Source organism: Sphingopyxis sp. 22461 (genome assembly GCF_052044915.1).
In the GTDB taxonomy this organism is placed as follows: Bacteria; Pseudomonadota; Alphaproteobacteria; order Sphingomonadales; family Sphingomonadaceae; genus Sphingopyxis.
Genome location: NZ_JBQENY010000004.1, coordinates 317,501 through 374,879 on the forward strand (window position 1 = coordinate 317,501; position 57,379 = coordinate 374,879).

Below are 57,379 nucleotides of genomic sequence, written 5' to 3' on the forward strand. Positions count from 1 at the left end.
GATCGAAGACCCTTTTGAAAACGACCCGGATATGAACAATGACCGATAACGATAAGCCCGACTGCCCGCGCGACCCGATCCTGCGCGTCGTCCCCCGCCCCGCCGACATCAACGCCAACGGCCATATCTTCGGCGGCTGGGTATTGAGCCAGATGGACATCGCCGGCGGCATTGTCGCCGGACGCGAAGCGCAGGGCGCGGTCGCGACCGTCGCGATCGAGACGATGGAATTCATCGCGCCTATCCTGCTGCGCGACATCATCTCGGTCTATGCGCACCTCGAGCGGCGCGGCCGCACCTCGATGGGCATACGAATCGAAGTGATCGCGACGCGCGACGGCGGCCGGACCGAGGAGCGCGTGACCGAGGGGCTCTTCACCTTCGTCGCGCTCGACGAGAATCACCGGCCGCGGGCGCTGCCACCGGTCTGAACGGCGAATCAGTCGCCCTTCAACTTTTGCCGGAAAGTCTGAACGAGGCTGTCGTTCGCGGGGACGCGCACGCGCCAGACCCAGTTGCTTCCCCGCCGTTCCCACCCTTCGGGCGTCGGGTCGAGCGCGAAGGGGATCAGCATCTCGACCTCCGCATCGAAGGGCCGGGCGTTGGTTATCTTGACCTGCCAGAGCTTGTAATCCGGATCGGCGTCATTCTTCACAACGGTCAGATACTGCACCGCCGGACTTAGGCCGAGGTCATAATCGACGCGTTCGTCCTTTGCCTTGTCGCCGATCTTTGCCTCACCGACGAGCAGGCGTCGCCCGCCGATCGTCTCAAAAACCGTCACCGCACCGGCGGGCAGCGCGAGACCCAACCCGTCGGACTCGCGGTTCTGGACTCGCAATTGCATGGAGAGAGGCTGAAGCCGGTTCGCCATGAAATCATAAAGCGTCGCCGCATAAAGCTGCTCGACCGCAACCTTGTCCTTCGCGAGCAGTGCGACCTGCTTCTGCCCCTTTGCCGACACATCGACGCGAAAGGGGATGCGATAGAATTTGAGGTCGCCCAGATCCTCGGCCGGCGGCGGGGGTGGTGGAGGCGGCGCCGGGGCGGCCACCATCATCGGCGGTGGAGGCATCCCGCGCCGATCGCGGCGCTGCGCCGTCACGACCACCTCCGACGCCGCATCTTCATCATAGCTCTGCTCGAACTCGATAATCGGCGGCAGCTCCCACAAGGGATGCGTGCTCGTGATGTCCATCGGCCAGCATTTGAGCACCAGCGGTCCCGGGGTGCTGCGCGGCAGCGGCGGGCTGTACATCTTGTTGAGGCGGCCCGCGATCACGTTGAGCTGCGCGCCCGGAAAACTCGTCACCCCGCCGTTCGCGACGGTGATCCAGCCGGTCAGCCCCAGCGTCTTTCCGTCGGTGCCGCGATCGGCGACATAATTGGCGGCCCAGTCGAACCCTTCGGCGAGATAGAGGAGCTGCACCTTCACCGTCCGCGCCGCCTTGCTCTCGACGAGCACCGACAGCGTCGGCTTGGCCGAAAGATCCCTGGGCACGCGCGGATAGAGCATCCGTTCGGGAAGGCCCGAACAGGCGAGCGCCTCGACCCCGGCGGCCGTCTGGACGATCACCCCACCGTTCGGCCCCGACTGGATCACCGCGTCCTGTTCGACCACCTTTCCGGTGGCGAGGCTGGTGCGCCGCAAGGTGACGCTACGCTTGAGATAGGCATCGACGAGCCCCGCGGGCGACAGCAGCCGCGCATCGCGATTCTTTTCAACGACGCCATCGGGCAAGCCGCTGAGCACCGCGGTTTCGGGCAGCAACCCCTCGGCCACGCCTTCGAATCGCAGCACCGACATCCCTGCGGGCAGCGTGACGGTGCGCGTTTCGGTGATGAAGGCAAAGCCCTGCGGCCAGTTCGGGTCGATCGGCCCGCCGCCGCGCGACGGCGCGCGATAGACGGTGACCGCGGCATCGTCGATTTTGGTCGACACGGTGACCGGCGCCGAAGCCTGTGCAAACAGAGGCGCCGGCGCCAGCAGCGCCGCGACCCACGTCAACAGGGGCCAGGCCCGCATCGCGTGGATCTCAGTAACGCGAATCGAATGTGACGGTCAGGTCGACCTTGCCGTTCGCAGGCACGGGCACCTGCCATTCGACGCGGTCGGCCGAAATGCGCTCGCCCTTCAGGCTTTCGTCGCTGATGCGGACGTCGCCATAGAGCCCGTCCTGTGCAAGCAGCACCGTCACCGGCGAAGGCCGCGCGTTGCTGACGATGTACTTCATCTTGGTCACCCAGCGCGAATCGCCCTTGCGCGTGCGCGACACGACGGTGGGCTGGACCTTCACGTCGAAGGCATCGCCGGTGCGCAGCGACATGGCCGAGCCCATCGGGGTATGACCGATCTGGTTTTCGCCGATGAACTGCGGGTCGCCGCGCGCGTCGCGCATATAGACGCGAATCGTGCCCGCAGGCAGCTGGTCGCCGAGCCCGCCCTGCCGCGAGGTCGAGAAGCGCAGCACGCTCGCGGTGCTGACCGGCTCGTTGTTGCTGCCGAGCCAGCGATTGACATATTCATAGGTCGAGCGCGCGGGCGCGCCCTTCACGTCGAGGAAACTCACCTGCTTCTGCTGCGCGTTGGCGATCGTCGTCCGCTGCGCGAGCGGATAGAGATAATAGTCGCCGAGCCGTTCGCGGTCGTTCGATTCGGTCCCCGCCGAATCCATCGCGCCCGACATCTGACGGAAACCGCCACCGCCGCCCGGACTGCCCGCGACAAGCAAGGTGCGTGCATTGCTGAAGGTTGTGCCCGTGCTGTTGGTCAGCGTCACCCAGCCCTGAATATCCATCGCGCCCTTCGCGGCGTCGAACAGCGCGACATAGTCGGCGGTCCAGCCGAGATTCGGCGTGAGATAGGACAGCCGCGCCGGGACGGTACCCGCATTGGCGGCATCGACCGTCACCGACAGCGTCGGGCGCGCTCGCAAATTGGGCGGCAACCGGTCGAATACCGCACGCACCGGTAAGCCGTCGTCGCGCAGCACCTCGATCCGCTCGCCAATCTGGAGCACGATGCCGCCGTTCGCCGCGAGCACCTTTGCGCGCTCGGTACGCTCGACACCGGTCGCGGGGTTGGTGCGGACGAGCGTGATCGACTGGCCGACCGCCTTGTCCATCAACTTGTCGGGGGTGAGAAGGTCGAAATCGAAATTCTGTTCGACGATCCCGATGCCGGGACCCGACAGCGTCACCGTTTCGGGGCGGATGCGCGCCGACACGTCGGGGAATTCGATGCGGTTGCGCCCAGCGGTGACGCTGAGCTGGCGATCGTCCTGCACGAGCGACTGGCCATTATTATAGATGGTGACCGCGACATCGCCCTGCGCGTTGCCGGTCGCACCGTCCTGCGCAAAAACGGGGGTCGACGTCCCGCCGACGAGCAGCGGCAAACAGGCCAAGGCCAACACGCGCATAAAAAAACCTCCCCGCAGGATATCCCGCGGGGAGGCTATGTCATGCGAATCGGAAAAACCAGCGTGAAATCGCTGGCTTATTCGGCCGCTTCGACGTCGGTGTTGCGCGTCGCCAGCGTGCGGCGCGTCCGGCGCGGCTTGGCGGCGGGCGCTTCATCGGCGGCATCGCTTTCGGCGCTGCGTTCGGGACGGCCGATCGCGGGCGGCAGAACGGCGGTGTCGATTCCCGCATCGCCATTGTCGGCGCTGTCTTCCTGACGCGGGCGGCGGGCCGGGCGGCGCGCGGGACGCGGAGCGGGTTCCTGCTCGGCGGCTTCTTCGCGCACGGCGGGAGCTTCGCTGCGATCGTTGCGGTCGCCCTGCGCTTCGTCCTCGTCGCGGTTGCGGACGGGGCGGGCGCGGGCCGGCTGGCGGTTGCCGCGATTGTCATCGTCGCGGTTGCCGCGCGGTTCGCGATTGCCACGATTGTCGTCGTCACGGTCGCCGCGCGGTTCGCGGTTGCCGCGATTGTCGCGCTGGCCGCGGTCACCCCGATCATTGCGGTCGCCCCGATCGTTCCGCTCGCCGCGGTCGTCGCCATTGTCGCCGTCGTCGCGGCCGGTGTCGGCTTCGAAATCGCTGTCGGTATCGTCGTGGCCGTCGAAATCCTCGACGCCGCGAATCTCGCGGCTGCGGTCGTGGCTGCGTTCCTGTCCGTTCGCCGCGGCCTTTTCTTCCTGCCGGGCGCGGAAATCGCTCACGACGCGGAAATAATGGTCGGCGAACTGCAGATAATATTCGGTCTGGACCCGGTCGCCAGCAAGCTGCGCGTCGCGCGCGAGGTTGCGGTACTTCTCGATCATCTGGGCGCCGTTGCCGCGTGCGCGGCTGTCGATGCGGTTGGCCTGGTCGACACCGCCGCGCCCACCCGACTGCGGCCGATTATTGTTGTTGCTGTTGTTGTTACGGCCGCGACGGCGACCGTTCTGTCGGTTGTTCATGTTCAACTGAGACATCCTGTCGATAAGCTAATAAGCTACGCCAACCCCTTTTGGCCGACCGCGCCACCCGCGCGTCGTGCCCGCGCTCCTTGCGCGGTTCTTGCCCTTTACCGCTTGCACCGGACCCCACGGTCCCGCACCAGCATCGTAAGTGGGAAGCAGACCAGCCGGACCAGTATCGATGCTGTTCGCATCGCCAAAGGGACCCCGATCAGGTCTGTGAGCCCGCCCCTACCGCGCTTTTTAGCGGAAACCAAGCAAATTCTTGTAGGGTCGTCAGGCGCGGGTCAGCAAAAGCGCCCTGTCGCGGCCGCCGAGATCCTGTCTGCAGGCGACCTTGAATCCCGCGGTTTCGGCGAGCTCGCGAACCAAGATATGTTGCGTGTGCCCGATTTCAAGGGCCGCGAGGCCGCCGGGCGCCAAAAGGCGCGGTAAATCGGGAATGATCCGCCGATAGTCGTCGAGGCCGTCGGCGCCCGCGAAAAGCGCACCCGCGGGCTCGTGACCGGCGACGTCGGGCATCAAGGCTTCGGAATCGGCAATATAGGGCGGGTTGCAGAGGATCAGGTCGAACTGGCCGTCGAGTCCGAGCGCCCAGTCGCCGACACGAAACCGCACGCGCTCATCCATCTCGAGGTCAACCGCATTGTCCTCGGCGTAGGTAACGGCCTTCTCCGATTCATCGATTCCCAGACCGTGCGCCTCGGGCCATTGGGCCAGCGCGGCGAGGAGCAAAGTGCCGGGCCCGGTCCCCAGATCGAGTATGCGCTTCGGCCCTCCGGTCCCGAAATGATCGATTGCGGCTTCGATCAGTGTTTCGCTGTCGGGGCGTGGAATCAGCATGCCCGGACCGACTTGCAGCCGGATCGTCCAAAAATCGCGATAACCGACGATATAGGCGACCGGCTCGTGCATCAGGCGGCGGCCGACCAGCGTGGCAAATTCGGCCGGCACATCGAATCGCGAAGGATCGAGCAACACCGCCTGCCGCTCGACGCCCAGCGCATGCGCCATCAAGAGTTCGGCATCGAGGCGCGGGGTGTCGGACACCGGCGCCAGCCGTTGCGCCGCGTCGCGAAGAGTTTGATTCACATCGCCCACGCCTAATTCCGTTCGTGTCGAGCGAAGTCGAGACACCCATCGGCGTGGAGCAAGGTCGAGGGGCATCTCGACTTCGCTCGATGCGAACGGGTTTTTGACGTCTTAGTCACCCAATCCCGCCAGCCGCTGCGCCTGATCCTCGGCGATCAGCGCGTCGATCAGCTCGTCCATCGCGCCTTCGATGATTTCGGGCAGGCGGTGGAGCGTCAGGTTGATGCGGTGGTCGGTCACGCGCCCTTGCGGGAAATTATAGGTGCGGATGCGTTCGGAGCGGTCGCCCGACCCGACCATCGACTTGCGCGCCGACGCCTCGGCGCTGTGGATCTTCTCGCGCTCGAGGTCATAGAGCCGCGCGCGCAGCACCTGCATCGCCTTCGCACGGTTCTTGTGCTGGCTGCGCTGGTCCTGCTGGATCACGACAAGCCCCGACGGGATATGCGTGATGCGGATCGCCGAATCGGTCGTATTGACGTGCTGCCCGCCCGCGCCCGATGCACGATAGATATCGATCTTAAGGTCGCTGTCGTTGATCGCGACATCGACTTCCTCGGCCTCGGGCAGCACCGCGACCGTCGCGGCGCTGGTATGGATGCGCCCCTGGCTTTCGGTCGCGGGAACGCGCTGGACGCGGTGGACGCCGCTCTCGAACTTCAATTTGGCGAACACGCCCTGCCCCGTCACCGACGCGACGACTTCCTTGTACCCGCCCATTTCGGCTTCGTTCGCCGAAATGACTTCGACCTTCCAGCCCTGCCCGTCGGCATAGCGGCTGTACATGCGCAGCAGATCGCCCGCGAACAACGCCGCCTCGTCGCCGCCGGTCCCCGCGCGGATTTCGAGCATCGCCGCGCGCTCGTCGGCGACGTCCTTGGGGAGCAACCTGATCGCAAGATCATGCTCGGCAGCGGGCAAAGCTTCCTCGACCGCCGCAAGCTCCTCAGCCGCCATCGCCTTCATTTCGGGATCGGCGAGCATCTCGTTCAGCGAGACGATTTCGCCGCGCAGCCGCACAACCTCGCGCGCCGCGGTCGCGACGGGTTCGAGCTCGGCAAACTCCTTCGACGCCGCCACGAAATCGGCGGGCGCCATGTCCCCCGTCGCCATGCGCGCCTGCAGCGCGGCGTGACGCTCGATGATGGCGTCGATCTGTCTTTCGGAAACATTGGCCATCAGAGCGCGCGGACGACCGCCTCGGCTGCTTTCGCGCGGTCGCTATCGCCGCGGACGTTGATATGAAGCGCACCATCGCGCGTGCCGACCGAGATCAGGGCATGCGCCGGAATCTTCGCCGCCTTGTCGAACCGCTTGCGCGGCGAGCCGCTCGCGACGATTTCGGTCGCGAAGCCGCCGTTACGAAGCGCTGCGAGCGCTTTCATCGCGACCGCGAGTTGACCATCGTCCTCAACCGCAATCACCGCATCGAGCCGGTTGTCGATGACATCGTCGGCCAGCAGCATCGCCAGCCGCTCGATCCCGGCTGCCCAACCGACCGCCGGCGTCGGGGGGCCGCCGAGATTTTCGATCAACCCATCATAACGCCCGCCCCCGAGCACGGTGCCCTGCGCGCCCAGCCGATCGGTGACGAATTCGAACGCCGTATGGCGATAATAGTCGAGCCCGCGCACGAGCCGCGCGTTGCGTTCCCATGCCACCCCAGCGGCGTCGAGCCCCGCGGTAACGGCGCCGAAGAAGTCCTGCGCTTCGCTCGTCAGGTAGGCGTCGATGTCGGGCGCGCCGTCGGCGATCGGGCGGTCCTTCGGATCCTTGCTATCGAGGATGCGCAGCGGGTTCTTGTCGAGCCGCGCGAGGCTGTCTTCCGACAGCTCACCGCGATGCGCTTCGAAATGCTCGACGAGGGCAGCGCGCCACGCATCGCGGCTTTCCGCATCGCCCAACGTGTTGAGCGTCAGCGTCACGCCTTCGGATATGCCCAACTCCTTGAGCAGTTGATCGGCGAAAACGAGCAGCTCGGCATCGGCCAGCGGGCTGTCGCTGCCAAGCACTTCGGCATCGAGCTGATGAAACTGGCGATAACGCCCCTTTTGCGGGCGCTCGTAACGGAACAGCGGGCCGTGCGTTGCGACCTTCAGCGGCGCGAACTGCTGCCAGCCGTTGGTGACATAGGCGCGCGCGATCCCCGCTGTGAATTCGGGGCGCAAGGTGATCGATTCGCCGCCGCGGTCCTCGAACGAATACATTTCCTTCGACACGACGTCGGTGGTCTCGCCGAGCGAGCGCGCAAACACCGCGGTCGGCTCGATCACCGGCACTTCGACGCGCTTGTAACCATAGAGGCGGCGCACGCGTTCGAACGTCTCGACGACGTGCGCGAAACGGTCAGCGAAATCGCCGAGCATGTCCTGGGTGCCGCGCACAGCTTGCGGGGTCGGAATTTTCGCGCTTTTGTCCTTGCTCATGGCCGGCGCATCTAATGGTTTTTCGTCGAAAGGCAAAGTGCGCTCGCAGAGCCGCCGCTGGACCTCGCCCATGTTTCGCGGCAGAGGTGCTGCCCATGAAAAAAGCACTGTTCGTCGCAGCGGCGGCCATCGCCGCACCCATCGCCTTTTCGCCCGCCATCGCCCAGGACGGCAACAGCCGCCCGCAGCCGGTCGTCCAGCCGCTGACGATCCCGCTGCCCGCCGACAAGCCTTATCCCGGCCTAATGCAGCTCAAGGTCGACGCGACCGACTTTGCGCGCGGCATCTTCCATGTGCGACAGACGATCCCGGTCGCGAAGACGGGCAAACTCACCCTGCTCTATCCCGAATGGCTGCCCGGCAAGCACGCCCCGCGCGGCGCGATCGCCGAAATGGCGGGGTTCAAGGCCAGCGCGGGCGGCAAGCCGTTGGCCTGGACGCGCCAGCCGACCGACGTCTACGCCTTCGACATCGACGTGCCCGCGGGCACGAAGAGCATCGACGTCACCTTCGATTTCCTTTCGCCGGCGCGCACAAGCGAAGGCCGCGTCGTCGTGACCCCGGCGATGATGAACCTGCAATGGGAACAGGTCAGCCTCTATCCCGCGGGCTATTTCACCCGCGCGATCCCGGTGCAGCTCGAAGTCACGCTGCCCGATGGCTGGACCGGCGCGTCGGCGCTCGACGGGCTCAAGGTTTCGGGCAACCGCTACAGCTTCGCGCCGACCAATTACGAGGTGCTGATCGACAGCCCGATGTTCGCGGGGAAATTTTTCCGCAAATGGGACCTCGGCAACAAGGTGACGCTCAACGTCGTCGCCGACGAAGCCAAATATCTCGAAGCGAGCCCTGATCATATCGCGCGCCACGCCGCGCTCGTGTCCGAAGCCGTCGCGCTGTTCGGCGTCCGCCATTTCGACCGCTATGAATTCCTGCTCGCGCTCACCGAAGAACTCGGCGGCATCGGGCTCGAACATCATCGCAGCAGCGAGAACAGCCGCGCGACCGACTATTTCACCAAATGGAACGACAATGACAGCGAACGCGGGCTGCTGCCGCACGAGCTGACGCACAGCTGGAACGGCAAATACCGCCGCCCCGACAAGATGTGGACCCCCGATTATCGCACTCCAATGCAGGACAATCTGCTCTGGGTTTACGAAGGCCAGACGAGTTTCTGGGACCTTGTCCTCGCCGGTCGGTCGGGGATGCAGTCGAAGGAGATGGTCCTCGCCGAATGGGCGACCAACGCCGGTTATTACAGCGTCCAGCCGGGGCGCGAGTGGCGTTCGGTCGAGGATACGACGCTCGACCCGATCATCGCGGCGCGCAAGCCCAAGCCCTTCGCGAGCTGGTCGCGCAGCGAGGATTATTACAACGAAGGCTCGCTGATGTGGCTCGAGGCGGACATGCTGATCCGCCAAGCGACGAACAACGCGAAAAGCCTCGACGATTTCGCGCGCGCCTTTTTCGGCGGGCGCGAGGGCGATTTCGGGCAGGATACCTATGATTTCGACGATGTCGTCGCCGCACTGAACGCCGTCCATCCTTATGACTGGGCGCGCTTCCTGCGCGAACGCATGCAGGCGAGCGGGCAGCCCGCCCCCACCGGGGGGGTCGAGCGCGCGGGATACCGCCTCGTCTGGCGCGACGCGCCCAACGTCTATGACCGCGACCGCATGGCGCAGGCGAAGAACACCGACCTCACCCATTCGCTGGGGATGACGATCGACAAGGACGGCGTCGCGACCGGCATCCTGTGGGACGGCCCGGCGTTCAAAGCCGACATCGTGGGCGGCACGAAGATCGTCGCGGTCGACGGACTGAGCTACAGCCGCGAGCGGATCGAGGCCGCGATTCGCGCCGCGACCGACGCCAAGACCCCGGTGCGCCTGCTCGTCGAGCGCGGCGGGCGCTATCGCAATATCGAGATCGACTATCATGGCGGGCTGCGCTGGCCCCATCTCGAAAAAACCGCGGCTGGTCCCGACTGGTTCGACCGGCTGCTGGCGGCGAAGCGCCAACTCTAAAATCCTCCCTGCCGCGCAGCGGTGGGGAGGAGGACCATGCGCAGCATGGATGGAGGGGCCGCGACGTTGCGCCACGGCCCCTCCGTCAGCGCTTCGCGCTGCCACCTTCCCATGCCTGCGGCACAGGGAGGAACTTGCACCCTCCCCCCTCGACTTTTGGCTCTTTCCGGCGCTAAAGGCGCGCGCGATTCAAAAAAGCACAAAAGGATCTCCCATGCGCATCGACCTGATTCCCGCCGGCGACAGCCCGCCCGACAGCCTCAACGTCCTGATCGAAGTTCCGATCGGCGGCGAGCCGGTGAAATATGAATTCGACAAGGCGAGCGGCGCGCTGTTCGTCGACCGCTTCCTGCACACCCCGATGCGCTATCCCGCCAATTACGGCTTCGTCCCGCATACGCTGGGCGAGGACGGCGACCCGCTCGACGCCCTCGTCGTCGCGCGCTCGCCGATCGTCGCGGGCGCGGTGGTCAAGTGCCGCCCGATCGGCGTGCTGATGATGGAAGACGATGCCGGCGGCGACGAGAAACTGCTGTGCGTCCCGGTCAACAAGACCTTCCCCTATTATGCCGATGTCGCGAGCTACACCGACATGCCGCCGATCGTGCTGCAGCAGATCGAGCATTTCTTCACCCACTATAAAGATCTCGAACCCGGCAAATGGGCGAAGCTCAACGGCTGGGGCGATGAGAATGAGGCGAAGCGCATCATCGTCGAATGCATCGAGCGCGCGAAGAAGACCGGCTTCTAACTCTTGCTTGTGGGCGCCGGGCTATCATCCGGCGCCCCGATAATCCGCACATCCTGTCGCGGATAGGGAATGGCGATCCCGGCTTCCTTGAAGCGGTCCCATATGCCGAGGAACACCTCGCCCTGGATATTGCCGAGCCCCGCCTCCGGATCCGAAATCCAGTAGCGCAGCTCGTGCTCGACCGCGCGTTCCCCGAATGCCGTGATCCACACCGCCGGTTCGGGCTCGTTCAAGATGCGCGGATTCGCCGTCGCGGTTTCCATGATCAGCCGCTGCGCGAGCCGCAAATCGCAGCCGTAACCGACCGGAACACGCATCCGCACGCGCACCTCGGGGCTCGCATAGCTCCAGTTCTCGACCGCCTGCGTCATCAACAGTTCGTTCGGGATCAGATGCTTCTTGCCGTCGCGGGTGATGACGTTGACCGCGCGCACGCCGATCTTCGCAACGCGGCCGACATTTGGCACCCCACCGGGCAGCGCCGATCCGCCCATCGAGCTGCCGTCGCCGACGACGATGATGTCGCCCGGTTTGATCGACCGGTCCATCAGCAGGATGATCCCGGCGATCAGATTGCCGACGGTCTTTTGCAGCCCGAAACCGATCGCGAGGCCCGCCGCGCCCGAGAAGACCGCGAGCGCGGTGAGGTCGATGCCGAGCAGGTCGATGCCGAAGAGCAGCGCAAAGACGAACAGCGCGATCGCGATCAGCTTTTCGGCGAGCAGCCGCTGCGTCGCATCGATCTGGGTGTTGCGGCGGAGCAGCCATTTGATCGACCGCAGGATGATGCGGACCGCCAGATAAAGCAGCACCGCGACGACGATCGTCGAGAACAGCCCATAGAGCGACAGCCTGTACGAGCCGACATCGATGCCGATCGCCTTCAGCGCCTCGATCGTGCGGAGAAGTCCCCCGGATAGCCCGTCCATCGGCTTATCCCGCCATCGCGGCAAAGCCGCGTTCGAGGTCGGCGATCAGGTCGGCCGGATCCTCGAGCCCGATCGACAGGCGGACGAGCGGATCGGGATCGGTCCATATGGTCGCGGTGCGGATCGACGGCGGATCGCTCGGGACGACAAGGCTTTCATAGCCGCCCCAGCTGAAACCGATGCCGAAATGGGAAAGCGAATCGATGAAGCGCGTCCGCGCGGCTTCGTCGGCGCCCTTCAGCGTGAAGCCGAACAGCCCGCTCGTGCCGGCGAAATCGCGCGACCAGATCGCATGGCCGCGATCACCGGGCCGCGCGGGGTGCAGCACACGGCCGACCTCGCTCCGCGCCGCGAGCCAGTTCGCGACCGCCAGCCCGTTCGCGCCGTGGCGCTGCATCCGCACGTCGAGCGTGCGCAGCCCGCGCAGCATCAGCGCGCAATCGTCGGGCGAAACCGCCTGGCCAAGCTGGTACGCCGCGCTGCGCAGCTTCGGCCAGATCCCCCTGGCCGCAGTGAGAGAGCCCATCATCGCGTCGCTGTGCCCGCCGACATATTTGGTGAGGCTCATCATCGTAACATCGACGCCGTGCGCCAGCGCCGGGAACAGCAAGGGCGTCGCCCAGGTGTTGTCGAGCATCGTCAGCACGCCGCGCGCGCGCGCGACGCGGGTGATCGCGGGAATATCCTGCACCTCAAAGGTCAGGCTGCCCGGCGACTCGAGGAAGATCAGCTTCGTCTCAGGCCGAATCAGCTCGGCGATCCCCGCGCCGACGAGCGGGTCATAGTAGGTCGTCTCGATGCCGAGGCGCGCGAGCATGCCGTTGCAGAAGGCGCGTGTCGGTTCGTACGCGCTGTCGACCATCAGCAGGTGATCACCCGGCGACAGCAGCGCGAGCAGCCCCGCCGAATTGGCCGCAACCCCCGACGGATAGAGCAAGGTGCCCTCGGCCCCCGGCTCCATCTGCGTCAACGCATCGGCAAGCGCCCACACCGTCGGCGTCCCGCGCCGGCCGTAATAGAGCTTGTCGTGCGTCGCATGACCGCGCGCCTTCAGGTCGGCGATATTGTCGTAGAGGATCGTCGAGGCACGCCATACCGGCGGGTTGACGACGCCGCCGCCCAGCCGCGGGTCGCCGGTCCATTCGGGACGCCGTCCGCCCTGCACGAGTTTCGTCGCAGGGCGGAGGCTGTCATCGTCGCTGTTGCTCATCCCCGCCTTGTTAGCGGAGCACCGGTCAAAATCTACCCTTCGCCAAGAGGATATTCGGGCCGGATTTGGGTCAGGCGGCGCCGGTCGCCTTGGGTGTCGCGGGATCGGCGCCCCATTCGACCCAGCTGCCGTCATAGACCGCGACGTCATCCTTGCCGAGGAGGTGCGCGCCGAATGCGACGACGGTCGCGGTCATGCCGCTGCCGCAGGTGGTGATGAGCGGTTTGTCGAGATCGACCCCGGCGGCGTCGAACGCGGCCTTCAGATCGTCGCCGCGCTTCCATGTGCCGTCGGCGTTGAACAGCTGGCCGTGCGGCAGGCTGCGCGAGTTCGGGATATGGCCGGGAGCAAGACCCGGGCGCGGATCGCGTTCTTCGCCGGTGAAGCGCGCCGCCGGGCGCGCATCGACCACCTGTTCGGCGGCGCTGCCAACGTTTGCGAGCATCTGCTCCTTCGTGCGCACCGCCTTGGCATCGCGCCACACGGTGAAGTGACGATGCCGCAGCGTCTGCTTGCCCATTTCGAGCCCGCGGCCTTCGGCCTTCCACTTGGCGAGGCCGCCGTCGAGCAGCGCGACGTCATGCGCGCCGAACAGCTTCAACAGCCACCAGCCGCGCGCCGCGCTCTTCAGTGGGCTGTCGTCGTAAAGCACGATGCGGCTCCCATCGCCGAGGCCGAGCGACTGCATGCGGCTGGCGAATTTCTCGGCCTGCGGCGCCATATTGTCGATATCGCTCGACGGATCGGTCAGTTCGGCCAGGTCCATGAATACCGCGCCGGGGATGTGGCCCGCTTCATATTCGGCGCGCGCGTCGCGTCCCTCGTCGGCAAGGAATTTCGTCGCATCGACGACCCGCAGGTCCGATGCCCCCAGTTCGCGTTCCAGCCAGTCGGTTGAGACCAAGGCGTCCATGTCATGCTCCTGTTGCGACCGGTCGGGAACATGTTTGCCTGTCCCTCGCCCGGCCATCCTGCTGTGGCTCTGTTTTCCTGGGGACAACAAGCCTATGCCCCCACCCTCGCTTTTTCAAGCGCAGTCGATCCTGCCCCAGCCGATGCTGCACCGCAACAAAAAACCAGTGCCGTTTTGAGCCAAACTATTGAGCGCGCTTGACGGCGGTCGAACGCGCCGCGGGCCGATCGACCGTATAAGAAGCGCGGTCGAGCGGCAGCGGCGCGAGCTTTTCGCTCCCGCTCGCACCTTGCTCGCGGCCGAGCACAAAGCTGCCCGCATTCTGGCCGAAGGCGTCGCCCTCGCCGTCCCAATGATAGGTCACGTCGAACGCGATGACGGGGACGAGCATCGGCTTGCCGCCGATCATCAACGGCTCGATCGCGGCGCGTGGCAGCATCACCTCGGTCGACAATTCCTCGCCCGCGCCGGGCGCGAGCATCATATCGTCGCGCAGCACGCTGCCGCCCGCGCCGTCGAAGAAGCGCGCCAGCACCGGTTCGGTCATCGCCGATCCCTGGTTGAGCGCGATGCGGACCATCAGGCCGGTCGCCGCGGTCGGCCCCTGATTCATGAGGTGAAGTGCAAAGCCGACCGCCACGTGGTCGGCGGCGAAGCGGATGCTGCGGATGTCGAGCGCCATGCCGATGATCGCGCGCTTTTCGGCCGCCGGACGCGTGACAAGCGGCGAAGGCTGAGGCCGCTCGGGCGGCGCAAGCGGCGCGCGCGCAGGCTGGGGTGCGGCCGGGCGCGGCGCCACCGGCTGCGTTGGCTTCGGCGCGGCGGGCTTTGGCGAAGCCGGCGACGCGGCGCGCTGAACCGGCGGTTTCGTCGCCCGGCGCGGCGCCTCTGGCGATTCGTCGATGGCGGGACCGGCGGGCGCGGCGCGGCGGCGCCAGTACCAGAAACCGGCACCCACGGCCGCCAGCGCGGCAAGCACCCACGCCCAGATCGGCGTGCCCGACGGCGCGTCCGCGGGAGCCGCCGCGACCGGCGTTTCGTCGGCGGTAATGGGTGCGGCGTCGGCCGCCGTGGCAGCGGGCGGCGCGGCGGTCTCAAGCGGCGGCAATGCCGGATTGTCGGTCGCAGCGGGCGCCGCCGGGTTTGCGGTTTCCGGTGCGGCCGTACGCGGAGCCGCGACCGCGGGCGCGCCCCGCCGTGTCGGTGCCGGCGCGGGTGCCGGGGTGGCGGTCGCGGGCCGGGTCGGGGCTATGCGCGGCGGCGCCACCGGCTGCGGCGGCGTCGGCGCGGGGGTGGGCGTCGGCTGGCCGCGGCGCTCGCCCGGCGCCACCGGCGGCAAGCCATTGTCCGAGGGACCCTGCACACCCGGCGTACGGCCGTCATCGGCGGGCGGCGGCAGGCGGAAGTCGATCGGGCGGGACGAAGTTCCGGTGTCCTGCGCGCGCGCGGACATCGCCGCGCTCAGCATCGCCGCCACCAGCGCGAGCGTCGCCACCTGTCCTCGCCCGAAGTTACGCACCGTCATCTTGTCCGCGATCCCACACTACCCATATCTCGCACACGCCGCTGAATTGGCGCTGAACCCTGCCGCTTCCGTCCAACCAGATCGGTGACATCGGCGCCGCTGCGCACTAGAGCCTTTCCATGACCGATTCCAGCCCTACCCCGCTCGCGCCGAAACATCTCGGCCAGTCCAGCGAACTTCCTGCCTCGCCCGAGGCCGCGGTTCTCGACTATGTCCCCAATCCGCGCGCCGGCGAGCTCTATCTCGTCCGCTTCGCCGCACCCGAGTTCACCTCGCTCTGCCCGGTGACCGGCCAGCCCGATTTCGCGCACCTCGTGATCGATTATGCGCCCGGCGAAACGATCGTCGAATCGAAGAGCCTGAAGCTCTTCCTCGGCTCGTTCCGCAATCATGCCGGATTTCACGAGGATTGCACCGTCGGCATCGGCCGCCGCCTGTTCGACGAAATGCAGCCCCGCTGGCTGCGCATCGGCGGTTACTGGTATCCGCGCGGCGGCATTCCGATCGACGTCTTCTGGCAATCGAGCGCGCCGCCCGCCGACCTGTGGCTCCCCGATCAGGGCGTCGCGCCCTATCGCGGGCGCGGATGATAATTCATCTTTCCGTCACAAAATATTGACATTAGTGTCAGCGATATGACCACCGCTTCCCTTCCGCACGACCATGCGATCGCCGTTGGTGCCGACCAGATCGATTTCATGGGGCATGTTAACAACGCCCATTATCTGAGCTGGGTGCAGGAAGCGGTGCTGTCGCACTGGCGCCATATCGCGCCGCCCGACGCGGTCGCGGCGCATTTGTGGGTCGCGCTGAAGCACGAGATCACCTACCGCCGTCCGGCGTTCCTCGACGATCAGGTCATCGCGACCGTGATCCTCGAAAAGGTGCAGGGCGCGCGCGCCTTTTACGAAACGATCATCAAGCGCGGCGAGGATGTGCTGGCCGAGGTTAAATCCTCATGGTGCTGCATCGACGCCGAAACGCTGCGTCCCGCGCGGCTTGCGAGCGACGTCATCGCACGCTTTTTCCCGAGCGAGAAAGTCTAGGTTTCGGGCGTGAAAAAGCCCCCTCCTTGCGGGGAGAGGGCCATTTCCTGCCGCGAATTTACGGGCTTACCGGCTCGTCGTCATCGTTGCCATCGACCACCAGCCAGATACCACCGGCGATGATCGCAAGCCCGAGCACGATCGCAATCCAGCTCGCACCTTCGAGTTCGTTCTGACCCTCGGCAACGGACCCCGCACGGGCAGCGTCCAGCGCGGGCGCAGCCGACGCGGCCACCGGCGCAAGGACCATCGACGTCGCCGCGAACGAGATCGCGGCCTTCTTTAAGAGATTCATCGCAAACTCCTTTTTTTACCGGGCTGGAAACGCCGGCCGACGGGCAATGGTTCCACGGCGCCGCGTCAGATGGAGCTAGGCGGCCGCGAACCGGATCGGCAGACGCTTCAATCCGCCGACGAAAACCGATTCGACGCGCGCCGGCTCGCCCGCCAGTTCGAGGTTTTTCAGCCGCGGCAAAAGCTCTTCCATCAATATACGCATCTCCATGCGCGCGAGATGCTGGCCCAGGCAGACATGCGCGCCGAACCCAAAGGCGATCTGCTGGTTCTTCTCGCGGTCGGGATCGAAAGCGAAGGGGTCGCCGAACACCGTCTCGTCGCGGTTGCCCGAAACATAATTGAGCATCAGCCAGTCGCCCTCGCGAATCGTCTGCCCGCCGATCTCGACATCTTCCCTGGCGCTGCGCATGAAATGCTGGACCGGCGTGGTCCAGCGGATCGCTTCCTCGATCAGCCCCGCCTTGTCGCTGTCGGCGGCGCGGAAGCGTTCGAACAGCGCGGGGTTCTTCGCAAGTTCCATCATCGCGCCCGCGGTCGACGCGCTCGTCGTGTCGTGCCCCGCGGTCGCGACGATCATATAATAGCCCGACATTTCGCGGTCGGGGATCTGCTCGCCATTGATCGTCGCATTGGCGATCATCGTCGCGATATCCTCGCGCGGATTGGCGCGGCGCTCGGCGGTGAGCGCGCCGAAATAATTTTCGAAATCGGCGATGACGTAATTGAGCATCGCGATCGCCTGTTCGGCGCTGGTGATCGCTTCCCCGCTCCGATTGAGTTCGGGGTCGGTCGGGCCGAACAATTGCTGCGTCAGCATCAGCATGCGCGGCTCGTCCTCGCGCGGGACGCCCAAAATATCCATGATGACGCGCAGCGGATAATGCGCCGCGACATCGCGCGCGAAATCGCATTCTCCGCCCGCTTCAAGCATATGATCGACGGTTTCGCGCGCCAGTTGGCGGATGCGGTCTTCGACGATCTTCAAATTCTTGGGCATGAACCAGCTCTGCGTCAGCAGCCGGTATTTCATATGGTCGGGGGCATCCATCTGGACGAGCGAGCGAATCAGGTGCCCGTCATTGTTCGGGGTCGCCGCGCGCGCCAGCGCCTCGCCGTCGCGGTTGGTCAGCACCGTCGGGCGGATGCCGTTTGCGAAACGCTGCGGATCGCGACTGATCGCCATGATGTCGGCGTGGCGCGTCACCAGCCAGAAAGGGTCGTGATCGCGATTCTCGGCGACGCCGAGCGGCATGTTCGCGCGCGCCCAGGCGAGCTGCTCGTGCAGCGGATCCCAATGGCCATATGCGACGGGGTCGACGACGGCGGCGGCTACCTCTCCAGGCAATATAGGTTTTGTCATGCAACCAAAGCTGCCTGATCATGCGCCGTCTGTCGAGCCTCGACGACGGCCTGCCGAAAGGGGGCGTTGCGGGGGCTCGCGCATGCGCCTAGCCCCGACCGCAAATCATACCGGGGATCGCAACCATGAAACTCTCGAATCGCCATTTGCTTGTTGCCGCCGTCTCGTCGCTCAGCCTCGCCGCCTGCGCCGCGCAGCCGGGGGTCGAATCCCCTACGCCCGTCGCCGCGGCGCCCGCGCTCACCGGCGCCCCGCTCGATACCAGCGTGCCGAGCCAGCTGCCGCGGATCGCGCGGCCGGTGCATTACGACATCAGCGTCACGCCCGACGCCAAGGCGCTGCGCTTTACCGGCGACGCGGGCATCGACCTCGAGCTTTACGAACCCTCGGCGACGCTGACGCTGAACGCTCTCGACCTCAGCTTCGAGAGCGCGAGCCTGACCGGCGCCGACGGCAAGGCGATTCCGCTGACCGTCACGGTCGATGCTGCCGCGCAGACGGTAAATTTCAACGCCCCCGCAACGCTCGCGCGCGGCAAATACCGCCTGACCACCAGCTACACCGGGGTGATCAACACGCAGGCGAACGGACTTTTCGCGCTCGATTATCCCGACAAGGTTACCGGCAATGAGGTGCGCGGACTGTTCACCCAGTTCGAGGCGCCCGACGCGCGGCGCTTCGTCCCGAGCTTCGACGAGCCGAGCTACAAGGCGACCTTCACCCTCGCGGCGACCGTTCCCGCGGGCGATCTGGCGGTGAGCAACATGCCCGTGGCGAGCGAAACGCCGGTCGAGGGCGGCAAGAAGAAGGTCACCTTCCAGATCTCGCCCAAAATGTCGTCCTACCTCCTCTTCTTCGCGACCGGCCATTTCGAGCGGCTCGCGGCGAAAAGCGAGAGCGGCGCCGAGGTCGGCATCGTGTCGCCGAAGGGGTCAGGCGAGCAGGCGCGTTTCGCGCTCGACAGCCTCGGCCCGTTGCTCGGCTATTACAGCGACTATTTCGGCCAGCCCTATCCGCTGCCCAAGCTCGACAATGTCGCGGGGCCCGGCCAGTCGCAATTTTTCGGCGCGATGGAAAATTGGGGCGCGATCTTCACCTTCGAGCGCATCCTGCTCGACGATCCGAAGATCACCAGCGAAGCGACGCGCCAGCAGATCTACACGACGCAGGCGCACGAGGTCGCGCACCAGTGGTTCGGCGATCTCGTGACGATGGCGTGGTGGGACGACCTCTGGCTCAACGAAGGCTTCGCGAGCTGGATGGAAACCAAGGCGAGCGACCATTTCCATCCCGACTGGCAGCCTTTGCTGGACCGCGTCGACGGCCGCGAGCGTGCGATGGCGCTCGACGCCTTTGCGACGACGCACCCGATCGTCCAGACGATCCGCACCGTCGAGGACACCAACCAGGCGTTCGACGCGATCACGTACCAGAAAGGCGAGGCGGTGATCACGATGCTCGAGGCCTATGCCGGCGAGGATGTGTGGCGCGATGGGCTGCAGAGCTATATGGCAAAGCATAAATATGCGAACACGCGCACCGACGATCTGTGGAACGCGGTCGAGGCGGCGGGCGCGAAGGGGCTGACCGCGATCGCGCATGATTTCACCAGCCAGCCGGGCATCCCGCTGCTTCGCGTCGGCAGTGTGACCTGCGCGGGTGGCAGCACGACCGTCCAGCTGACGCAGAGCGAGTTTTCGCGCGATCGCAAGGACAGCATCACCGCCGAAGGCCGCCGCTGGCAGGTGCCCGTGCTCGCGCGCGCCGGAAATGGCGCGGTCGCGCGGCAGGTGGTCGCGGGCGGCACGGGCACGCTCACCCTGCCCGGCTGCGGCGCGGTGCTGCTCAATGCCGGCCAGGCGGGCTATTACCGCACCCTCTATTCGCCCGCGGCGCTGGCCGCGCTCCGCGGCGACTTCGCGAAGCTCGCTCCGATCGACCAGCTCGGGCTGCTCGGCGACAATTTCGCGCTCGCTTATGCGGGCTACCAGCCGATGGGCGCCGCGCTCGACCTGCTGACAGCAGTGCCGCACGATGCGAGCCAGAAGCTGCTCGGCGACGTCGCGGGGCGTTACGCGGCGCTATATGGCTATTTCGACGACCAGCCGGCGGTGCAGAAACAGATCGCGGCACGCGGCACTACGGCGCTCACGCCCGCGATGGGACGCCTCGGCTTCGACGCGCGTGTCGGCGAACCCGCGCTCGACAGCATCCTGCGCTCCGAACTGCTCGGCGCGCTCGGGACGTTGGGCGACGCCAAGGTGCTGGCAGAGGCCCGCCGCCGCTTCGCGCTGCTCGACAGCAATCCCTCGGCGCTCGACGGTCCGCTGAAATCGCGCTGGCTCGACATCGTCGCGGCGAACGCGAGCGAGGCCGAATGGACCAAGCTGCGCGCCATGGCGAAGGGGTCGAAATCGGCGGTCGAACGCAGCGCCTTCTATACGTTCTTGGGCAATACGAAGGACGAACCCCTTGCCAAGCGCGCCCTCGACCTCGCGCTCACCGACGAACCCGGCAAGACCGTCAGCGCCTCGATCATCGGCGCGGTCGCGAAAAATCACCCCGAACTGGCGGTCGATTTCGCGCAGGTAAACCAGGCCGCGGTCGACCGGCTGATCGACGCCTCGGCACGCGCGCGCTTCCTCGCGGGCCTCGCAGCCTCGTCGAACGATCCCGCGATGATCGCGAAGCTCGAGCGGATTGCGGCGCCGCTGCCCGCCGACGTGCGCAAGCCCTATGACAAGACGCTGGCGAGCCTGAAAGAGCGCAGCGTCAGCCGCCCGCGCATCAAGGGCGAAATCGCCGGCTGGCTGAAGGCGAGGTAAGAAAACAATCCATTTCGTCATTCCCGCGAAGGCGGGGATGACGCTTTGAACGAGCGCTTGAGCAAGCGGGATCCCCGCCTTCGCGGGGATGACGAAGGTGGATTATTACTCGGCCGGCTGCGGCGCCCCGACCGGCATCGCGCTTTCCCATTCGGCGCGCGCGCGGCGAATCATCGCCTTGAGCGCGTCGGCATGGCGCTGCCACGCGGTCGCCGTCTCGCTGCTCCATGCCCCGCCCGCCGCAGCGCCCAGTTCGGCGACCGTCATGTCGATGAAGGCGTCATATTCGGCGATCGGCAGCGGCCCATAGGCGCGGTGGGTGAAGACAAGCTCGGCGACGAGCGGCCACACCCAGCCTTCGCGCTTCGCCAGCCCGAACATCATCTGCAGCGTCTCGTCGGTCATCCGCCGCGACGAGGCGTCGACGACCATGAAGCTCGCACGCCGCTCGGGAAACGCAGCAAAGAAGCGGTCGAACAGGGCGTGGCGAATGTCGATGCCCGCGTCGGCGACGGCCGTCAGGCTCGCCTCCATCAGCGCGGCATCGGCTTCGTTCACTTGAACAGGCTGCCCAATATCCCGCGCATCAGCTGGCCGCCGAACTTGCCCGCAACCTGTCGCCCGAGGCTGGTCGCCGCCGAGCGTGCCGCCGACTGGACCATTTTTTCGGTCATCGACGGTTTCGCGGCTTCGCGCGCCGCGGCCTTTTCGAGCCGCAGCCGCTCGCGCTCCTCGGCCGCCTTGCGCTTCGCCTCTTCCTTCGCCGCGATCGCGGCCTGCTTGTCGGCCTCGACCTGTGCCTTGGCTTCGACGGCCGCCGCTTGCGCCTGCTCGGCCTTGACGGCGAGCAGTTCCTCGGCGCTCTCGCGATCGACGGCGGTGTCATATTTGCCCTCGACGGGCGAGATCGACTTGATGATCGCGCGCTCCTTGGCGTCGAGCGGACCCGCGCGCGAGCAGGGCGGCTTGATCAAAGTGCGTTCGACCGGCGACGGCGCGCCGTCGGCCATCAGCAGCGACACCAGCGCCTCGCCGACCTTGAGCTCGGTAATCTCGCGCGCGACATCGACCTTGGGGTTCGGGCGGAAGGTGTCGGCGGCGGCTTTCACGGCTTTCTGATCGCGCGGGGTGAAGGCGCGCAGCGCATGCTGGACACGGTTGCCGAGCTGGCCCGCGACTTCCTCGGGGACGTCGATCGGGTTCTGCGTGACGAAATAGACGCCGACGCCCTTCGAACGGATCAGGCGCACGACCTGCTCGATCTTTTCGGTCAGCGCGGGCGGCGCGTCGTCGAACAGCAGATGCGCCTCGTCGAAGAAGAAGACGAGCTTCGGCTTGTCGGGGTCGCCGACCTCGGGAAGCGTCTCGAACATCTCGCTGAGCATCCAGAGGAGGAAGGTCGCGTAAAGCTTCGGGCTCGCCATCAGCTTGTCGGCGGCGAGGATGTTCACATAGCCGCGGCCATTTTCGTCGGTGCGGATCATGTCCTGAATGTCGAGCGCGGGCTCGCCGAAGAAATTGGCGCCCCCCTGGCTTTCGAGCGTCAGCAATTGGCGCTGGATCGTGCCGACGGTCGCCTTCGACACATTGCCATATTTGGTCGTGAGCTCATCGGCGCTTTCGGCGCACCACGACAGCATCGCCTGCAGGTCGCCGAGGTCGAGCAGGAGCAGATTCTGTTCGTCGGCGACGCGGAACGCAATCGCGAGCACGCCCTCCTGCACCTCGTTGAGTCCCATCAGCCGCGCGAGCAGCAGCGGGCCCATTTCGGAAATCGTCGTGCGCACGGGGTGCCCCTGTTCGCCGAACAGGTCCCAGAAGATCACCGGATTGTCGCGATAGGCCCATGTCGCATCGCCGATCTCGGCGGCGCGCGCGGCGAAAATCTCGTGCGTCTTCGCGGTCGGGCTGCCCGCCATCGCCATGCCGGCAAGGTCGCCCTTCACATCGGCGACGAACACCGGAACGCCGACCGCCGAAAAGCCTTCGGCGAGCCCCTGCAAGGTCACCGTCTTGCCGGTGCCGGTCGCACCCGCGATCAACCCGTGACGGTTCGCACGTTTCAGCACCAGCGACTGGCGCGGGCCATCGGCTGCGCCGCCTCCGCCAAGGCCGATATAGATTTCGCTTGCCGTACTGCCGTCGCTCACCCGCTGTCCTCCACCTTGAAATGTTGCGTCGAGGTTAGAGCGGCGGGTGAGTGCAGGCAATCGGCAAACCAGCGTGGCCGCCGAAACCAGCACACGGCCAAAAACCGCCGAACTTTACACTGAATTCGCGTTTCGCGGCGGCACGGGGGAACCCCGCCGCTGGCGCTAAAGCCACAAAAGCCCCGCACGCGCGAAGCGAAAATGGGGCTTTTGTGGCTTTAACGGATCGCGCCGGCGGTCGGCCCATCGCACCACGGGCAAGAACAGCAATGGTTTCGGGTCGGGCCATCCGACAGCATAGATCATGGCGGGATATTTTAGGAAAGGCGCTTTAGAGACCGATGAGTTTAGGTTTGATCCGTTCGATCTTAAATCATCACGCTTTAGCGCCCGCCGGCCGGAGGGATTCGACCGGCTGCCCCATATCCCGATGCCGCCAAGCACGCTATCTCTTGCAGATGAGCGCTGCGGAGGCCGAGATAATTTCCATCCTGCGCGCCGACCGGCGGCGCTGGCATCTGCTCGCGACGGTTGCGGCGCTCGATCTGCCCGACTGCTGGATCGGGGCGGGTTTTATCCGAAACGCGGTTTGGGATCATCTGCACCAATATCCGCCATCGCCGCCCAATGGCGATATCGACGTGATCTGGTACGATCCCGATCGAACCGACCCGGCACTCGATCGGCACCACGAGGATCGGCTGGCGGCAATCGAGCCATCGGCCCTCTGGTCGGTCAAGAATCAGGCACGGATGCACATCCGTAACGGCGATCCGCCTTATGCTTCCGCCATCGATGCAATGCGCCATTGGCCCGAGACAGCGACCGCCGTTGCGGCCCGACATCATGGTGCCGGCCTCTGCGAAGTCGCAGCTCCCCTGGGCACCGACGATCTTTTCGGCCTGATCTTGCGTCCCGCGGCAAATTTCGTCGACCTGAAGCGCGACGTTTTCGACGAGCGCTTGAGATCAAAAAAGTGGCCGGAGCACTGGCCATTGTTGCGGGAGGCGTAGGGCGGCGCGGGACCGAATGCCGTCTCCCCAATCATCGTCACCCCGGATTTGATCCGGGGTTCCCGCTTGCAGTCGATGCCGAAAAAAGCGGGATCCCGGATCAAGTCCGCGATGACGAAAGTGGGGAACATGAACGCCCGCTCCCCACCCCCAAAGCCGAGATCGACCCCGACCCATTCACCCCATGATGAAGGCGTTGAGCTTGTTGCCGTCGGGGTCACGGAAATAGCCGGCGTAAAACCCCTCGCCGCGCGGTCCCGGCGGACCTTCGCATGTGCCACCATGCGCGAGCGCGATTTCGTGGAGGCGGTGGACCTGTTCCTTGTCCTTCGCCTGCAGCGCGACCATCACGCCGTTGCCCACCGTCGCGACATTGCCGTCGAAGGGCCGCGTCAGCCCGATGCCCGCGCCGCCGCCCGGCTTTCCCCACGCGATGAAGCCGTCGAACTCCATCATGCGCGGCGTGTCGAGTTCGGCGGCAATCGCGTCATAGAAGACCGCCGCCTTTGCCAGATCCTTCGTTCCCAGCGTCACATAGCCAATCATCATCTTTCTCCCGACTCGTTCTTATGAGAACATAATATGAACAAGAGGCGCGGCGCGCAAACAAAAAGGGCGCCGGACCCGAAGGTGCGGCGCCCCGTTTGATGGACCGGAAGCCGAAGCCTATTTCACGCGAATCGCGATAAAGGCCGACGGCTGGCCGCGGCGCTGGATTTCGAGCAGCACCGCATCGCGGCCCGCCTTCTTCGCGTCGGCGATGGTCTTGGCGAGCGCCTCGCTCGTCGTGACCGGGGTGCGGTTCGCGCTGAGGATCACGTCGCCGCGGCGCAGGCCCTTGCGGCCGGCGTCGCTGCTCGCCGACGCGGCGCCGATCACCAGACCCTTGGTTCCGGCGTCGACACCCACCGCGCGCGCGATATCGGGGGTCACCACCTGCACCGACAGGCCAAGCTCGTCCTGGATCGCCTTGTCGGCCGCGCCGGTCGGATCCTCGGGTTCAGCCTGCTCGGCCTCGGGGTCGAAATTGGCGCCCGCCAGCTCTTCCTCGGGCGGACGCGTGCCGACGAGGACATTGAGCGTCATCGCCTTGCCGTCGCGGATGATCTCGAGCGGGATGCGCGTGCCCGGCTTGGTGTTCGAGACGATGTACGACAAAGTCTGCTGCGGCGTGACGTCCTTGCCATTGACCTTGGTCACGACGTCGCCGCGCTTCAGCCCGGCCTTTTCGCCCGCCTGTGCCGGTTCGACGCGCTGGATGAACTCGCCGCGGTCCTTGGGCAGGCCGAGCGCCGCCGCGAGATCCTCGTCGACCGGAGCGATGCCGATGCCGAGATAGCCGCGCTGGACCTTTTCGCCGGCGCGCAGCGCGTTGATCACCGGGATCGCCGCATCGGCGGGGATCGCGAAATTGACGCCGATGTTCGCGCCGACGGGCGAGATCAGCATATTGTTGATGCCGACGACATTGCCCTGCAGGTCGAACAGCGGGCCGCCCGAGTTGCCGCGATTGATCGCGGTATCGGTCTGGATATAGCGGTCATAGGCGCCGCCCTGCCCGATGTTGCGCTGAACCGCCGAGATGATGCCCGCGGTCACCGTCGAGCCGAGGCCGAGCGGATTGCCGATCGCGACGACCCAGTCGCCGACGCGCGCGGTGCCGCCGTCGGCGAATTTCACGAAGGGCAGGCCGGTCGCGTCGATCTTGAGCAGCGCGAGGTCGGACGCGACGTCGCGGCCGACGATCGTCGCCTTATATTCCTTTTGGTTGGTCAGCGTCACCGTCACCTGGTTCACCGCCTCGCCGCGCGGACCGCCCGAGATGACGTGATTGTTGGTGACGATATAGCCGTCGGCCGAAATCAGGAAGCCCGAGCCGCCGCCCTGCTGTTCCTGCGTGATCGGCTCGCGCGTCCCGGCAAAGGGGTTGAGCCGGACGCCGAGCGTGACTTCCTGCTTGGTCGAGATGTTGACCACCGCGGGCTGCAGCTGTTCGACCAGGTCGGCGAAGCTTTCGGGCGCACCCGAACGCGGAACGACCTTGGCGATTTCGCTCTTCTCATTCTGCGCGACCTGCGCGCCGACGGGGGACTGGGTGACCAGCGCCAGCGCGGTGCCACCCGCCAGCAAGGCCGAAGTGATGCCATAAACATAACGCACGATCGAAATTCCTTTTCGTTCTCGAAAAACTCATCTGCCCCGGCCGCGGCTATCTGCGGCGAATTGGCTGAACGGTGATTGAACATGAACGAGCGCTGCAAGTTCCATTCAGCCGGCAGCCGCCCTCATCAACCGCCGCTGAACCGCTTCAGATATTCATTGTCGGGCGACATGATGATCGACGTCCCGCCCGTGTTGTTTTCACCCAGGAAGGTCTGCCGATAGCTCTGCATCGCGCGGTAGAAATCGTAAAACTCCGGGTCCTTGCCAAAGCTGGCGGCGTAGATACGCGCCGCTTCGCCATCGGCGCTGCCGCGGATGATCTGCGCTTCCTTCTGCCCTTCGGCGCGGATCGAGATCGCTTCCTGCTGGCGCGCAGTGCGCATGCGGTTGTACGCCGCCTCGAGCGTCGCGCCTTCGGGAAGGTCGGCGCGCTTGATCCGAACGTCGATGATCTCGGCGCCATATTTGTTCGCCTCGCGGTTCAACGCGACCTGGATATTGTCCATCACCGCACCGCGTTCGGGCGACAGCAAGGTCGCGAAGGTGCGCTTGCCCAGCTCGTTGCGCAGCGACGAGCCGAGGATCGTCGCAAGCTGCGCCTGCAATTTATCCTCGGTGCGGATCGCGGTGTACATACGCACCGGATTGGTGATGCGGAAGCGCGCGAAGGCGTCGACCTGCAGCCGCTGCTGATCGGTCGAGAGCACCTGCTGGCGCTCCATGTTCACGCCGAGGATGCGCTTGTCGATATATTGGATGCCGTCGGTGAAGGGCACGCGCAGGACGAGGCCGGCGCCGGACTTGCCGAAATCCTCGCCTTCCTTGTAGCGGTTCACCGTCCGCTCGATCTCGCCGAAGCGCAGGATCAGTGCCTGCTTGTCCTCGGGCACGATCGCCAGCGATTGCGACAGGATGACGAGTATGATGACCACGCCAAAGAGCAGCCGCATCGGGTTCTGGAAGAACGAACCGAACATCATTCGCCTCCCTTCGTGGTGGCTTCAGGCGCCTTGATCCGCTTCTGCACTTCGTTGAGCGGCAGATAGGGGGTCACCCCGCGTGCTTCGACAATCGTCTTGTCGACGTTCGACAACACATTCTCCATCGTTTCATAATAAAGGCGCTTGCGCGTCACTTCGGGTGCCAGCTCATATTGCGCGTAGATCTGGTCGAATGCCGACGTGTCGCCGCGGGCGCGTTCGAGCACCTGCTGCTGATAGGCGCGCGCGAGGTTGATCGCCGATTCGCGTTCCTGCCGCGCCGCGGTGACTTCCTTGAACGCCTCGTCGACCTGGCTCGGCGGGTCGACCTGGCGGATCGCGATGCCCTGAATCATAACGCCGGCGCGATACTGGTTGAGCAATTCCTGCATGCGCTGCTGGACCTGCGCCTCGATCTCGACGCGGCCGGGGCCGATCGCCTGGACGAGGTCGAAGTTCGCGACCGTCGCGCGCATCGCGCTTTCGGCGACTTCGCGGATCGTGCCTTCGGGATCGGCGAGCTGGAAGAAGAACAGCTCGGGATCGCGCACCGACCAGCGGACCTCATAAGCGAGGTCGACGATGCTCTGGTCGCGCGTCAGCACGAAATTCTCGTCGGTCGCGTTCGGCGAGCCGACCGCCATCGTGCGGATCGCGCGGACGTCCTCGAGCCGGATGCGCTCGATCGGCGCCGGCCAGGTCAGTTTCACGCCGGGGCCGACGGTGCGCGAATAGCTGCCGAGACGCGTGACCACGCCTTCCTTTTCGGGCGGTACGATGTGGAAGGAGGAGAAAAGCACCCACGCGGCGACGAGCGCGAGCACCACCCATTTCCAGAGCTTCGCCGAATCGCCGAAATTGAACGGGCTGCCGCCGCCCGAGCCGCCCCCGCCGAAACCGCCGCGTCCCTTGCGCAGCAATTCGTCGAGCGCCGAGGGGCCGCGCGGCTTTTGCGCGCGCCGCTGGTCGGCCGGATCGGGCGTGACCCACGGGTTGCGCGGGCCGGGCTTTTTGCCGTCGCCCTTCCCGTCATCGTCCCCCTTGCCGGGACCGCTGCCCCAGGGGCTGTTGGCCATCTGGCTGATCTGATGGAAAAATTGCCGCAATCCTCTCGGGCTGCGGCGTCCCATGCTGCCGTCAATCTTGTCGTTCATAAGGCTTTTATAGGGGCGGCGGGCGCGATTAACAGGGGGTGCGCACGAAAATGGCTGGCAAACGCACCAATCATGCCTATCTGCCGCGGACATGACCGAACAAAGCGCCGATATCGCCCGCCTGACCGCCGCTGCCGCCGACCTCAGTGGAGGACGGTCGTCAGGCCTGCGAATGCTCGACGATTCGGGATTGCTCGCGGTGGTGCTCGATGTGTCGGGGCTTGCCGTCGAAGAGCGCCAGCCGCTCGAGGACAAGCTCCGCGCCGGCCTGCTCGCCGATGCGGGCGTGCGCGAGGTCCGCATCGCGATGACCGCCGAAAAGAAAGCGATGACGATCATCGCGGTCGGCAGCGGCAAGGGCGGGGTCGGCAAATCGACGCTCGCCGCGAACCTCGCGGTCGCGCTGCGCCGCCTCGGCGTGAAGGTCGGGCTGGTCGACGCCGACATCTACGGGCCTTCGCAACCCCGATTGATGGACAGCGAGGGCGTGAAGCCCGAAGCGCGCGGATCGAAGCTGGCCCCCGTCCCCAACGCCTATGGCGTGCCGATGCTCTCGACCGGCCAGATCGCCGCGCCCGGACAGGCGATCGCGTGGCGCGGCCCGATGGCGGGCAAGGCGCTCGAACAGCTCGTCGACGCAAGCTGGGGCGACATCGACACGCTCGTCGTCGACCTGCCGCCGGGCACCGGCGACGTCCAGCTGACGATGATCCAGCGCCACAAGCCCGCGGGCGCGGTGATCATATCGACCCCGCAGGACCTTGCGCTGATGGACGCGACGCGCGCGGTCAGCCTGTTCGAACAGGCCGACGTGCCGATCATCGGGCTTGTCGAGAATATGGCGGGCTATGCCTGCCCGCATTGCGGCGAGGTCAGCGACCCGTTCGGGTGCGGCGGCGCCGAAGCGGCGGCAAAGACGATGGGCCTCGACTTCCTCGGGCGCGTGCCGCTGTCGATGGGCATCCGCCTTGCGAGCGATGGCGGCGTGCCGCCCGCGGCGGGAACCGATCCCGCGGGCGAGCCATTCCATGCGATAGCGGCGAAGGTTGCCGACTGGCTGAACACACGAAAGGGGCGATGATGGCGATCAACGACGAAGGCGAAATCCGCGAACTGCTCGGACAAAAGCGCCGCATCGCCGTCGTTGGCGCGTCGCCGAACCCGGCACGCCCGTCGAACGGCGTCCTCGCCTTCCTCGTGGGCCAAGGGCATGACGTGATCGCGGTGAACCCCGGCCACGCCGGCAAGACAATCCACGGTGCGCCCGTCGTCGCGACGCTCGCCGACGTCGAACCGCCCGCCGAGCTCGTCGACATTTTCCGCAACAGCGCCGACGCCGGCACCGCGGTCGACGAGGCGATCGTCCATGGCGCGAAGGCGGTGTGGATGCAGATCGGAGTCATCGACGAAGCCGCGGCGAAACGCGCCGAGGCGGCGGGACTGACCGTCGTCATGGATCGCTGCCCCAAGGTCGAGGTCCCGCGACTCGGCCTGCTGAAGTGAAGGCCGCGCTTTCGCTGCTCACCGCGGCCATGCTCGCGGGATGCGCCACGACGTCCGTCGCCAACAGCCCGCAGGATGCGTTTTTCGAGGCGCTTTCGGCGCGCTGCGGCCAAGCCTACGCCGGCAAGCTCGCAAGCGATCAGGAGGCCGACGCCGAGATGCGCGGCAAGGCGATGGTGATGCACGTCCGCCATTGCACACCCGACCGGATCGAAATTCCTTTCCACATCGATGGGCTGGCCGAAGACGGCGGCTGGGATCGCTCGCGGACATGGATCATCACCCGGACGCCCGCCGGCCTCCGCCTCAAGCACGACCATCGCCACGCCGACGGCAAGCCCGACGCCGTCACCCTCTATGGCGGCGACACCGCCGATGCCGGGACGGCAACGCGCCAGACCTTCCCCGTCGACGCCGAATCGATCGCGATGTTCACCGCAACCGGCCGCAGCGTTTCGAATAGCAACATCTGGTCGGTCGAAACGACGGACGCGGGCTTCACCTACGGCCTCGACCGGCAGGGACGGCATTTCCGCGTCGCGTTCGATTATGCGAAACCGGTGACGCCGCCGCCCGCGCCCTGGGGTTGGTAAGGAACCGATTCCCCCGTCATGCGCTAGGTCGCATCGAACGGGAGAAAATATATGCGCACCCAGACCCTTATGCTGATTCCGCTGCTCGCGCTCGGCGCGTGCAGCGAAAAGGCGCCCGACCCGCGCGGCGTCGGGCATGACGAAACGCTGCTCTCGGTCTCCGCGACCGGCCGATCCGAAACGCGGCCCGACGAGGCGCGCTTCACCGCGGGCGTGAGCACGATCGCGGCGTCGGCCGAGGCCGCCACGCAGCGCAACAATGAAACGATGACCAAGGTGACCGAGGCGCTCAAAGCCTTTGGCGTCGCGGGCAAGGATCTCCAGACACGCCAGCTGACCGTGAACCGGATCGACTGGGGCGCCAACAAGGGCAAGTATGAAGCCGTCAATCAGGTCGAGGTGCGGATGCGCGCGGTCGACAAGGCGGGCGAAGCCGTCGCCGCGACGACAGAGGCGGGTGCCAATGTCCTGTCGGGGCCGACGCTGCGCGTCTCCGATCAGGAAGCCGCGACCAAATCGGCCTACGCCGCCGCCTATCGCGCCGCGCGCGCTCGCGCCGACGCTTATGCGGGCGCCGCGGGGCTCAAGATCGACCGGGTGCTGACGATCCGCGATGGCGGCGACAGCGCGCCACCGATGCCTTATGCCGGCGGCGTCGCTTATGAGGCCGCTGCTCAATCGGCCAACGCCGCCCCGCCGTTCAATCCGGGGGTCAGCGAATCGCAGGTTTCGGTGCGCGTCGACTTCGCTTTGTCGGAGAAATAGAGCGCAACGCTGGCGGCCGCGCGAAAGGCCGATTTTCTTTGCGCCGATTCGCACCCCTGACTATCAGCAGCGAGCATGGCCGGCATTCGCGACATCGTGGGGAAAGATAAATCGCGCCTGCCGCACGTCAGCCGCCGTTCGCTGCTGGTCGGCGCGACCGCGGCGGGCGGGCTGGCGATCGCGTGGAGCCTGTGGCCGCGCGATTATCAGCCGAACCTCACCGCCGCCCCCGACGAACATATCTTCAACGCCTTCCTCAAGATCGGCGACGACGGCCACATCAGCGCGATCGTCCCGCAATGCGAGATGGGGCAGGGCGTCACCACCTTGCTGCCGCAGATCATGGCCGACGAACTCGGCGCCGACTGGCGGACGATCGCGGTCGAGAGCGCGCCGATCAACCCGCTCTACACCAACACGCTGCTGATCGACGAGGATAGCGCGGTCTTCACCCCGCGCGCCGGTGTTCCCGATTTCGTGTCCGATGTGCGCAGCTGGGCGCGCCGCGAATGGGCGGTGCGCCACGCGGTGATGCTCACCGCGAACAGCTCGTCGGTGCGCATGTTCGAAGCACCGTGCCGCGCCGCGGCGGCGCAGACGCGCGCGCTGCTGATGATGGCGGCGGCCAATCGCTGGGACGCCGACTGGGAAGAATGCGACACGCAGGACGGCTTCGTCACCCATGGCAAGAAAAGGCTGCGCTTTGGCGATGTCGCGGCGGCCGCGGCGCTGCTCGAACCGCCCGCCGAGCCCGTCTATCGTGCCAGCAGTTCGGACCCGCTTTACGGCAAGGAGCTGACGCGGCTCGATCTGCCCGCCAAGATCGACGGCTCGGCCAATTATGCCGGCGACATCCGCCTGCCCGACATGGTGTTCGCGGCGATCCGCCAGGGCCCGCTCGGCGCGACGCGGCTGAAAAGCATCGACCGCAAGAAAGGGCTCGGCTCGCCCGGCCTGCTGCATGTCGTCACGCATGAGCGCTGGGTCGCGGCGGTCGCGCGCAACTGGTGGGCCGCGAACCGCGCGCTCGACCGCTTCGCGCCCGTCTTCGAAACCGAAGGCACCCCGATTTCGACCGACCGGATCGACACGGCGCTGAAATCGGCGCTGAAGGACGAGGGCTATCGCATCGCCAGCGAAGGCGACGTCGCCGAGGCGATGGAAGGACGGCAGAAAATCGCCGCCGAATATGCCGTCGCGCCCGCGCTCCACGCCGCCATCGAAACGCGCACCGCGACCGCCGCGCCCGACGGCGACGGCCTGCGCGTCTGGGTCGCGACGCAGGCGCCCGCGCAATGCCGCGATGCGGTGGCGCGCGCGACGGGGCTGGCGCCCGCCAATGTCACGCTGTTCCCGATGATGGCGGGCGGATCGTTCGACGCCTGCCTCGACCACAATGTCGCGGTGCAGGCGGCGATCATCGCGCTGCAGGTAAAACGCCCCGTCCAGCTCGCCTGGTCGCGCGCCGAAGAGATTATGCGCCTGCCGCCGCGCGCGCCCGCGCGCGCCAAGCTGACCGCCACGCTCAACGCCGCGGGCGGGATCGACGCACTCGTCACGCGCATCGCCGTCCCCTCGACCAACCATGAATTTCGCGACCGGCTGTTCGATAACACGCCGGCGGACGTCGCGCAGCGCGCGGCGGCGGGCAGCGCCGATGCCGCCGCGGTCGAGGGCGCGGCGAGCAGCTATGCGATCCCGCACTTCGCGGTCGACCATTGCCCCGCCGACATCGGCCTGCCGACGGGACGCTGGCGCGGCAACGCCGACAGCTACACCGCGTTTTTTACCGAATGTTTTATCGACGAAATGGCGGCGCGCGCCGGAACCGACGCGCTGTCCTATCGCATGGCGATGCTCGGCAATGCGCCGCTGCTCGCGCGCTGCCTGCTCACCGCGACCAGCCTCGGCGGCTGGGAGGGCGGATTGTCGGGGACCGCGCAGGGACTCGCGTGCCATGCAATGCGCGGCAGCCATATCGCGCTGATGGCGACCGCGCGGCCAAGCGAGCGCGGGCTGCAGGTCGAGCAATTGGTCGCGGTGGTCGACGCCGGGCGCCTTGTGAACCCGACGATCGCGCGGCAACAGATCGAGGGCGGGCTGATCTTCGGCCTCGCCGCCGCCGTGGGCGCAACGACCGACTATGAAGGCGGCCTCGCGACCGCGCGCAAGCTCGGCCAGCTCGGCCTGCCCGACCTGTCGCAAACGCCGCAGATATTGGTCGAATTCGTCGAGAGCGACCGCGAACCCGGCGGGCTCGGCGAAATCGGCGTTCCCGTCGTCGCCCCTGCCATCGCCAACGCGATGTTTGCCGCCACCGGCCGCCGCATCCGCCGCCTGCCCCTTTCGGCGCACCCGCTGTGAGCGCGCCGCCGCAAATCGGCGTGCTGCTGGTCAACCTCGGCACCCCCGATGCCCCCGACGCGCGCTCGGTACGGCGTTATCTTGCCGAATTCCTGTCCGACCGCCGCGTCGTCGAAATCCCGCAAATCCTGTGGCAGCCGATCCTGCGCGGGATCATCCTGACCACCCGCCCGAAGAAATCGGCGCATGCCTACGCGCAAGTGTGGACCGACGAAGGCTCGCCGCTCGCCGCGATCACGCGCCGTCAGGCCGAAGCGTTGCAGGCGGCGTTCGGAGAAACGGTGCGGGTCGCTTATGCGATGCGCTATGGCGAACCGGCGATCGGCGCGGCAATCGATGCGCTGAAGGCGGCGGGATGCGACCGCATCCTCATCGCGCCGCTCTATCCGCAATATTGCGCCGCGACGACCGCGACCGTCGTCGATGCGGCGGGCCAGCATCTGCAATCGCTGCGCTGGCAGCCGACGCTGCGTTTCCTGCCGCCCTATCATGGCGATGCCGCTTATCTCGGCGCGTTGAAAGCGTCTGTGGAGGAGGGACTGGCCGCGCTCGACTTCACCCCCGACGTCCTGCTGGCAAGCTTCCACGGCATGCCCGAGCGCACGCGGACGCTCGGCGATCCCTATCACGACCAGTGCCAGGCGACCGCGCGCCGGCTTTCGGACGCGCTCGGCAGGCCGGTCGAGGTCAGTTTCCAGTCGCGCTTCGGGCGCGCCAAATGGCTCGAACCCGCGACCGACACGCGCCTCGAACAACTCGGCCGCGACGGCCGCAGCGTCGCGATCTTCGCGCCGGGCTTTGCCGCCGATTGCCTCGAAACGCTCGAGGAACTGGCAATCCGCGGCAAACACCAATTCGAAGACGCCGGCGGCAGGGATTTCGCCTATCTCCCATGCCTCAACGCCGATGCCCCAGGGATCGCGATGCTCGAGAGCCTGGTCCGCCGCGAACTCGCGGGCTGGCTCTGATCGCGGCCGCTTACCAACTGTTTAGGTCCATGCGCTAAATTGATCCGACACGGTGCGGAAAGCTTCTTGAACCGCGCCATTTTGGAGATTCGCGATGAACGAGGTCGAATCGGCGGTGCTGATGCTCGCCGGAGTGACGCTGGCCCTATTGGCGATCGTCTTCGCCATCTGGTGGTCGCGGCGACCGCGCACCGCACCCGCCGCGCCGCGAGTTCCGCGCGAGCCCCGTGAAATCCGCCTGCCCAAACTCTCGCGCAAAACCGCACCCGAATATGAGGAGGTCGAAATCTCTCCCTCACGGCTCGCGCGGATCAGCCGCAAGGCGCCGCTCGAAATACCGGCCGAGGCCGAATATGAAATCTCGCCCGAGCCCGTCGCCGTTGCCGAGCCCGACGAGGTTGCCCTCGAACCGGTGATTTCCGGGGTCGAGGACGAAGCGCACCGGATCGAGAAGGCCGATATCGAAGAGGTCACGCTTCGCCTGATTCCCCAGATTCCGCCGCGCGACGCCATATCGACGAACAGCTGGCTCGGTGGCCGCCCGCACCTCCCCGCGGGCATGGAATGGCCAAGGATCGACGATCAGCCAGCGGATTTTCTGGCGCAGATCAGCTGCGCCGACCTGCCGCAAGACCTGTGGGGCGGGCTGGGGCCGCGCGACGGCGCGCTCGCCTTCTTCATTCACCGCCGCAAACATGCGCTGCGCATCCTTCACCTGCGCGATACCGGCATGCCCGTTGCACCGCCCTTCACGCTCAACGATCCCGAGGGATGGTTCGGCCCGAACGGCGGCCTCGCTTCGGGCGATCTCGCCTCCTTTGCCGTGCGCGCCTTTCCCGAATGGCCCGTCGACCTGGTCGCCGTCCGCGCGGGCGATGCCGATCCGCGCAGCGAGGGCGATCCGGATGAGCCCGGTGCCGCGCTCCACGATCGCGGCTACGACATCGCCGACCCCGCCTTCCATCCCTTCGACTGGGGCAGCATGACCGCGATGGTCGCGCTGCTCGAACAGCGGCTCGACCGGCTGATGACCGAAGCGCCTCCCGAGGCCGACACCGACAATCCCGGCGAAATGGAACAATGCGCCGCGCTCAACCGCGAAGCGCGCGCGCGCGCCGAAGAGATTATCGCGATCGTCCGCGACGGCGCCGGGCGCGCCGATTTCTCGGCCGGCGACGCAACCGCGGTGATGGCGGGGCTGCACGCGATCCGCTGGGTCAAGGTGATCCGCTCGGCCGCCCCCGAAACGGGCGCCGAACAGGTCGAGACAATTACCCTGCCGCTGACGACGCACCGCGCCGATGCGAATCTGTGGGTTCACGACTATCAGACGATCCTGTTCGATCGCGCGAAACATGCCTGGTGCGCCAATCCCGACAATCTGTCGGCGCCGGCGCGCGCGCTTTTCGAGCCCTGGTGGCGCACCCTGGCCGAGCGCGAGATGGCGGCGATGGGGCATGAGCCCTTTCGCCACGTCCCCGATTATGACGAGGAACGCGACGCGGTTTTGCTCGAATTGCCGACCAGCGGATTGATGAGCCGCATCTTTGGCGACCGCGACAATCTGGTGGTGACGATCGACAAGGCCAACCTTGCGATCGGCGATTTTTCGAAACTGCGTGTACAAGTGAGCAGCTAACCGCCTCTATCCCTTGAATAGCTTTGCGATTGACGTTCCGGTAAACTTGCGGCGGCCGCTTGCGCCGCCTAGTCATGATCCATAACTCTGTGGGAGAGAAGGATTTATGGCACGCATCGCAATCGTTACCGGTGGCAGCCGCGGCATTGGGGAAGCGATTTCCCTGAAACTCAAGGAACAGGGCGTCACCGTCGTCGCCAACTATGGCGGCAATGACGAAAAGGCGCGCGAGTTCACCGACCGCACCGGCATCGCGGCGATCAAATGGGACGTCGGCGACCATCAGGCATGCCTCGACAGCTGCGCGCGCATCGCCGAGGAATTCGGCCCCATCGATATCGTCGTCAACAACGCCGGCATCACGCGCGACGGCACGCTCGCGCGCATGAGCTATGACGACTGGGACGACGTGATGCGCGTCAACCTCGGCGGCTGCTTCAACATGGCGAAGGCGACCTTTGGCGGCATGGTCGAGCGCGGCTGGGGCCGCATCGTCAACATCGGGTCGATCAACGGCCAGGCTGGGCAATATGGCCAGGTCAATTACGCCGCCGCGAAATCGGGCATCCACGGCTTTACCAAGGCGCTGGCGCAGGAAGGCGCCAAAAAGGGCGTGACGGTGAACGCGATCGCGCCGGGCTATATCGACACCGACATGGTCGCCGCGGTCCCGCCGCAGGTGCTGGAAAAGATCGTCGCGAAGATCCCCGTCGGGCGTTTGGGTCAGGCCGACGAGATCGCGCGCGGCGTCGCGTTCCTGTGCAGCGAGGATGCGGGGTTCGTGACCGGATCGACGATGTCGATCAATGGCGGGCAGCATATGTACTGACGGGCCGAGGGCGCCAGCAATGTCGTTCGCGCCAGCGAACGGCGAGCTGGAAACCGGTGGCGAAGCCACGGCCCGGCACGGCCAGCGGGGCGGCGATCCGGAAAGATCGCCGAACCCGTCTGACGACAGGCGGCGGCTTTGCCGTCGCCCACCAAGCCGCCCGCATTCCCCCTACTCGATCGTACACCCCACCACGCGCCACGCGCCGCCCTCGCGAACCAGCGACAGCGTTTCGATCGCCCCCGCCTTGTTCGCATAGCTCGTCCGGAACTTGACGAGCTGATAGCCATAGGGCGGCGCGGGCACAAATTCCTCGCCGATCAGTTCGCGCGAGACGACCGCGCCGAGCGGCGTGCGCACCGTCTCCGACACTTGGGCCCACCGCTCGCTGGTGTTGAGCGATTTGAACGCCTGCCCCGTCGCATTCCAGCTGCCGTTCCAGTCGCTTTTGTCGGTGAGGGCAAGCCACTGCCGCGCAGCCTGCACCGCGGCGGTTTCGGCGGCGGGCGCGGCGGAAGCAGGCTTCGGCGCAGCAGACGGCGCGGCGGTCCCCGACAGGGACGCGAGAGCATAGAGAGCAAGGCTGACAGACATGATGATACCTCCGGCTATCCAGCCGAAGCGGCGCGACATGCGCCGCGTCCCGGCCGGTGCCCGAAGCCCTTCCATGTCGGTGGCGGCGGCCGCATCCCCCAAAACCCTGTCCGCCAGAAATTGGGGGTCCTGCCGTTCGATCTCGCGCAGCTGCCGCGCCGCCTCGCGGCTGCTCGACGCCGACATCTTGCGCCGCGCATCGCGCAGCCGTTCGTTGATCGTGTGGACCGACAGCCCCAGGTGCCGCGCCATCGATTTCGCGTCATGGCCATCGACGAGCAGGCGCAACGTCTCTTTTTCTTTTTCGGTGAGCGCCTGAAGTCCTGTCATAAGCCTGTCTGCATTCGCGCCGGATCGGCTAGCCGGTTTACAGAGCGCCGAAATGCCCTGCCACCCCAAATAAATCGTACCCCGATTTTGGACGGCGCGGCCGTGGCCTTGCTGTCGCGAATCAAGCCGCTAAACCCGGCGCATGACCGACGCCTCACTCGCCGCCGCCCGGCACGACCTCGCGCGCGCTTATGCCGGCGGCGCCCCCGGCGTCCTCGTCTCGGGCCTCGTCTGGCTGATCGCCGGAACGATATGGCAGCTTCACGGCACCACGGCCGCCTTCGCGGCGCTCTTTTTCGGCGGCATGACGATCCATCCGCTCGGTGTCCTCATCGAACGCGCTGCATTCAAGGCACCCAAGGCCACCATCGGCAAGCCGCTCGAAACGCTCGCGATCGAGGCGACGATCCCGCTCTTCGTAGGCGTGCTGATCGCATGGGTGCTACTCGTCCGCGCGCCCGACCTCGCGATCCCGACCTTCGCCGCGATCGTCGGCGCACGCTATTTCCTCTTCCGGACGATGTATGGTGACATCGCCTATTGGGCGCTCGGCGGCGCGATCCTGCTCGTCGCCGCGCTCGCGCTGTTCGGCATCGGGCTTCCGCTCAACCTCGGCTTCCTTGTCGGCATCATCGAACTGATCGCCGCCGCGTGCATCCTGCAGCGCTGGCGCGCGCGGCGTTGAGCGCGCCCTTGCATCCCCCGGTCAAACGCTCGGTGACGATCGCGGGTCACCCGACCTCGATCAGCCTCGAGCCGATGTTCTGGGACGCGCTCGAAGCCGAAGCCGCTCGGCAGGCTTTACCCGTCAACGCGCTCGTCGCGCGCATCGATGTCGAGCGGATGGAAGCGGACAACCCGCCTAACCTGACGTCAGCGATCCGGCAGTGGCTTTGGCGGAGCGTGGCACATAAGTGAGGGTTGCTTGAAATGATCAAGAGAGAAGACGACGGGTCGTATACCGCCACGCATATCACGGGCCCAACCCATAACTTGCTTCGCTTGCGCTTGTGTGTCGAACCGCGCGACATATTTACGGTGCGAGTTTTACCGCCCGTTGGCGAGTATCGACATCACGATGGGTTGACGGCGGACGATGTAATCCCGTCGATTCGAAGCGGTGTGGCGCGTGCTAACGCAGAGCAAGGAACGAATTTTTCAGTCGAGCACGCCGAGATCATCGAAGACGATAGCCGCTACCCGGCAGCTTATGAAATTCTAGCTATAAAAATCATCCGTGCCGCCGCCGAAGCACCCCACTGAACTGGGGAACGCAGCTATCCCTCTAAGAGCGACTTCGCCACCGCCAGCCCGAACGCGACGCCCTTATCGGGTGCATGATGCAGGAAGAGCGAGGGCTCGATCAGTTCGAGTTCCATGATGTGGAGCTTGCCCGCGGCATCGCTGACCATATCGACACGCGCGTAGACCGGCGGCGCCGGTGCCGCCGCCAACGCCTGCGCCGCAAGCGCCTGCGCGGCGTCGCTCGCCTCGCACGCCGTCTCGCGCCCGCCAAACTGCTCCTGCACGCGAAAGTCGCCCGACGCCGGACGTTTGACGATCGCGTGGCTGAACTTGCCCGCGAAGAAGAAGAGCGAATATTCGCCCTCGGTCAAGATGCCGGGCATCAGCGGCTGGACCAGCCGCCGGGCGCCCAGGGCGTCGGCCGGAATCGGCGTGCCCGGCGCGATACGATGCGTGCCGTCGGCGCCGCCCGAGATCGCGGGCTTGATCACGACCTCGTCGGTCGCGAGCTCGGTCATCGCTTCGGTCAGGCTCGCGTCGTCGAGTGCCGCGACCTCGACCGTCGGCACAACCGCGACACCCTTTGCGCCGAGTTCGCCGAGATAGGCTTTGTCGCTGTTCCAGCGCAGCACCGCCACCGGGTTGACCACCGGCAGGCGCGCTTCCTCCAGCCGGTCGAGCAGTGCATACCAGCCCGCAACGTCGCGCTGATAGCCCCAGGCGAAGAGGGGCAGGACCAGATCATAGCCCGCAAGATCGCCCGGATCGGTCCACACCCGCTGCTCGACGATCAGCCCGGCCGCAGTCAGCGCCGCCGCCTTGCGGGCAAAGGCGGGCTGCCACTTCTCGTAATAGTCGGGCGCCGGGACGAGGATCGCGACGCGGGGCTGGAACGGCATTACCGCCCCAGCAATCCGCGTGCCTGCCCCGCGATGTGCGACAGCATCGCGCCGTTCGGGTTCGGGATCATCCGCGCGCGGTCGACCGTTGCACGGAACTGCTCGACGCGCGGCGCATGATCGGCAAGCCATTTGGTCACCGCCGCATCGAGATCGCCCTTCGGCAAGCCCGCGAGGAAGGTCAGCCGCATCTGCTGGAAATCGCGCGCGAGGCTGTTGACGAGCAGGCGTTCCCACGGATCGGCGGGGCTCATATGCGCCGCCAGCGTCTGCGCCCAATCGAGACCCAATGCTTCGCCCAGATGGGTGAAAGCGCTGGTCACCGCGACCTCGTCGTCGCCGCGCCGTTCGGCAAGATCGACGATGCCGATCGCGCCGTCGGTCTTGAACAGCCGCACGACCGAGGCGGTCAGCGCCTCGGGCGCACCCGCGTCGAGCAATTGCTGCGTCAACATGTCCCACTGGTGCTTGACCGACGGGCTGAGCAGGGTGTCGACGCTCGCATTGAGGCGATCGACACCGGGTTCGAGCCGCGCGACGACCGGGCCCGGCTGTGACAATGTCTGCGTCACGCGCAAGAGGTCGGCCATTTGCGATGTCATCGCCGACGACGCCTGGCTGAAGAGCGACAGGCGGATACTCTCGTCGATCTTTGCCGCGTCGAGCGCGTTCCAGATCGCGGGCATGTCGAGCAACCGTTCGACTGCGACAAACGCCGCGGCGATGTCGCCAAGCGCGCAGCCTTCCTCTTCGACCAGTTCGAACGGATGCACGATGCCCATGCGGTTGATGATGCGGTTCGCGATCTTCGTCGCGATGATTTCGCGGCGCAGCTGGTGATCGGCGATCGCCTGCGCAAAGTCGCGCTGCATCTCATCGGGGAAAGCCGCGGCAAGGTCGCTTCCCAGCGCCGGGTCGTTCGGCAGGTCGCTATGCTCGATCGCATCCTGCAGCGCGAGCTTCGCGGTCGACAGCAGCACCGCGAGTTCGGGGCGCGTCAATCCGCGCCCTTCGGCGGCGCGGCGGAGCAGCTCGTCGTTCGCGGCGAGCCCTTCGACCTTGCGGTCGAGCCGCCCCGATGCCTCGAACGTTTCCATGATCCGGACGAGCGACGGCACGGCCGCCGATCCGCCCTTTTCGGCGATCGACAGCGCGAGCGCCTGCAGCCGGTTATCCTCGAGCACCAGTTCCGAGACATTGTCGGTCATGCGCACGAGCAGCGCGTCGCGGTCGTCCTGCGACAGGCGGCCCTCGGCCATCTCGCGGTTCAGGGCGATCTTGATATTGACCTCATTATCCGAGCAGTCGACGCCGGCACTATTGTCGATGAAGTCGGTGTTGATCCGCCCGCCCTTTGCCGAGAAGGCGATGCGCGCCGCCTGCGTCGTGCCGAGGTTCGCGCCCTCGCCGACCGCCTTCACGCGCAGATCCTCGGCATCGACGCGCAGCGCGTCGTTCGCGGGATCGCCGACCTCGGCATTATTCTGGCTCGCGGCCTTCACATAGGTGCCGATGCCGCCGAACCACAGCAGGTCGACCGGCGCCTTGAGGATCGCCGAAATGAGCGACACCGGGTCGATTTCGGAGACCGACAGGCCGAGCAGCGCCTGCACTTCAGGGGTCAGCGTTATGCTCTTCTGGCTGCGCGGGAAGATGCCGCCGCCCTTCGAGATCAGCTTGGCGTTATAATCGGCCCAGGATGAGCGCGGCAGGTTGAACATCCGCTCGCGTTCCTTCCAGCTCTTCGCCGGATCGGGATTGGGGTCGAGGAAGATGTGGCGATGGTCGAAGGCGGCGGTCAGCTGGATCGCCTTCGACAGCAGCATGCCGTTGCCGAACACGTCGCCCGACATGTCGCCGCAGCCGGCGACGCGGATCGTCTCGGTCTGCACATCGACGCCCATTTCGGCGAAGTGGCGCCGGACCGACAGCCACGCGCCCTTGGCGGTGATGCCCATCGCCTTATGGTCATAACCCTTCGACCCGCCGCTCGCGAACGCGTCGCCGAGCCAGAAGTCGCGCTCCATCGCGAGCCCATTGGCGACATCGGAGAAGGTCGCGGTGCCCTTGTCGGCGGCGACGACGAAATAAGGATCGTCGCCGTCGTGGATCACGACGCCCTTCGGATGCACGACCTTGCCCGCGACCAGATTGTCGGTGATCGACAGCAAGGACCGGATGAAGATGCGATAGCATTCGGTGCCCTCGGCAAACCAGGCATCGCGGTCGAGCGACACGTCGGGCAGCGCCTTGGGATAGAAGCCGCCCTTCGCGCCGGTCGGCACGATCACGGCATTCTTGACGCGCTGTGCTTTCATCAGCCCGAGGATTTCGGTGCGGAAGTCGTCGCGGCGGTCGGACCAGCGGAGCCCGCCACGCGCGACCGGGCCGGCGCGCAGGTGAATGCCCTCGACGCGCGGCGAATAGACCCACACTTCGCGCCACGGCAGCGGCTTGGGCAGGCCGGGAACCTGCGCGCTGTCGATCTTGAACGCCAGCGCTTCTTCGGCGGCGGGCGCAAAGGCGTTGGTGCGCAGCGTTGCGCTGATCACCGCGTGGAACAGGCGGAGGATGCGATCCTCGTCGATCGACTTGATGTCGGCAAAGCCCGCCATGATGTCGGCTTCGAGTGCCTCGGCGCGCTTCGCATCGCGCGCCTTCGGATCGTGGAGCGCCGCGAAACGCTCGATCAGCGCGGCGGTCAGCGCGGGCGCATGGCGCAGCGCGCTGACGACCGTGTCCATGCCGTAAGCCGAGCCGCCCTGACGCAGATAGCGGAACCAGGCGCGCAGCCAGACGATCGCGCGCGGGTCGGTCTGGTTGGTGAGCACGAGTTCGTTGAACGCGTCATTCTCGGCGCGCCCGTCGAGCACCGCCGCGATCGCGCCCTCGAGCACTTCGGCATAAGGAAGCAGCGCGAGCTCGTCGACGTTGGCGGGCAGCCGCAAGGTGAAATCGTGGATCACGATCGCCTGTTCGTCGTCGCCCTCGGCGCCGGGGGCGCGGCTGTTCAGCGCGGTCGGGATTTCCTCGAGCACCTCGAAGCCGAAATGTTCAAGCGCGGGGACGACCGCGGACAGCGCGAGCGGGCCGGCCGCGCTATAGACTTTGAGCCGCAGCCGGTCGTCGCCGTCGAGGCTCTTGCGCGCAAGGCGGACGCTGCGCGGGTTGGCGGCGTCGAGATCGCGCAGGCGCAGGATGTCGCGTGCCGCTTCCTCGGGATTATAGAGGTTGCGGTAATTGGGCGGGAAGGTCGGCGCGAAACGCGCCGCAAGCGCTGCCGCGCGGCCCGGTTCGCCGCGCTTCGCCAGCGCCGCCTCAACCTCGGGCTGCCAGCCGCGCACCATCTGTTCGAGCTGCGCGTTGAGCGCCTCGGTATCGGGAACAACGCCGCCGCTGCGCAGGTCGAGCGTGTAGCGCAGCAGCGCCGCGCCGCCGTCTTCGAGCACCATCGTCCAGCCGATGACACCGGCTTTCGCTTCGCGCACCAGCAGCGATTCGACCGCGAGGCGGCGGCCGGTCGACACTTCGTCGCGCGGCAACCAGACAAAGGCGAACAGGTGGCGGCCGAGCGCGCTCTGCACCGTCACCACCTTCGGCCGCGGCCGGTCGGTGATCGACATCGAGGTCAGCACCAGCTCTTCGAGCGAGGCGGCGTCGAACGCGATCAGCAGGTCGTGCGGCAGCGCGGTCAGCGCATGCGCGAGCGCCTTGCCCGCGTGGCCCGTGGGGTCGAAGCCGAACTTCGCCATCAGTGCTTCGAGCTGCGCGCGCAGCATTGGCACCTTCGCGGGCGGCGCCGACAGCGCTTGGCTCGTCCACAGGCCGGCATGGATCGACAGCCGCTCGACCTTCTTGCCCTTCACTTCGGGCACGATCACGAGGTCGAGCAGCACGCGGCGGTGCACCGCCGACAAGCGGTTCGACTTGATCAGCAGCGGCGCGTGGCCGCCCTTGTCGAACCACGCGAAGGCGGCTTCGAGTGCAGCCGGTGAAAGCAGCTGGCTTTCGCTGCTCTCGCTGATCCCCAGCGAATCCTGAACCTTGCCATCGCGCGTCCGCCACTCATGGCCAAGCTGGGTCATCGAGCCGCCCTCGAACCAGCGCAGCAGTTCGGCGGCTTCGCCCTCGACGCGCATCGCGGCGTCGGCGAGCATCGCGGCGCGCATCGCGCGCCAGTCGCGTACCGCGGCGCGGACGTCGCGCAGCGCGGCTTCGAGCCCGTCGAGCAGGCGCCGGCGCGCGCGCGCGTCGCCGCGCTCAAGCTCGATATAGATGACCGACTCGCGTGTTCCGCCCTCGCCCGCTTCCTGCAGATGCCCCTTGGCATCGCGCTTCACCGCGACGACGGGGTGAAGGATGCGGTGGACCGCCAGCCCCTGCGCGGCGACCGCCTGCGAGGTCGAATCGACGAGGAAGGGCATATCGTCGTTGATGATCACGAGCCGCATCCGGCGGTCGGTGCCGTCGGCAGCGATCGGTTCGAGGAGCAGCGACGGGGTCGCTTCGGCGCGATCGAGCGCAGCGCGCGCGGCGAACTGGCTCGCGTCGGCGAGCGCCGCCTTGTCCATATCGTCGCCCTCGCCCGGCAGCGCGCTGCCACGCAGCGCCGCCAGATAGGCGGCGGCGATTTTCGAAGGAATTTTGGCGGTGGTGGTGGTGTCCGTTTCCGGCGTGTCGGACAAATTCTGAGACATAAAGTGCAGCATCCCGAACCAAAGAGGGGGACCCAGCCGACGATCGGCGGGGGCCCGTTCGCTGCCGCCCCCTATGCGCCTCAGCGGCGCGCGGCTCAAGACCTCGTTCGCGCGCCCGCGTAAAATAATTTCAATTTTCGGATTTTCTGTTGCGTGAACGCTCTCAGCCGTTCTGCGTGATCGGAACCGCCTTCTTCGCCAGCTTCGCCACCAGCGCCGGATCGTCGGCCGCCTTGGCGACGATGCCGATGTGCCCGCCCGGCATCGCGCGCGCGATCAGCACGACGAATTCGGCGCCGCCGGCGTCATGCTCAAGGATAAGCGCCGGATGCGCGCGGCGCAATGCGTCGAGCGTCTCGTCGGGACGTTCGGCGGCGTCGGCCGGCTTGCGGCGCGCGCGCGCGTCCTTGACCAGCCCCTTGAGCCCGCCCGGATAGCGGTCGAGATAGGCGCTGAGTTCGCCGCGCCCCACGCCTTCGTCCTTGGCATGGCCGAGCACGCAGGCATATTCGGCAAGCCGCGTCTTGTCATAGGTCGCGCCGAAAACCAGCTTCACGACCGGGGTCATCGGTGCGCGCTCCTGCATCGCCAGCCCGGCGTCGTCGAGCAGCGCGGCAAAGGCGTCGGGCTGCTCCTCGGCGGCGAGCGCGAAATCCCACGCCTTGCCGACCGCCTGATAGAGCGCACCGCGACTCCGGCTGTCGGCGGCGATCGCGCGTTCGGCGGTTTCGCGTGCGAGCGCGAGCCAGTCGGCGAGTTCGGCATCCTGCCCCGGATCGACCGGCACCTCGTCCCCGTCGCCTTCGTCCGCCTCGACCTCGGCATCCAGCAAGAGCTCTTCATCCTTGCCCAGCGCGGCGAAACCGGGGGCCGCATCGACCGCGACATCGTCGTCGAGATGCTGCGAGTCGGGACCATCGGCCCACACGGGCACCGGCGCGGTCAGCGGCGCGGCGCTGCGCAGCGCCTGTTCGACCGACAGCTGCAGTTCCTCGGCCTGGTCGGCGGCGACCGCCTCTTTCCAGTTGATCACACCCATGATGAAATCGATCGTGTCGTCGTCGGACGAAAAGGGCAGCAAGATGCCGCGGTACATGATCGTCGTGCCGCGATCGTTGACGAACTCGGCCTCGAAGCCGATCGGCGCACGGTTGGCGATGATCTGGAGATAATGGTCGGTGAGGCGCGACAGCAGGGATCGGCCGGGAATCTGGCTGATATAATGGACGTCCTCGTCGATCTGCGATTCTTCGCGCAGCGTGTCGCCGAGGAAGGCGAGCCCGGGGTTTTCGACCCCGGCGGTGAAGTCGAGCAATACCGAGTGCGAGCCGAAATCGGCGCCGTCGAGGTCGAGGTCCTCGACCGACGGATAAGCGCGGTCGGCGAGCAGCGAGGCCCAGTAATTATAGGCCCGAACCTGCATCCGCCGTTCGTCGACGCCGACGGACGCGGGCGCGTCGATCGCTCCATCCTCCTGGTCGTGGCTGCCCGAAAGCAGTCCGCGCATGCTGTCCATCATTTGTCCCCAGTCGCAAACATCGGTAAATCTTATGCACCGGGACTGGTAAAAGCGGCGTAAACGATGGCGGGGGCGATCCGCGCTTTGCGCCGCCGCGCTTCGCGGCGCGATTGTATGGCAAAAAGAGCGGCCAAATGCCTCTTTGCCAGAAATCGCTCCATTATGCATGGATCATATTTAGATAATCACCATGCCATAAATCCGGAAAATCCATATAAACCTTCTATGTCATATGGTTACACTTCTCCTTCACTTGCCCAAATCTCCGCACCATATGCTTTTTGCATGGCATATATGATGCTTTCTGTTGGAGTCGGACATGACGAGCGGTGATATGGGCAACGAAAAGCTGCGCTGGATTCTCTGGTCGGGCTGGCACGGCAAATGCCCCGAGTGCGGCAAGGGACAGATGTTCCGCTCGTGGCTGAAGCTTGCCGACCGCTGCGGGAATTGCGGGCTCGATTTCAGCTTTGCCGCGCCCGACGACGGCCCCGCCTTTTTTTCGCAGTGCATCGTGGCGTTCCCGCTGACCTTCGTGATCGTGTGGCTGCAGATCGCCTACAGCCCACCGCTGTGGGTCCATCTGGTCTTTTCGATCCCGATCATGGTCATCGGGTGCGTGCTGCCGCTGCGCCCGATCAAGGGCTGGCTGGTCGCCTCGCAATATGTGAACAAGGCGCAGGAATCGGGGACCGAGCATCTGTGGGCGAAGCTGAATGCGCGCGAAAAACATGAAGCGGACGAACGGCGTGGCGGGTGACGCATGGCTCCCCGACATCGCGAACGCGGCAGGGCCCAAATATAAGGCGGTGACCGCCGCGATATCGGCAGCGGTCGCGCGCGGCGAGCTGCGCCACGGCGATCGCCTGCCGCCGCAGCGCGACCTCGCGGTAAAACTCGGCATCGACCTCACGACGGTGACCAAAGCCTATGACCTGGCGCGCCAGCGCGGCCTGATCGTCGCGCGCGGCCGCGCGGGCAGCTTTATCAGCGAGGATGTGCGGACCGGCGAGGTGGCGACGGCCGCGCAGAGCGACATCGCGATGAACAGCCCGCCGATCCCGATCGAAAGCCGCCTGACCGATGCGATGGCATCGGCGCTCGGCACGCTGGGGCGTGCCGGCGGTCTCGCGCGGCTGCATTATCAGCGGCCGGGCGGCGCCGCGGCGGACCGCGAAAGCGGCGCCGAACTGCTCGCCCGCACCGGCCTGTCGTCTTCGGTCGAGCAGATCATCGTCACCGCCGGCGGGCAAAATGGGCTGCACGCCATTGCGTCGGCGATCCTCAAGCGCGGCGACCGCGTCGCGTGCGGGCGCTTCGTCTATCCCGGTTTCGCTGCAATCGCGCGGCGCATCGAGGTCACCCTCGTCCCGCTCGCCGCAATGACCGCCGAAGCGTTGGAGGCGGCGCATGCTGCGGCGCCGCTGCGCGCACTCTACGTCGTGCCGACCAACGACAATCCGACCACCGCGACGATCGAGATCGGGGAACGGCGGGCCATCGCCGCGTGGGCTGAGGAAACGGGCGTCCAGATTATCGAGGACGATGCCTATGGCCTGCTCCCCGACGCGCCGATCCCCGCGATCGCGAGCTTCGCGCCGCGGGTCGGCTGGTATGTCACGAGCATGGCGAAAATCGTCTCGCCCGCACTGCGCGTCGGCTTTGTCCGCGCGCCGGGGGTGGCCGAGGCCATGCAAATCGCGGCGTGCCAGCATGAAAGCGCGGTGATGGCGCCGCCGCTCAACGTCGCGATGGTATCGCTATGGCTGGCCGACGGAACGCTCGACGCGTTGATCGACGCGGTGCGCAAGGAGGCGAGTTGGCGGCAGCGGCTGGCGCACAGCGTGCTGGGTGACGGACGCCATGCCGCGCACCCGCAAGGCTATCACTTCTGGCTGCCGCTGGCGGTCGATATCCAGCCCGACACGCTCGCCGCCGCGCTCGCGCTCGACGGGCTGTCGGCGGTGCAATCGGACCGCTTCGCGGTTGCCGCCGACACGCCCAGGGCGATGCGCATCTCGCTCGGCGGGACGATCGACCGCCGCGGGCTTTCGCGCGCGCTGCACCGGCTCGCGGCGCAGCTATGGACGCCCGGCGGCGCGGCGAGCCATATCGTCTGACAGAGTCAGGACCTACGTCGACCAGCCGCCCGCGAGCGCACGGAACAGCGCGATCTGACGCCGCGAAATCTGCCCGTCCTGCGCGGCGAGCACCGCTTCGGTCTCGGCGAACGTCCGTTCGGCATCGAGCCATTCGAGCGAATCCGACGCGCCTTCCTGCCGCTTCGCGCGCACGATCCGCGCCGCGCGTTCGGCCTGATCGCGCGCGGCGCGCAGCGCCTGCCGCTGTTCGAGCGAACGCGCATAGGACGACAGCGCCGTCTCGGTTTCCTCGAGCGCGCGCAGCACCGTGCCGTCGAATTCGGCCAGCGATGCCTGCGTGTCCGCCTCGGCCGCCGCGATCCGCGCCCGTGCAGGCTCCTGATTCGGGAACGCCCAGTTGAGCAGCGGCCCGAGCAGCCAGCGGATCGGCCCGCCGCCGAACACATCGCCAAAGCCCGACCCCGTCGAACCGGCCGACCCGCCGAGCGTGATGCGCGGATAAAGATCCGCCGTCGCGACGCCGATGCGCGCGGTGTCGGCGGCCAAGCGGCGCTCGGCGGCGCGAATGTCGGGACGGCGCTTCAATAGCGCCGCCCCATCACCGACCGGGATGGGGTCGGTGATTTCGAGGCTGATGTTGCGGTCCGCCGCGATCGCGGGGAGCGCAGCGGGAGCACGACCGGTCAGAGTCGCGAGGCGGAACAACGCCGCCTGCCGCTCAGCCTCGATGGAGGGGATGTCGGCCGAACGCTGGTCGCGCAGCGTCGTGATGCGCGCGAGGTCGAGCCCCGTCGCCATCCCGACCTCCTTGCGGCGTTCGGTGAGCTTCACCTGCTGGTCGAGCAGGCTAACGATGCGCCGCGCGACATCAAGCCGCGCCGCGCCCGAAGCGGCATCGGCATAGGCCTGCGTCGTGTCGGCGGCGACGATCACGCGCACCGCGTCGGCGTTGGCTTCGGCGGCGGCGGTGTCACCGCGCGCGGCCTCGATCGAGCGGCTGACGCGGCCGAACAGGTCGACCTCGTACGAGACATTCAGCCCGACATCGACCGCCCAATCTTCGCGGGGCGAGCCCGGCAGGCGCTGGCCTTCGGGGCTGCGGCCGTAATTGGCGCCGGCGCCGATCTCGCCCTGCGGCAGCCGGTCGGCGCGCGCGCCGCGCAAGGATGCACGGGCGCGGGCGATGTTCGCGACCGCAACGCGAACGTCGGTGTTGTTCGCCAGCGCATCGCCGACGAGCCCGTCGAGAACGGGATCGTCATAGAGGCGCCACCAGTCGCCCGCGACCGGCGCAAGCGACACCGCGGGGCTGTTCGCCGAGACGAACGGCCCCGTAGCGACGGGCGCCGACGCCGACTTCGGCTCGGCATAGTTGGGGCCGACCGCGCAGGCGGCGAGCGCCAGCGCCGAGGCGGCGGTGAGGATATTGCGAAGGATCATGATCTTGTTCCTTATTCCGCCGGAACCGGCAGCGCGGTCCCGTGGTCGTCCGACCCGCGCCGCGCGCGCCGCTCTGCCGACCACTGGCTGAGCGCGCGCGCGACGACGTAGAAGGTCGGGGTGAAGATGAGGCCGAACGCCGTCACGCCGAGCATGCCGAAGAAGACCGCGGTCCCGAGCGCCTGGCGCAGTTCTGCCCCCGCCCCGCTTGCGATCAGCAGCGGCACCGCGCCGAGGATGAAGGCAAAGCTGGTCATCAGGATCGGGCGCAGACGGTCGCGCGCGGCACGCACCGCGGCTTCGATCGGCGACAGCCCATCCTCTTCCTCGGCCTGCTTGGCGAATTCGACGATCAGGATCGCGTTCTTCGCCGCAAGCGCGATGAGCACGACGAGCCCGATCTGCGTCAGCACATTATTGTCCATGCCGCGCAAATTCACGCCGACCATCGCCGCGAGCAGACACATCGGGACGATGAAGATGATCGCCAATGGCAGCATCAGGCTTTCATATTGCGCCGCGAGCACGAGGAAGACGAAGACCACCGCGAGCGCGAAGACGATACCCGCGGTGTTCGCCGCCGCCTTCTGCTGGAAGGCGATGCCCGTCCATTCGGTGCCGTAGCCCGCCGGGAGCGTTTCCGACGCGAGCTTCTCCATCGTCGTCAGCGACGCGCCCGAGGACGAGCCCGGAGCGGTATCGCCGTCGATCTCGACCGCGGGGAACAGGTTGTAGCGCGTGACGCGATACGGCCCCGTGCGGTCCTCGAAGTTCGCGACCGACCCGATCGGCACCATCGCCCCTGAATCGGACCTCGTCCGCAGGTTCGCGATATCGGCGACGGTCTGGCGATAGGGCGCATCGGCCTGTGCGGTGACACGATAGGTGCGGCCGAGCAGGTTGAAGTCGTTCACGAACGCCGAGCCCAGATAGACTTGCAATGCCTCGAAGACGCGTTCGGGCGGCACGCCGAGCATATTCGCCTTCGCCCGGTCGATGTCGGCATAGACGCGCGGGTTCGACGGGTCGAAGAAGGTGAAGACGTTCGCGAGACCCGGGGTCTCGTTCGCCTTGCCGATCAGATTGTTCGTCTCGTTCGCGAGCGCGGCATAGCCGTTCCCGCCGCGATCCTGGACGATCATGCGGTAACCACCCGCCGAGCCGATCCCCTGGATCAGCGGCGGCGGAATGATGACGATCTGCGCCTCGGTGATGTCGGCGGTGTTCGCGCGCGCCTGATTCATGATGTCCTCGAAATTCACCCCGAGCTTCCCGCGCTCCTCGAAGGATTTGAGCGGGAAGTAAGCGGCGGCCGAGTTTGGTGCGAGCGTCTGCGACGGGCCGTCGAAGCCCGCGAGCATCACCGAGCCGAGGACGCCCTCGATCGGCAGCACGCGGCCAGCGACCTTCTTCAGCACCGCGTCGGTGCGTTCGACCGAGGCGCCCGAGGGCAGCTTGGCGACGACGAGGAAATAGCCCTGATCCTGCGCGGGAATGAAGCCGGTCGGCGTCGCCCAGAACAGGCCCGCGGTCGCGGCGATCAATCCGGCATAGGTGACCATCATCTTTTTCGGCGCGCGTACCAGCCGGTCGGTCAGCCGCGCATAGCCATTGCTCAATTTCTCGAAGCCCTCGTTGAAGCGTTCGCCGGCGCGGTGGACGCGTGCCATCAGCCATCCGTCAGCCTGCGCGGGCGCATGCGGCTTGAGCAGGATCGCCGCGAGCGCGGGCGACAGCGTGAGCGACAGCACGAGCGAGATGATCGTCGCGGTCGAGATCGTCACCGCGAACTGCTGGTAGAAGGCACCCGACAGCCCGGTGAGGAACAAGGTCGGCACGAACACCGCGCAGAGCACGAGCACGATCGCGACGAGCGCGCCCGAGACCTCATCCATCGACGTGCGCGCAGCTTCGAGCGCGCTCATCCCTTTTTCGAGGTTGCGTTCGACATTTTCGACGACGACGATCGCGTCGTCGACGACGATGCCGATCGCGAGCACCAGCCCGAACAGCGAGAGGTTGTTGAGGCTGTAACCGAACGCCGCGAGCACCACGAAGGTCCCGATCAGCGACACCGGAATCGCGAGCACCGGAATGATCGCCGCGCGCCATTTCTGCAAGAAGACCAGAATGACGATGACGACGAGGATGACGGCTTCGAACAGCGTCTCCATCACCGCGTCGATCGACTGGGCGATGAATTCGGTGGGGTTATAGATGACGCGATATTCGAGGCCCTTGGGAAAGCTTTTCGATGCCGCCGCCATTTCGGCCTCGACCGCCTGCGCCGCGGCGAGTGCGTTCGAACCCGGGCGCTGGAAGGTCGCGAGAATGACCGTCGGATCGCCCGACAAATAGGTGTTCGAATTATAATCCGATGCGCCAAGCTCGACGCGCGCGACGTCCGAGACGCGGACCTGACGCCCGTCGGCGTCGGTGCGGATGACGATATTGGCGAAATCCTTGGGGTCGGTCAGGCGGCCTTGCGTTTCGACACTCAGCTGGAAACTGCTGCCGTTGGCATGCGGCGGCTGGCCGAGCGAACCCGCGGCGACCTGCACATTTTCACGGCGCAGCGCGGTCACGATCTCGCCCGCGGTCAGGTCGAGCGCGGCGGCGCGGCCGGGATCGATCCACACGCGCATCGCATAGTCGCGGCTGCCGAACAGGCGCACGTCGCCAACGCCGTCGATGCGGCTCAAACGATCGCGCAGCTGCGTCAGCGCATAGTTGGAGATGTACGCGCGATCGAGCGACTTGTCGGGCGAAACCAGGTTCACGATCAACAGGAAGTCGGGCGAGGTCTTGCGCGTCACCACGCCGAGGCGCTGCACCGTTTCAGGGAGGCGCGGGGTCGCAATCGCGACGCGGTTCTGCACCAGCACCTGCGCGGCATCGAGGTCGGTGCCGATCTTGAAGGTCACGGTGATCGTGACGACACCGTCGCCGGTCGACTGGCTGCTCATATAGAGCATATTGTCGACGCCGTTGATTTCCTGCTCGATCGGCGCCGCCACTGTGTCGGCGACGGTTTCAGCCGACGCGCCCGGATAGGTTGCGGTCACAGTCACCGTCGGGGGGACGATGTCGGGATATTGCGAGACCGGCAGGCCGATATAGGCGACCGCACCGATGATGGTGATGATGACAGCGAGCACGGCGGCAAAGATCGGCCGGTCGATGAAAAAGCGGGATAGGCGCATGGGAGAGCCCCTGTTCTATGATCTGTAAACCTTCCCCTCCCGCCCCGCGGGAGGGGTAGCGAGACTTGCGAGCTTGCTCGCTAGTCGCAGCGGGGAGGGCATAGCCACAGGCCCACCCCCGACCCCTCCCGCAAGCGGGAGGGGAGAGAAGTTACCGCGTGAAGGTCGCCTGCGCCGACACCGGTTCGACGGAGGCAGCCGCACCCTCGGGGGGTGCCGTGGCGACGATCTTGCCCGCCTTGGCCACGGCCTTTTCGCCGGGACGCGCGAACTGATAGCCGTTGATGACGACACGATCGGTCGGGGTCAGGCCCGAACGGATGACGCGCAGACCATCGACTTCGGGGCCCAGCTCGACCGGCTTCGCCGCGACCATGCCGTCCTTGCCGACGACATAGACGATCTTGCGCGCCTGGTCGGTCTGCACCGCCGCGGCGGGGATCAACAGCGCGCGCGCCGTCTGGCCGGTCGTCAGGCGCATGTTGCCGAACATGCCGGGGGTCAGGAACATTTCGGGGTTGCGGAAGCTGGCGCGGGCGCGGATCGTGCCCGAACGCGGGTCGAGGCCATTGTCGGTAAAGTCGAGCTGCCCCTTCCAGCGATAATCGCTTTCGTCCTGCAGGCGGACTTCGACCGCCGCGCCCTTATCGCCGCCCTCGCGCTTGGTCTTGAGGAACAAAGCTTCGGATCCCTGGAAGGTGAAGTAGACGGGATCGAGCGCGTTGATCGTCGTGAGCAACGTACCGCCGGCATCGCCCGCCGACACAAGGTTGCCCGCGTCGATCTGGCGATCCGAAATACGGCCGCTCAGCGGCGCGCGAACGACAGTAAATTCGACGTCGAGCGAGCGCGCCGCGATGCGCGCATCGGCACCAGCCAGCGCGGCATTCGCAGCGTTCACCCGCGCACGCAGCCGGTCGATCTCGCTCTGCGACACCGCCTCGACATCGACGAGCCGCCCGGCGCGTTCGAGTTCGAGCCGCGCGAGCGCAAGGTCGCTGCGCGCGCTGGCCGCCGAGGCACGCGCTTCGGCGAGCGCGGCGCGATAGGGGCGCGGATCGATGGTGAAAAGCGGCTGGCCCTGACGGACGATCTGCCCGTCGGTGAAGTGGATCGCGGTGATCGCGCCCGAAACGCGCGGGCGCACCTCGACCGCTTTCGACGCTTCGAAGCGGCCGATATATTCGTCCCACAAGGTCACATCGCGCGCGATCGGCGCGGCGACGGTGAGCACGGGCGCGGGCGCTGCGGCCGCCTGCGGCGGACCGTCGCGGAGCAGCCACCAGGCGCCGACAATGAGCACGAGGAACGCCCCGATCCACGCGGCGCGGCGGCCGCGGCCGGGGTGGAGCAATGTCTTGAGTTCGCGCCGGACCTTCGCGTCGGCGGGGTCGAGTTTTTCGATCGGGGTGTGGACGGTCATGGAAATGCCCTCTTCTTTTCGTTCGTTTTGGCCGCCTGCGCCCCCGGGGGAGGGGGAGGGGGGCGCAGGCAGCCAGCGCCGGAAGCGCATGCCTCCGGCTGGTGTCGCAAATGGTCCTTGTTGCCAGAGGGCCCTCGAGAGAGGACGGCCACCCTGTCCCGCCACACACATCCCATGCGCGCGCGGGGTCCCTGTTTATATCTTGCGGGCAAGCGCCTTCGGGCGCCCGACCGGAGCAAGACTCTGCTCCCGGGAAATTATTCGATGGTGAAACTTCCGGCCGCCGCACGATCTTTGTCACGCAGCGGCCGGTCTCGGGGGAGAGCCTATCTTTGTATACTGAGTGGTATATAAGTCATGTTGCGCTGCGTCAAGACCATTCTGTACCGGGCAGTAAAATTTTTCTTTCCGAGCGTTTACCGAAACAGTGGGCGCCGGTCTTTCGGCCGGTAAATGCTCAGATCAACGCCCCGGCCAAAGCTTCAGGCTGGTTTCGACGAGCCGCTCCAGCTCGGCGCGCGTCGCGCCGGCGCCGGCCTGCACCGACATGCCCTGGTTCACCGCGGTCAGGAACGCCGCCAGACCTTCGGCGTCGGTGTCGGGCGGGAAGTCGCCCTCTTCCTTGGCGCGCGCAAAGCGTTCGAGCATCGCGCGCTTCGCCGTCGCGCCGCGTTCGAGCACGGCCTGACGAATGCATTCGGCCTCGGCGCCGCACGCGACCGAGGTGATCACGCCAAGGCAGCCGTTCGGATTTTCGGGGCAGGTGTACATGTCGAGCGCCCCGTACATCAGCCGCTCGGCGACGCCGCGCGCGGTCGGCGCATCGAGCGCCGCATGCATATAGTCGGCCTTTTCGCGCTCATAGAGGTCGAGCGCCTTGTTGAAGAGGGCTTCCTTGTTACCGAAGGCCGCGTACAAACTCGGCTTGGTAATCCCCATCGCCTCGGTCAGATCGGCCATCGACGCACCCTCATAGCCCTTCGACCAGAAGACGCGCAGCGCCGCCGCCAGCGCCATGTCGACGCAAAATTCGCGCGGACGGCCCTTATGCGGTGTGGCGACGGTGGCGGTTTCGATTTCCATAACGGCTGGTATATAAGTGGTAGATCGCAACTTGTCCAGTGGCGCGCCCGATCCCCTATCCTCCCTGTCGCGAAGCGCTGGGGAGGTGGCAGCGCGAAGCGCTGACGGAGGGGCCATAACGCAACGTCGCGGCCCCTCCACCATGCTTCGCATGGTTCCCCTCCCCATCGCTTCGCGACAGGGAGGATCCTATGCCAATCTTGTGTCGATCGGCAGCCCGCCCTTCAGCGTCAGCGTCACCGGCGTCCGCTCGGCAATATCGGCGAGCCGTGCTTTCTGTTCGTCGTCGAGTCCCGCGATCGTCAGCACCCGATCGACCCGAAGGCCGTCCTTGTTGACGAGCCGCAGGCCGACATCGACCGATTCGAGCGGCCATTCCTTGCGGTCGGCGTACATGCGCAATGTGATCGCGGTGCACGCGCCGAGGCCCGCGAGCAGGAAATCATAAGGCGCCGGCCCCAGATTCTGCCCGCCCAGCCCCGGCCCCTCGTCGCCGATCAGCTCATGGCCGCCGACGTTGATCGCGGTGCGATAATGATCCTTGCCGATGCGGGCGGTGCCATGGGCCATGCTGCTGTCCTCCATGCGAACGAGTCCGATAGAAACTTCTTTCCCGGCAGGGCGCGCAAACGGCAAGCGGAAATGCGGGACGATTCACAAGCTGAATATCGTCCGCCTGGCTCCGTGTGCGAGGCAAACGCAAACATCTTGAACTGACCGCCAGGAATCCTACATTGATTTCATCGTCAACAAGCGAAAGGAGGTGGTCGAATGTCTCATTGTCACGCGCCGCATGCGGCAGATTTGAGCATGACCTTCCTCGCGGGGGTCCGGCTCGGATAATCGTCCGCGAACAGGCACGACAATGGAAGGGCTGCTCCGAAAGGGGCAGCCCTTTGTCCTTGGGGCGGCCGAACGGCGGCGTGTCGTCAGGCTACCGTCAGAAACCGGCGCTACAGATTGCGCGATAGGGGCGACGCCATGGGACCGACGCAAGCGAAGTCTGATTTTGCAACTTGGGAAAAATTTGCCGAGCCGGAATCTAATTACGCAAAAAAATTGGCAGTTTTCCGGGATATTCCTCTATTCGCAAATCGTCCAGTGCCCCCAAAAAGGCCCCAAATTAATCTTAGACCACTGGATTACATCGGATTTTTGGCCGGCTGCGTACCCTAATCGTGCCGATTCCCACTCAGTTCGTCACGCGGCAATCGGCATGCGATATGGGAAATACCAAGCGGCAAGCGCCGCCGTCAGTGCCTTCATTTCCTCCTCGCCATGCAGCGGACCCGGCGTGAAGCGAAGCCGCTCGGTTCCGCGCGGTACCGTTGGATAGTTGATCGGCTGAACATAGGCGCCATGCTCGGTGAGCAGATGGTCGCTGAGGGCCTTGGCGCGGACAGGGTCGCCCACGAGGAGCGGGACGATGTGCGTGTCGCTCGGCAAGACCGGCAACCCTGCGGCCCGAAACAGCGACTTGAGCCGCTGAGCAGCGGCCCGCTGTCCTTCGCGTTCAGATGTCGACACTTTCAGGTGGCGAACGCTGGCGAGCGCGCCGGCGGCGAGAACAGGCGACAGCGAGGTCGTGAAGATGAAGCCTGGTGCATAGCTGCGAATGCAGTCAATGACTGCGCGGTCCGCGGCGATATAACCGCCCATGACGCCGAAGGCCTTGGCGAGCGTGCCCTCGATCACGCTGACGCGGTGCGCCACTTCATCGCGCTCCGATATACCGCCACCGCGCGAGCCGTACATGCCGACGGCGTGGACTTCATCGAGATAGGTGAGGGCCTGATAGCGATCGGCCAGATCGCAGATCGCGGCGATCGGCGCGACGTCGCCGTCCATCGAATAGACACTCTCGAAGGCGATGAGCTTGGCCCGCGCGGGGTCCGTTTCGGCAAGCAGTGCCTCGAG

Annotated in this window: 49 protein-coding genes (2 of these 49 cut by a window edge); 21 read left to right on the forward strand and 28 right to left on the reverse strand. The window is 66.3% G+C overall.

Going from position 1 to position 57,379, the window contains the following annotated elements; genetic code table 11:
* Window positions 1-49 carry the end of a hypothetical protein gene (locus tag ACTJI5_RS08925; RefSeq protein ID WP_037517312.1) on the forward strand. The gene continues 260 nt to the left of window position 1, outside the view, so only the last 49 of its 309 coding nucleotides appear in the window; the start codon falls outside the window, past its left edge; its stop codon occupies window positions 47-49.
* Window positions 39-431, forward strand: a complete 393-nt coding sequence (locus tag ACTJI5_RS08930; protein WP_058538849.1) for an acyl-CoA thioesterase — start codon at window positions 39-41, stop codon at window positions 429-431. The genes ACTJI5_RS08925 and ACTJI5_RS08930 overlap by 11 nt, the downstream gene beginning before the upstream one ends.
* Window positions 432-439: 8 nt before the next feature.
* Here the strand turns inward: ACTJI5_RS08930 and ACTJI5_RS08935 are convergent, their stop codons facing one another.
* The 6 genes from ACTJI5_RS08935 to hisS all read right to left on the reverse strand — a co-directional run bounded on the left by ACTJI5_RS08935 (window position 440) and on the right by hisS (window position 7,920).
* Window positions 440-2,026 carry a DUF4139 domain-containing protein gene (locus ACTJI5_RS08935; protein ID WP_440860040.1) on the reverse strand — a complete coding sequence of 529 codons (1,587 nt, stop codon included), beginning with the start codon at window positions 2,024-2,026 and terminating at the stop codon, window positions 440-442.
* A 10-nt stretch (window positions 2,027-2,036) separates the two neighbouring features.
* On the reverse strand, window positions 2,037-3,422 hold the full coding sequence (locus tag ACTJI5_RS08940; RefSeq protein WP_440860041.1) for a DUF4139 domain-containing protein: 1,386 nt from the start codon (window positions 3,420-3,422) through the stop codon (window positions 2,037-2,039).
* A 77-nt stretch (window positions 3,423-3,499) separates the two neighbouring features.
* Window positions 3,500-4,402, reverse strand: a complete 903-nt coding sequence (locus ACTJI5_RS08945) for a DUF4167 domain-containing protein (protein WP_440860094.1) — start codon at window positions 4,400-4,402, stop codon at window positions 3,500-3,502.
* Between the two features lie 276 nt (window positions 4,403-4,678).
* A complete protein-coding gene (prmC, locus tag ACTJI5_RS08950) occupies window positions 4,679-5,494 on the reverse strand; it encodes a peptide chain release factor N(5)-glutamine methyltransferase (RefSeq protein WP_440860042.1) in 816 nt (271 codons plus the stop codon).
* Between the two features lie 111 nt (window positions 5,495-5,605).
* On the reverse strand, window positions 5,606-6,673 hold the full coding sequence (gene prfA / locus ACTJI5_RS08955; protein WP_440860043.1) for a peptide chain release factor 1: 1,068 nt from the start codon (window positions 6,671-6,673) through the stop codon (window positions 5,606-5,608).
* Window positions 6,673-7,920, reverse strand: coding sequence for a histidine--tRNA ligase (gene hisS / locus ACTJI5_RS08960; RefSeq protein WP_440860044.1), 1,248 nt, complete (start codon window positions 7,918-7,920; stop codon window positions 6,673-6,675). Before hisS ends, prfA begins: the two co-directional genes overlap by 1 nt.
* A 95-nt stretch (window positions 7,921-8,015) precedes the next feature.
* Between hisS and ACTJI5_RS08965 the strand changes: the two genes are divergently transcribed.
* Window positions 8,016-9,950, forward strand: coding sequence for a M61 family metallopeptidase (locus tag ACTJI5_RS08965; RefSeq protein ID WP_440860045.1), 1,935 nt, complete (start codon window positions 8,016-8,018; stop codon window positions 9,948-9,950).
* Between the two features lie 214 nt (window positions 9,951-10,164).
* Window positions 10,165-10,701: an inorganic diphosphatase gene (gene ppa / locus ACTJI5_RS08970; protein ID WP_058538842.1), complete on the forward strand. Its 537-nt coding sequence runs from the start codon at window positions 10,165-10,167 to the stop codon at window positions 10,699-10,701.
* Here ppa and ACTJI5_RS08975 read toward each other — a convergent pair.
* The 4 genes from ACTJI5_RS08975 to ACTJI5_RS08990 all read right to left on the reverse strand — a co-directional run bounded on the left by ACTJI5_RS08975 (window position 10,698) and on the right by ACTJI5_RS08990 (window position 15,278).
* Complete coding sequence (locus ACTJI5_RS08975; protein ID WP_440860046.1) at window positions 10,698-11,630, reverse strand: mechanosensitive ion channel family protein; 933 nt, start codon at window positions 11,628-11,630, stop codon at window positions 10,698-10,700. The two genes, ppa and ACTJI5_RS08975, sit on opposite strands and share 4 nt — an antisense overlap.
* Window positions 11,631-11,634: 4 nt before the next feature.
* Window positions 11,635-12,840, reverse strand: a complete 1,206-nt coding sequence (metC, locus tag ACTJI5_RS08980; RefSeq protein ID WP_440860047.1) for a cystathionine beta-lyase — start codon at window positions 12,838-12,840, stop codon at window positions 11,635-11,637.
* A gap of 70 nt (window positions 12,841-12,910) precedes the next feature.
* Complete coding sequence (gene sseA, locus ACTJI5_RS08985) at window positions 12,911-13,753, reverse strand: 3-mercaptopyruvate sulfurtransferase (RefSeq protein ID WP_056372641.1); 843 nt, start codon at window positions 13,751-13,753, stop codon at window positions 12,911-12,913.
* Window positions 13,754-13,937: 184 nt separating this feature from the next.
* Window positions 13,938-15,278, reverse strand: a complete 1,341-nt coding sequence (locus ACTJI5_RS08990; protein ID WP_440860048.1) for a hypothetical protein — start codon at window positions 15,276-15,278, stop codon at window positions 13,938-13,940.
* A gap of 119 nt (window positions 15,279-15,397) precedes the next feature.
* Between ACTJI5_RS08990 and queF the strand changes: the two genes are divergently transcribed.
* Window positions 15,398-15,868, forward strand: coding sequence for a preQ(1) synthase (gene queF, locus ACTJI5_RS08995; RefSeq protein ID WP_058538838.1), 471 nt, complete (start codon window positions 15,398-15,400; stop codon window positions 15,866-15,868).
* Window positions 15,869-15,913: 45 nt separating this feature from the next.
* Entirely contained in the window at window positions 15,914-16,324 is a 411-nt protein-coding gene (locus tag ACTJI5_RS09000) for an acyl-CoA thioesterase (RefSeq protein ID WP_440860049.1), read from the forward strand.
* A gap of 58 nt (window positions 16,325-16,382) precedes the next feature.
* Here the strand turns inward: ACTJI5_RS09000 and ACTJI5_RS09005 are convergent, their stop codons facing one another.
* Both ACTJI5_RS09005 and ACTJI5_RS09010 read right to left on the reverse strand, forming a co-directional pair.
* A complete protein-coding gene (locus ACTJI5_RS09005; RefSeq protein WP_310250910.1) occupies window positions 16,383-16,619 on the reverse strand; it encodes a hypothetical protein in 237 nt (78 codons plus the stop codon).
* A gap of 75 nt (window positions 16,620-16,694) precedes the next feature.
* On the reverse strand, window positions 16,695-17,981 hold the full coding sequence (locus ACTJI5_RS09010; protein ID WP_440860050.1) for a cytochrome P450: 1,287 nt from the start codon (window positions 17,979-17,981) through the stop codon (window positions 16,695-16,697).
* A 125-nt stretch (window positions 17,982-18,106) separates the two neighbouring features.
* Between ACTJI5_RS09010 and ACTJI5_RS09015 the strand changes: the two genes are divergently transcribed.
* Complete coding sequence (locus ACTJI5_RS09015; RefSeq protein WP_440860051.1) at window positions 18,107-20,806, forward strand: M1 family metallopeptidase; 2,700 nt, start codon at window positions 18,107-18,109, stop codon at window positions 20,804-20,806.
* Window positions 20,807-20,911: 105 nt separating this feature from the next.
* Here ACTJI5_RS09015 and ACTJI5_RS09020 read toward each other — a convergent pair whose 3' ends face one another.
* On the reverse strand, window positions 20,912-21,364 hold the full coding sequence (locus ACTJI5_RS09020; protein WP_440860052.1) for a hypothetical protein: 453 nt from the start codon (window positions 21,362-21,364) through the stop codon (window positions 20,912-20,914).
* Entirely contained in the window at window positions 21,361-22,956 is a 1,596-nt protein-coding gene (locus ACTJI5_RS09025) for a helicase HerA-like domain-containing protein (protein ID WP_440860053.1), read from the reverse strand. The genes ACTJI5_RS09020 and ACTJI5_RS09025 overlap by 4 nt, the downstream gene beginning before the upstream one ends.
* 353 nt (window positions 22,957-23,309) lie before the next feature.
* Here ACTJI5_RS09025 and ACTJI5_RS09030 point away from each other — a divergent pair, with 353 nt between their 5' ends.
* Window positions 23,310-23,969: a nucleotidyltransferase family protein gene (locus tag ACTJI5_RS09030; RefSeq protein WP_440860054.1), complete on the forward strand. Its 660-nt coding sequence runs from the start codon at window positions 23,310-23,312 to the stop codon at window positions 23,967-23,969.
* Window positions 23,970-24,146: 177 nt separating this feature from the next.
* Here ACTJI5_RS09030 and ACTJI5_RS09035 read toward each other — a convergent pair whose 3' ends face one another.
* The 4 genes from ACTJI5_RS09035 to hflK form a co-directional block, all read right to left on the reverse strand.
* On the reverse strand, window positions 24,147-24,515 hold the full coding sequence (locus ACTJI5_RS09035) for a VOC family protein (RefSeq protein ID WP_440860095.1): 369 nt from the start codon (window positions 24,513-24,515) through the stop codon (window positions 24,147-24,149).
* A 120-nt stretch (window positions 24,516-24,635) separates the two neighbouring features.
* Window positions 24,636-26,129, reverse strand: a complete 1,494-nt coding sequence (locus ACTJI5_RS09040) for a trypsin-like peptidase domain-containing protein (protein ID WP_439512799.1) — start codon at window positions 26,127-26,129, stop codon at window positions 24,636-24,638.
* Between the two features lie 128 nt (window positions 26,130-26,257).
* Window positions 26,258-27,109: a protease modulator HflC gene (hflC, locus tag ACTJI5_RS09045; RefSeq protein WP_058538831.1), complete on the reverse strand. Its 852-nt coding sequence runs from the start codon at window positions 27,107-27,109 to the stop codon at window positions 26,258-26,260.
* Entirely contained in the window at window positions 27,109-28,266 is a 1,158-nt protein-coding gene (gene hflK, locus ACTJI5_RS09050) for a protease modulator HflK (RefSeq protein ID WP_439512800.1), read from the reverse strand. The genes hflC and hflK overlap by 1 nt, the downstream gene beginning before the upstream one ends.
* A 91-nt stretch (window positions 28,267-28,357) precedes the next feature.
* On the opposite strand from hflK, the gene ACTJI5_RS09055 reads away from it, so the two are divergent.
* The 8 genes from ACTJI5_RS09055 to phbB all read left to right on the forward strand — a co-directional run bounded on the left by ACTJI5_RS09055 (window position 28,358) and on the right by phbB (window position 36,927).
* Window positions 28,358-29,347 (forward strand): Mrp/NBP35 family ATP-binding protein, encoded by a 990-nt coding sequence (locus tag ACTJI5_RS09055; RefSeq protein WP_440860055.1) that lies wholly within the window; start codon window positions 28,358-28,360, stop codon window positions 29,345-29,347.
* The gene (locus ACTJI5_RS09060) at window positions 29,347-29,769 is read left to right on the forward strand and encodes a CoA-binding protein (protein ID WP_440860056.1); all 423 of its coding nucleotides are present in this window, start codon (window positions 29,347-29,349) and stop codon (window positions 29,767-29,769) included. Before ACTJI5_RS09055 ends, ACTJI5_RS09060 begins: the two co-directional genes overlap by 1 nt.
* On the forward strand, window positions 29,766-30,362 hold the full coding sequence (locus ACTJI5_RS09065; RefSeq protein WP_440860057.1) for a hypothetical protein: 597 nt from the start codon (window positions 29,766-29,768) through the stop codon (window positions 30,360-30,362). Before ACTJI5_RS09060 ends, ACTJI5_RS09065 begins: the two co-directional genes overlap by 4 nt.
* Window positions 30,363-30,413: 51 nt before the next feature.
* On the forward strand, window positions 30,414-31,127 hold the full coding sequence (locus ACTJI5_RS09070) for an SIMPL domain-containing protein (protein WP_310250885.1): 714 nt from the start codon (window positions 30,414-30,416) through the stop codon (window positions 31,125-31,127).
* Window positions 31,128-31,202: 75 nt separating this feature from the next.
* The gene (locus tag ACTJI5_RS09075) at window positions 31,203-33,491 is read left to right on the forward strand and encodes a molybdopterin cofactor-binding domain-containing protein (protein ID WP_440860058.1); all 2,289 of its coding nucleotides are present in this window, start codon (window positions 31,203-31,205) and stop codon (window positions 33,489-33,491) included.
* Window positions 33,488-34,459: a ferrochelatase gene (hemH, locus tag ACTJI5_RS09080; RefSeq protein ID WP_440860059.1), complete on the forward strand. Its 972-nt coding sequence runs from the start codon at window positions 33,488-33,490 to the stop codon at window positions 34,457-34,459. Before ACTJI5_RS09075 ends, hemH begins: the two co-directional genes overlap by 4 nt.
* A 94-nt stretch (window positions 34,460-34,553) precedes the next feature.
* Window positions 34,554-36,098: a DUF1963 domain-containing protein gene (locus tag ACTJI5_RS09085; protein WP_440860060.1), complete on the forward strand. Its 1,545-nt coding sequence runs from the start codon at window positions 34,554-34,556 to the stop codon at window positions 36,096-36,098.
* Window positions 36,099-36,204: 106 nt separating this feature from the next.
* Entirely contained in the window at window positions 36,205-36,927 is a 723-nt protein-coding gene (gene phbB / locus ACTJI5_RS09090; RefSeq protein WP_137889145.1) for an acetoacetyl-CoA reductase, read from the forward strand.
* Window positions 36,928-37,098: 171 nt separating this feature from the next.
* Here the strand turns inward: phbB and ACTJI5_RS09095 are convergent, their stop codons facing one another.
* Window positions 37,099-37,851, reverse strand: coding sequence for a DUF4019 domain-containing protein (locus ACTJI5_RS09095; protein ID WP_440860061.1), 753 nt, complete (start codon window positions 37,849-37,851; stop codon window positions 37,099-37,101).
* Between the two features lie 142 nt (window positions 37,852-37,993).
* On the opposite strand from ACTJI5_RS09095, the gene ACTJI5_RS09100 reads away from it, so the two are divergent.
* From ACTJI5_RS09100 to ACTJI5_RS09110, 3 genes are read left to right on the forward strand one after another with little or no spacing between them, the layout of a single operon-like run.
* On the forward strand, window positions 37,994-38,536 hold the full coding sequence (locus ACTJI5_RS09100; RefSeq protein WP_440860062.1) for a DUF7010 family protein: 543 nt from the start codon (window positions 37,994-37,996) through the stop codon (window positions 38,534-38,536).
* On the forward strand, window positions 38,533-38,769 hold the full coding sequence (locus ACTJI5_RS09105; protein WP_440860063.1) for a ribbon-helix-helix domain-containing protein: 237 nt from the start codon (window positions 38,533-38,535) through the stop codon (window positions 38,767-38,769). The genes ACTJI5_RS09100 and ACTJI5_RS09105 overlap by 4 nt, the downstream gene beginning before the upstream one ends.
* Before the next feature lie 12 nt (window positions 38,770-38,781).
* The gene (locus tag ACTJI5_RS09110) at window positions 38,782-39,114 is read left to right on the forward strand and encodes a hypothetical protein (protein ID WP_440860064.1); all 333 of its coding nucleotides are present in this window, start codon (window positions 38,782-38,784) and stop codon (window positions 39,112-39,114) included.
* A 14-nt stretch (window positions 39,115-39,128) separates the two neighbouring features.
* Here the strand turns inward: ACTJI5_RS09110 and ACTJI5_RS09115 are convergent, their stop codons facing one another.
* From ACTJI5_RS09115 to ACTJI5_RS09125, 3 genes are all read right to left on the reverse strand, one after another.
* Complete coding sequence (locus tag ACTJI5_RS09115; RefSeq protein ID WP_440860065.1) at window positions 39,129-39,995, reverse strand: ATP-grasp domain-containing protein; 867 nt, start codon at window positions 39,993-39,995, stop codon at window positions 39,129-39,131.
* Window positions 39,995-44,692 (reverse strand): NAD-glutamate dehydrogenase, encoded by a 4,698-nt coding sequence (locus ACTJI5_RS09120; RefSeq protein ID WP_440860066.1) that lies wholly within the window; start codon window positions 44,690-44,692, stop codon window positions 39,995-39,997. The genes ACTJI5_RS09115 and ACTJI5_RS09120 overlap by 1 nt, the downstream gene beginning before the upstream one ends.
* 163 nt (window positions 44,693-44,855) lie before the next feature.
* A complete protein-coding gene (locus ACTJI5_RS09125) occupies window positions 44,856-46,208 on the reverse strand; it encodes a PAS domain-containing protein (RefSeq protein ID WP_440860067.1) in 1,353 nt (450 codons plus the stop codon).
* A gap of 322 nt (window positions 46,209-46,530) precedes the next feature.
* Here ACTJI5_RS09125 and ACTJI5_RS09130 point away from each other — a divergent pair, with 322 nt between their 5' ends.
* Together ACTJI5_RS09130 and ACTJI5_RS09135 are read left to right on the forward strand one after the other, a co-directional pair.
* Window positions 46,531-46,971, forward strand: coding sequence for a DUF983 domain-containing protein (locus ACTJI5_RS09130; protein WP_440860068.1), 441 nt, complete (start codon window positions 46,531-46,533; stop codon window positions 46,969-46,971).
* Window positions 46,928-48,331 carry a PLP-dependent aminotransferase family protein gene (locus ACTJI5_RS09135; protein ID WP_440860069.1) on the forward strand — a complete coding sequence of 468 codons (1,404 nt, stop codon included), beginning with the start codon at window positions 46,928-46,930 and terminating at the stop codon, window positions 48,329-48,331. The genes ACTJI5_RS09130 and ACTJI5_RS09135 overlap by 44 nt, the downstream gene beginning before the upstream one ends.
* Before the next feature lie 12 nt (window positions 48,332-48,343).
* Here ACTJI5_RS09135 and ACTJI5_RS09140 read toward each other — a convergent pair whose 3' ends face one another.
* From ACTJI5_RS09140 to hemA, 6 genes are all read right to left on the reverse strand, one after another.
* Window positions 48,344-49,753: an efflux transporter outer membrane subunit gene (locus tag ACTJI5_RS09140; RefSeq protein WP_440860070.1), complete on the reverse strand. Its 1,410-nt coding sequence runs from the start codon at window positions 49,751-49,753 to the stop codon at window positions 48,344-48,346.
* A gap of 11 nt (window positions 49,754-49,764) precedes the next feature.
* Window positions 49,765-52,956: an efflux RND transporter permease subunit gene (locus ACTJI5_RS09145; protein ID WP_440860071.1), complete on the reverse strand. Its 3,192-nt coding sequence runs from the start codon at window positions 52,954-52,956 to the stop codon at window positions 49,765-49,767.
* A gap of 151 nt (window positions 52,957-53,107) precedes the next feature.
* Window positions 53,108-54,379, reverse strand: coding sequence for an efflux RND transporter periplasmic adaptor subunit (locus tag ACTJI5_RS09150; protein ID WP_439512366.1), 1,272 nt, complete (start codon window positions 54,377-54,379; stop codon window positions 53,108-53,110).
* Between the two features lie 462 nt (window positions 54,380-54,841).
* Complete coding sequence (locus tag ACTJI5_RS09155) at window positions 54,842-55,462, reverse strand: TetR/AcrR family transcriptional regulator (RefSeq protein WP_082521505.1); 621 nt, start codon at window positions 55,460-55,462, stop codon at window positions 54,842-54,844.
* Between the two features lie 189 nt (window positions 55,463-55,651).
* Complete coding sequence (locus tag ACTJI5_RS09160; RefSeq protein WP_058538933.1) at window positions 55,652-56,032, reverse strand: OsmC family protein; 381 nt, start codon at window positions 56,030-56,032, stop codon at window positions 55,652-55,654.
* Between the two features lie 630 nt (window positions 56,033-56,662).
* Window positions 56,663-57,379, reverse strand: the 3' portion of a protein-coding gene (hemA, locus tag ACTJI5_RS09165) for a 5-aminolevulinate synthase (protein ID WP_440860072.1). Its footprint extends 498 nt past the window's final position; the window shows 717 of its 1,215 coding nt (coding positions 499-1,215); its start codon lies off the right edge, out of view — the gene reads right to left on this strand; its stop codon occupies window positions 56,663-56,665.

What these genes read in the sequence shown, in the direction of transcription:
- ACTJI5_RS08935 (WP_440860040.1), bottom strand. Translation starts at nt 2,026, where the DNA reads ATGCGGGCCTGGCCCCTGTTGACGTGGGTCGCGGCGCTGCTGGCGCCG.
- ACTJI5_RS09085 (WP_440860060.1), top strand. Translation starts at nt 34,554, where the DNA reads ATGAACGAGGTCGAATCGGCGGTGCTGATGCTCGCCGGAGTGACGCTG.
- ACTJI5_RS09130 (WP_440860068.1), top strand. Translation starts at nt 46,531, where the DNA reads ATGACGAGCGGTGATATGGGCAACGAAAAGCTGCGCTGGATTCTCTGG.
- ACTJI5_RS09060 (WP_440860056.1), top strand. Translation starts at nt 29,347, where the DNA reads ATGGCGATCAACGACGAAGGCGAAATCCGCGAACTGCTCGGACAAAAG.
- ACTJI5_RS09100 (WP_440860062.1), top strand. Translation starts at nt 37,994, where the DNA reads ATGACCGACGCCTCACTCGCCGCCGCCCGGCACGACCTCGCGCGCGCT.
- ACTJI5_RS08945 (WP_440860094.1), bottom strand. Translation starts at nt 4,402, where the DNA reads ATGAACAACCGACAGAACGGTCGCCGTCGCGGCCGTAACAACAACAGC.
- ACTJI5_RS09070 (WP_310250885.1), top strand. Translation starts at nt 30,414, where the DNA reads ATGCGCACCCAGACCCTTATGCTGATTCCGCTGCTCGCGCTCGGCGCG.
- sseA (WP_056372641.1), bottom strand. Translation starts at nt 13,753, where the DNA reads ATGGACGCCTTGGTCTCAACCGACTGGCTGGAACGCGAACTGGGGGCA.
- ACTJI5_RS08940 (WP_440860041.1), bottom strand. Translation starts at nt 3,422, where the DNA reads ATGCGCGTGTTGGCCTTGGCCTGTTTGCCGCTGCTCGTCGGCGGGACG.
- ACTJI5_RS09160 (WP_058538933.1), bottom strand. Translation starts at nt 56,032, where the DNA reads ATGGCCCATGGCACCGCCCGCATCGGCAAGGATCATTATCGCACCGCG.
- ACTJI5_RS09110 (WP_440860064.1), top strand. Translation starts at nt 38,782, where the DNA reads ATGATCAAGAGAGAAGACGACGGGTCGTATACCGCCACGCATATCACG.
- ACTJI5_RS09125 (WP_440860067.1), bottom strand. Translation starts at nt 46,208, where the DNA reads ATGGACAGCATGCGCGGACTGCTTTCGGGCAGCCACGACCAGGAGGAT.
- ACTJI5_RS09010 (WP_440860050.1), bottom strand. Translation starts at nt 17,981, where the DNA reads ATGACAAAACCTATATTGCCTGGAGAGGTAGCCGCCGCCGTCGTCGAC.
- phbB (WP_137889145.1), top strand. Translation starts at nt 36,205, where the DNA reads ATGGCACGCATCGCAATCGTTACCGGTGGCAGCCGCGGCATTGGGGAA.
- ACTJI5_RS09145 (WP_440860071.1), bottom strand. Translation starts at nt 52,956, where the DNA reads ATGCGCCTATCCCGCTTTTTCATCGACCGGCCGATCTTTGCCGCCGTG.
- ppa (WP_058538842.1), top strand. Translation starts at nt 10,165, where the DNA reads ATGCGCATCGACCTGATTCCCGCCGGCGACAGCCCGCCCGACAGCCTC.
- ACTJI5_RS09150 (WP_439512366.1), bottom strand. Translation starts at nt 54,379, where the DNA reads ATGACCGTCCACACCCCGATCGAAAAACTCGACCCCGCCGACGCGAAG.
- hisS (WP_440860044.1), bottom strand. Translation starts at nt 7,920, where the DNA reads ATGAGCAAGGACAAAAGCGCGAAAATTCCGACCCCGCAAGCTGTGCGC.
- hflC (WP_058538831.1), bottom strand. Translation starts at nt 27,109, where the DNA reads ATGTTCGGTTCGTTCTTCCAGAACCCGATGCGGCTGCTCTTTGGCGTG.
- ACTJI5_RS09155 (WP_082521505.1), bottom strand. Translation starts at nt 55,462, where the DNA reads ATGGAAATCGAAACCGCCACCGTCGCCACACCGCATAAGGGCCGTCCG.
- ACTJI5_RS08990 (WP_440860048.1), bottom strand. Translation starts at nt 15,278, where the DNA reads ATGACGGTGCGTAACTTCGGGCGAGGACAGGTGGCGACGCTCGCGCTG.
- hflK (WP_439512800.1), bottom strand. Translation starts at nt 28,266, where the DNA reads ATGAACGACAAGATTGACGGCAGCATGGGACGCCGCAGCCCGAGAGGA.
- ACTJI5_RS09120 (WP_440860066.1), bottom strand. Translation starts at nt 44,692, where the DNA reads ATGTCTCAGAATTTGTCCGACACGCCGGAAACGGACACCACCACCACC.
- ACTJI5_RS09015 (WP_440860051.1), top strand. Translation starts at nt 18,107, where the DNA reads ATGAAACTCTCGAATCGCCATTTGCTTGTTGCCGCCGTCTCGTCGCTC.
- ACTJI5_RS09095 (WP_440860061.1), bottom strand. Translation starts at nt 37,851, where the DNA reads ATGACAGGACTTCAGGCGCTCACCGAAAAAGAAAAAGAGACGTTGCGC.
- ACTJI5_RS09055 (WP_440860055.1), top strand. Translation starts at nt 28,358, where the DNA reads ATGACCGAACAAAGCGCCGATATCGCCCGCCTGACCGCCGCTGCCGCC.
- ACTJI5_RS08965 (WP_440860045.1), top strand. Translation starts at nt 8,016, where the DNA reads ATGAAAAAAGCACTGTTCGTCGCAGCGGCGGCCATCGCCGCACCCATC.
- ACTJI5_RS09115 (WP_440860065.1), bottom strand. Translation starts at nt 39,995, where the DNA reads ATGCCGTTCCAGCCCCGCGTCGCGATCCTCGTCCCGGCGCCCGACTAT.
- queF (WP_058538838.1), top strand. Translation starts at nt 15,398, where the DNA reads ATGACCGATTCCAGCCCTACCCCGCTCGCGCCGAAACATCTCGGCCAG.
- ACTJI5_RS09075 (WP_440860058.1), top strand. Translation starts at nt 31,203, where the DNA reads ATGGCCGGCATTCGCGACATCGTGGGGAAAGATAAATCGCGCCTGCCG.
- ACTJI5_RS09035 (WP_440860095.1), bottom strand. Translation starts at nt 24,515, where the DNA reads ATGATTGGCTATGTGACGCTGGGAACGAAGGATCTGGCAAAGGCGGCG.
- ACTJI5_RS09005 (WP_310250910.1), bottom strand. Translation starts at nt 16,619, where the DNA reads ATGAATCTCTTAAAGAAGGCCGCGATCTCGTTCGCGGCGACGTCGATG.
- ACTJI5_RS08975 (WP_440860046.1), bottom strand. Translation starts at nt 11,630, where the DNA reads ATGGACGGGCTATCCGGGGGACTTCTCCGCACGATCGAGGCGCTGAAG.
- ACTJI5_RS09000 (WP_440860049.1), top strand. Translation starts at nt 15,914, where the DNA reads ATGACCACCGCTTCCCTTCCGCACGACCATGCGATCGCCGTTGGTGCC.
- ACTJI5_RS09140 (WP_440860070.1), bottom strand. Translation starts at nt 49,753, where the DNA reads ATGATCCTTCGCAATATCCTCACCGCCGCCTCGGCGCTGGCGCTCGCC.
- metC (WP_440860047.1), bottom strand. Translation starts at nt 12,840, where the DNA reads ATGAGCAACAGCGACGATGACAGCCTCCGCCCTGCGACGAAACTCGTG.
- ACTJI5_RS08930 (WP_058538849.1), top strand. Translation starts at nt 39, where the DNA reads ATGACCGATAACGATAAGCCCGACTGCCCGCGCGACCCGATCCTGCGC.
- prfA (WP_440860043.1), bottom strand. Translation starts at nt 6,673, where the DNA reads ATGGCCAATGTTTCCGAAAGACAGATCGACGCCATCATCGAGCGTCAC.
- ACTJI5_RS09135 (WP_440860069.1), top strand. Translation starts at nt 46,928, where the DNA reads ATGCGCGCGAAAAACATGAAGCGGACGAACGGCGTGGCGGGTGACGCA.